Here is a 57200-nt window from a genome sequence, read left to right as displayed (position 1 = left end):
GCCACCGGACAGGTGCGGGTGCCGTCCGGGGAACCGGCCGCCGTCAACGAGATCCTGGCGGCGGGCGCAGACGTCCTGACACGGGCCATCGTGAAGGCCGTGCGCGCGGCCCGGAGCACCGAGGGGCCGGGCGGCAGGCTCCTCTCGTACACGGAGCTGTACGGCGGCTAGCCACGGAGCCGTACGGCGGCTGGCGCCACGGAGCTGCACGCCGGCCGGGGCCACGGAGTTGCGCGGCGGCCGGGGCCGGTCCCAGCGGCAGGTCCAGGGGGCGCGCGGCGTGAGCGAGGGGCGTATGGGCGGCCGACTGGCCGCACAGGCAAGGGAGTTCACCCCAACCGCCCGAAATGCACCGGGAACACGAGGGGAACTTTCTGCGTGCGCCCTACGTTTTTACCAACCCCGGTCACGATGTCGGACCCAGGGACTACGTTAAGCACGCACCAAGTAACACGCGGCGACGGCCTGGAGACACCACCTTGAGCGATCCGTACGAGACAACCGAGCACCACCTCGACCGACTCCTGCGACGCGCCCTCAACTCCTTCGACCTTCCCGACAGCACGGTCGACCGCCTTGGCACCGCGCTCGCCCACAGCAGTTCGCTGCACTCGTCGCACCACAGTTCCGTGCTGCACCGAGAGACCTACCGTCACACGTATCTCCTCGCCGACGGCTCCGCCCTCACCCTGTGGGAGCTGGTGCACAGCGGAGGCCGGGACGTGCGGATACCGCGTCGGCACGAGCTGTACGACGACGAGGGCGACGCCCGCATCGCCGCGTCCCGGCTCGCCGGAAGCCTCTCCGACTCCTCGGCCTTCGGCGACGAGGGGCCGCAGGAGGCCCAGGGCGATCTGGAGATGCTGACGGTCCTGATGTCCGCCCCGCCGGCCCCACTCCCCCGGACGTACGCCCCCGACAATTCCGCGGACCACGCCCGCCGGGTGCTGCGCCGCGCGGAGAACGCCGATCGGCCGGGCGAGCAGAAGGCGCGGCTGCTCCGGTCGGCGTTCGCCCACCACATCACCCAGGTCTTCGGGCGTCAGTGCCACGTCGACGGCCGCTCGGCCGGATTCACGCTCTACGAGCACGCGTTCCTGCTGCTGGACGGCAGCGAGACGAGCCTGTGGGAGGTCGAGCACACGGCGACGCCCGACGGCCGCCACATGTGCGAGGTGTACGAGGACGAGCACACCGCCCGTGCGGCGATGGAGAGCCGCACCCGGATCTGCTGACCCGGACACCACCGTGACCGGCCCGGGCGGATTCGCCGCCGGGCCGGTCACGGTCGCCCAGTCGGCCGGTCGGCCGCAGCAGGCCGGTCACGACGCGGGCCGGTTGCGCCGCCCACGCGATGCCGGTCGCGCCGCCCACACGGATCAGCTCGCTCCGCCCGCCACGTTCGCGTGACCCTCCGCGTGTGCGTCACCCTCCGCCCGGGCGTCACCCTCGACGTGGGCGCGCGGCCGGGCGGGCAGCGCGAACATCACCAGGAAGATCACCGAGAGCACCCCGGCCACCCACCACAGCGACTGCTGGAACGCGTCGACGAACGCCGGGCCGACCTCGTCGGGACCCGGCCGGTCGCCGATCGCCCCGAAGAAGACGACGGACACCAGACCGAGGCCGAGCGCCGTCCCCATCTGCTGCACGGTGTTGATCAGCCCGGACGCCGAACCGGCGTGTTCCCTGGGCACTTCGGAGAGCACGGCGTCGGTCAGCGGAGCCACGATCAGCCCCATCCCCACGCCCATGACCACCAGCGGGACGGCCATCTGCCAGGACGTGATGCCCATGCCGTAATGCTCGCTCTCCCAGAGATAGATCAGCAGCCCGGCGATCATGAGGAGTGCACCGGCCTGGAGAACCTTGCGGCCGAAGCGGGGCACCAGCTTCTGCACGGAGATCCCGGCGGCCACCGAGACGGCGACGGAGAACGGGATGCCCGTCGTGCCGGCGCGCAGCACGCTCCAGCCGAGCCCCATCTGCATGTACATCGTCCAGACCAGGAAGAAGATGCCGAGGCCGACGCCGAAGGTCAGCTGCACGGCGATGCCGGCGGCGAAGCTCTTGACCCGGAACAGGGACAGCTCGATCAGCGGCGAGCCGTCGCTCAGCGCCTTCTGCCGCTGGTAGGCGACCAGCGCCCCGAAGACGAACAGGCTGCCCACCATCGACAGGTGGCCCCAGAGCGGCCAGCCCAGCTCGTGCCCCCGGGTGAGCGGGTAGATGAGCATCAGCATCGCCAGGGTGATCAGGGCGACGCCGGGCAGGTCGAGACGGACCGCCTTCGGAGCCTTCGACTCGGTGATGAACTTCGCGCCGAGAAGCAGTCCGGCGATGCCGACGGGCAGGTTGATCAGGAAGATCGGCCGCCAGCCGAGGCCAAAGAGGTCCCACTCGGTGAGCAGCGCGCCCAGCAGCGGACCGGAGACCGCGCCGAGTCCGACGATCGCGCCGAAGAGCCCGAAGACCTTTCCGCGCTCGTGGGCCGGGAAGGTGGCGTGCACGATCGAGAGGACCTGAGGCACCATCAGGGCCGCCGTCGCGCCCTGGAGGATCCGGGCCGCGACCAGTATCTCGGGGCTGCCCGCGAAACCGCACAGGGCGGAGGCGAGCGTGAATCCGCCGATACCGATGAGGAAGAGCCGCTTGCGCCCGTAGATGTCGCCGAGCCGCCCGCCCGTGATCAGTCCGGCCGCGAACGCGAGGGCGTAGCCGGCGGTGATCCACTGGATCGCGGAGACCGAGGCCCCGGTCTCGCGCTTGATGCTGGGGATCGCGATGTTGACGATCGTGACGTCGACCAGGTCCATGAAGGCGGCGGTCATCACGATGGCCAGCGCGAACCAGCGCCGCCGGTCGGCCGGGGCGGGCGTGGGTGCCACCGGTGCAGGCGGTGCGGGCGGTGTGGGCGGTGCGACGTGCGACGCCATGGGCGACGGGGGTGCGGAAGAAGGCATGGGAAGAACCTACGCATCCATTAGGTCAGATCATGGCCTGATGGTCCGGCATCCTGAAGCCATGTCCGACACCCCCGCACGACTGCTGAAACTGCTGTCGCTCCTCCAGACCCCGCGCGAGTGGCCGGGCGGCGAGCTGGCCGAGCGGCTCGACGTCAGTGCGCGCACGATCCGCCGCGACATCGACCGGCTGCGCGACCTGGGCTATCCGGTCGAGGCCTCACGCGGCTCCGTCGGCGGCTATCGCCTGGTGGCGGGCGCCGCCATGCCGCCCCTCCTGCTGGACGACGAGGAGGCGGTGGCCATCGCCGTGGGCCTGCGGGCAGGGGCGGGGCACGCGATCGAGGGCGTCGACGAGGCCTCCGTACGGGCGCTGGCGAAGCTGGAACAGGTGCTCCCCGCCCGGCTGCGGCACCGGGTCTCCGTACTCCAGAACGCCACGGTGCCGCTGACCCGGGGCGATGGCGCCACCATCGACCCGCGGACCCTGACGACGCTGGCCTCGGCGGCCACCGGTCGGGAACGGCTGAGGTTCGCGTACCGCAGCGGCGACGGCACCCGGACGAAGCGGCAGGTCGAGCCGTACCGGCTGGTGAGCACCGGGCAGCGCTGGTACCTGGTGGCGTACGACCTGGACCGGGAGGACTGGCGTACGTTCCGGGTGGACCGGGTCGGCGAGCCGTACGCGACGGGGGCCCGGTTCGCGCCGAGGCCGCTGCCGGTCGAGGGCGCGGGGAGCGACAGGAAGGACGGGAACGACGCGGGGAGCGAGGACGCGGCGAGGTTCCTGGCCCGGTCGATGCGGCGGATGAAGCCGGAGCTGTGCCTGGATGTGTGGTTCGGGGCGCCGGCGGAGTTCGTCGCGGCGCGGCTGCCCGCGCATCTCGGGGCGCCGGAGCCTGACGGGACGGACGCTTGCCGACTGCGGACCTCGTGCGCCGATTCGCTGGAGTGGGTGGCGCTGCGGTTGGCGTTGGTGGACTGCGAGTTCTCCGCGCAGGGGCCGCCGCAGCTGGTGGAGCACCTGCAGGGCCTCGGTGCCCGGCTGACCCGCGCCGCCCGGAGCCGCCCCCCGGCCGATCCGGAACAGGGGCCGGAACAGGGGTGAGCCCCGACGCCGGGGGGGGTGGGCGCCGGGGCTCAGCTCAGGGACCGGGGAAAACCGGTCGGGTGACCGGAATGACCCGGTCGGTCAGCCGGTGCGAACCGGCTTGATGGGGAGATTACGGGTTATTGGCTCACGCCGCAGCGTCAAAGCCCGTGTCGTGAGCCATTCGCTTCAATTCGAGCAGTGCGTGCTTCTCTATCTGGCGGATCCGCTCCCGCGTGAGGCCGTGCTGCTTGCCCACTTCGGTCAGCGTCCGCTCGCGCCCGTCCTCGATGCCGTACCTCATCTTGATGATCGAGGCGGTCCTGTTGTCGAGCTTGCCGATCAGGTCCTCCAGCTCCTCACTGCGGAGCAGGGTCATCACGGACTGCTCGGGCGAGATGGCGGAGGTGTCCTCCAGCAGGTCGCCGAACTGGGTGTCGCCGTCGTCGTCCACGGACATGTTGAGGCTGACCGGGTCGCGGGCCCAGTCCAGGACGTTGCCGACGCGCTCGGTGTTGGAGTCGAGCTCGGCGGCGATCTCCGCGTGCTCCGGGTCGCGCCCGTGCTCGCGGTTGAACTCGCGCTGGACCCGGCGGATCCGGCCGAGCTCCTCCACCAGGTGGACGGGGAGCCGGATCGTGCGGGACTGGTCGGCGATGGACCGGGTGATGGCCTGCCGGATCCACCAGGTGGCGTACGTGGAGAACTTGAAGCCCTTGGCGTAGTCGAACTTCTCGACCGCGCGCACCAGGCCCGCGTTGCCCTCCTGGATCAGGTCGAGCAGAGGGAGCCCCGCGCGCGGGTAGCGGCGGGCCACGGCGACGACGAGCCGGAGGTTGGAACGGATGAATATGTCCTTGGCGCGCTCGCCCTCGGCGACCAGCGCCTGAAGCTCCTCACGCTTCGCGTCACCGGCTGCGCTCTCCACCTCGCCGTCGAGGATCTGCTGGGCGAAGACGCCCGCCTCGATGGTCTGGGAGAGGTCGACTTCCTTGGCGGCGTCGAGCAGCGGTGTGCGGGCGATCTCGTCCAGGTACATGCCGACCAGGTCGCGATCGGCGATTTCCCCGCCCACGGCGCGAACACTGCCTGCCCGGCCGGACCCACCGGAAGTGGTGGACGTACGACGGGCGACGGCACGGGTTGCCATGCGTGCTCCCTTGCTGAGTAGGTCGCGACACCCTTTCGAGGTGCCCTGCATCCGATGGAAACAACGACTGGAATCCGGACAGAATTCCCATGCCGCACATTCGCTTTCGCGATCATGCAGTACCCTGTCCGGCGCCGACTGCTGGATTCCGCTTCTGGATTCCGCCGGACGCGCAGGTCAGAGCCGGTGGCGGGGCCGAACCTGCCCCGTCGCGGCTCTCTGGCCGGATACCCGGAATCGGCCCGTGCATGAGACCGCACTCACACGCACGCCCCACTTACCCTCGCCCGGCCGCCGCCCGGCGCCCGGAGAGCCGTGCTCCCACCCCGAAGGACGGATCGGACGGCGTCCGGGTTGCTCAGGGCGCCCGCGGCGCGCCTACGGCCACTCGGGGCCGCGCCGGACCGGAAGGGCCCGCGCGCTTCCGTCCCGGACCGGGGAGGCCCGCGCGCCTCCGTCCCGGACCGGGGAGGCCCTCCGTCCCGGACCGGGGACGTAGGACCGCCGACCGATCCAACCGGTGACCGCGGTCCGGAGTACCTGGGTCTCCGGTCCGAGGCAGGCCGGGACCGCAGCCCGATCCGCTGGGGCCCGCACGTGCCTAGCGTGCTCGGCATGGACGACACCACGGGCACCCTCGACGAGGCGCTGGAGCGCATCCATGTCTCGGGGCCGGAGCGCGACGGCTGGCTCAGCAATCACGCGCCGATGGCCGTGGAGGCCCTCGTGCGGCACGGCCAGGCGTCGGCCGTGCACCGCTGGCTGGACCGCTACGGCCCGAAGCTGGAGGAGATGCCGGACACGGGTTCCCCGGTGACCGCGCGGAACTGGCACGAGGCGCTGGGCGACCCGCGCCGCATCGCCGACTGGACGGCGTACTTCGAGCGGGAGACGGCCGACATCCCCTGGCGCGACGTGCTCACCGAGTGGTGGCCGCGACTGCTGCCGGGCATCGCCGCGGGCGCCACGCATCCGGCGATCCGGGTGGGCCATTCCGTACGGACCCTGCTGGCGGGCGAGGAGAGCGCCCCGCGCGTCCGGGAGCTGGCCCACGCCCTCGGCTACTGGGCCGCCCGCCACCAGCCCCTGCCCGCCCTGACGCCGCTCGGCCCGGCCCCGAGTGCGGCGGCGGCACTAAACCGGGTCCCGCTGGTGCCCGAGCGGAACGGCGGCGTCCAGGACCGGTTCGCGCAGCTGACCGGGTTCCCGGACTGGCCGCCGCCGGAGCAGGGCACCGGCCCGGAGCCCGGGCCCGCCGGCCCTGAGGCGGCCCGGGCCGCGCTCCGGGAGCTGGTACGGGCCTCGACGCACCGGTACGCGACCCACGCGCACGGCGATCCGATCATGCTGGTCCACGCGGCGACCGCGCCCAACGCGGTCCTGCGCACCCTGCCCGCCCTGCCCGGCGAGCTGTGGGCGCCGAGTCTGCGGGCCGCCTGGGCGGCGAGCGCGGCGGTCACCGCCGCCTACGCGCCCCGTGAGGCGGCCCCGGTTCCGGCACCGGCGTACGGCGCCACGGACGCCGGGGAGCTGTTCGCCCGGGCGGCGGCGCACGGCGACGACCACACCATCAAGTTCACCGACACGGCACTGGACGTGGGCGACGCCCTCGCGTTCTCCGCCGCCCGGCGCGCGATCGAGCTGAACCCTCCGGTCTTCTAAAGCCTTCCGGAGTGGCCGGAGTGGCCCCGGAGCGGCCGATCCTCTCAGCCGAACTGCACCGAGCGCTTCGCCAGCCCCATCCAGAAGCCGTCGATGACGCTCCGCCCCCGGCCCAGATCGTCCTCGGCCGCGCCCAGCGTCACGAAGAGCGGCGCGAAGTGCTCGGTGCGCGGGTGGGCCAGCTTCCCTGCCGGGGACGTGTGCTCGAAGTCGATCAGCGCGTCGATGTCCTGGGCCCGCAGCGCGCGGTCGCCCCAGTCGTCGAACTCCGCCGACCAGCCGGGAACGCCACCGCCCGGGTGGCGCAGAGCGGCCAGGTTGTGGGTGAAGAAGCCGCTGCCGACGATGAGCACGCCCTCGTCGCGCAGGGGGGCGAGTTTGCGTCCGACGTCCATCAGCTTCTGCGGGTCGAGGGTCGGCAGGGAGATCTGGAGTACGGGGACGTCGGCGTCCGGGAACATCTCCACCAGCGGTACGTACGCCCCGTGGTCGAGGCCGCGGTCCGGGATGTCCTGGACCGGCGTACCGGCACCGCGCAGCAGCTTGCGGACGCTGTCGGCGAGCTCGGGCGCGCCCGGGGCTCCGTAACGCACCCCGTAATAGTGCTCGGGAAAGCCCCAGAAGTCGTACACGAGCGGCACGGTCCCGGTGGCGCCCAGCGCGAGCGGGGCCTCCTCCCAGTGGGCGGAGACCATCAGGATCGCGCGGGGCCGGGGCAGCCCGGCGGACCAGGCGGCGAGCTCGCCGGGCCAGACGGGATCATCGGCCAGCGGCGGTGCGCCGTGCGAGAGGTAGAGGGCGGGCATCCGCTCCGCGGTGGCTGTCATGGCACTCCCATCCACTGGACACGGTCCCAGGGCGACGGGTGCCGCGTTGGGCGCACGGGCACTGGATCCGGTCACGAACTCGTCCGAGCAGGAGTTCCCCGAGGTCATCCGGGAGATTGTTGTTCAGGGGCCCTGCGAAACTCCTCGGATCCCCTGCGGGGATCTCTCGGGGCAGGCTTCTTGAAACTTCAAGTTCCTACCTCCTGAGACCTTAGCCCTATCTAGTTAAACTTTCAAGAAAAGGTCGTACAGTGGAGTACATGACCACGGCATCCACCAGCGCGACGCGCTGGCTCACCGACGAGGAGCAGCACGCCTGGCGCGCTTATCTGCATGCCACCACGCTGCTGGAGGATCACCTCGATCGCCAGTTGCAGCGCGATGCCGGCATGCCGCACATCTATTACGGGCTGCTCGTTCAGCTCTCGCAGGCCCCCCGCAGCCGGATGCGGATGACGGAGCTGGCCCGGAACGCGAAGATCACCCGTTCCCGGCTCTCGCACGCCATCGCCCGGCTGGAGAAGAACGGCTGGGTGCGCCGCGAGGACTGCCCCTCCGACAAGCGCGGCCAGAACGCGGTGCTCACCGACGACGGCCACGAGATGCTCCGCCGCTCGGCGCCGGGCCACGTCGAGGCCGTACGGCAGGCGATGTTCGACCGGCTCACGCCCGAGCAGGTGAGCAGCCTCGGGGAGATCATGCGGGTGCTCGCGACCGGTCTGGAGCCGGAGGGCACGGACGCGGATCTGCCCTGGCTCCGCTGAGCGATCGCTGAGCGGAACCAGGGCAGAGGGCGAGCGGGGGCGGGCCGTCGTCAGTGGGCGACGACAGGAATCCTGAACTCCTCCTCGGCGCCCGCGTCGGACGCGCCGTCCGTCACACCGGAACCCGTTCCCGGGCGCCCCGTGTTGATGAGGGCGATCGCGATGACGGCGGCGGCGACGAGGATGCCGACCGCCCACCAGATCGCGGCGGCGAAACCACTGACCATGGCCTGGAGCTGCAGGAGCTGCGGGTCCGTGGCGCGGGCCGCGTGATCGGCGACGTACGCGGTGGTGGCGCTCGCGGCGATGGTGTTCAGCAGGGCGGTGCCGATGGCGCCGCCGACCTGCTGCGAGGTGTTGACCATCGCGGAGGCCACTCCCGCGTCACGCGGCTCGATGCCATGCGTGGCCAGGGACATCGCCGGCATGAACGCCGTGCCCATGCCGAGGCCGAGCAGCAGCATGCCGGGCAGGATGACGGCCGCGTAGCTGGTGTTCAGGTCCAGCTGGGTCAGGAGCAGCATGCCGACCGCGGCGACCAGGAAGCCGGGGCCCATCAGCAGGCGCGGCGGGACCCGGGTCATCAGACGGGTGCCGATCTGGGTGGAGCCGGTGATCATGCCGACGATCATGGGCATGAACGCGAAGCCGGTCCTGACCGGGGAGTAGCCCTTCACGACCTGGAGGTAGTAGGTCAGGAAGAGGAACAGCCCGAACATCGCGATGATGGCGAGCCCCAGCGAGAGGTAGACCCCGCCCCGGTTGCGCTCGGTGAGGACGCGCAGCGGCAGCAGCGGAGACTTCACGCGCGCCTCGGTCACGACGAAGGCGATCAGCAGCACGACGGCGGCGACGAACATGGAGACGGTCACCGCGTCCGACCAGCCGGCGGACTCGGCGCGGGTGAAGCCGTACACCAGGGCGACGAGGCCGAGCGTGGAGAGCACCACGCCGGGGATGTCCAGCGGTGCGCGATTGCGGGTGCCGGACGGCTCACGGATCACGAAGTAGGCGCCCGCGGCGGCGACGATGGCGAACGGGATGTTGACGAAGAACGTCCAGCGCCAGTTCAGGTACTCGGTGAGGAAGCCGCCGAGGATCAGCCCGACAGCGCCACCGCCACCGGCGATGGCCCCGTAGATGCCGAACGCCTTGGCGCGCTCCTTGGCATCGGTGAACATCACGGCGAGCAGGGAAAGGGCAGCCGGGGCGAGCAGGGCGCCGAAGACACCCTGGAGGGCCCGGGAGCCGAACATCATCGCCTCGTTCTGGGCCGCCCCGCCGAGCGCGGAGGCCAGCGCGAAGCCGATCAGACCGACGACGAAGGTGCGCTTGCGACCCCAGAGGTCGGAGATCCTGCCGCCGAAGAGGAGGAGCCCGCCGAAGGCGAGGGCGTAGGCGGTGATGACCCACTGCTTGTTGCCGTCGGATATGCCGAGGTCGGTCTGGGCGGAGGGCAGCGCGATGTTCACGATGGTCGCGTCGAGGACGACCATCAGCTGGGCGAGCGCGATGAAGGCCAGGGCTTTCCAGCGACTCGGATCGGGAAGGGCGGTGTCAGCCGTTTTTGACATGGGTGTAGCCACCTAAGGACGTGCGAGGACGCGGAGGCGTCGTGAAGTGGGCGTCGGCGGTACGTACTGGTGTACGCGGCGACGTGATGACGTAGGACGTGACGGCGTGGGCCGTGGGCGCGGCGGCCCACGGGGAGCGTCGCCGATGCCGGAGAAGCGTCGGGTGGCCGGGAACACGCCCGCGGGGGTTACCGGTGGAGGTGGTGCAGGGCCGGAAGGTTCAGGTGGGCGCGGACCTCAGGAGCGCCGCAGGTCCTCCAAGGTCGCCGCCGATCCGGGCAGTTCGGAGCGGGCCGGGGTCTCCAGTCCGTCCAGGAACAACTGCAGGTGACGGTGGGTGAACCGGTCGATGCCCTGGCAGGCGATGCCGGGGAGCGGCCGGGTGAGCTGGGAGAGGGCGACGAGTACGTCACCGACGGCGATGTCGGTACGCAGCCGCCCCGCGGACATGGCGCGCGCCACGAGCCCCTCGACGGCCTCTTCGAGGCGCCGGCGCTCGGCGAGCAGTTCGGGATGGTCCTTGTCGAAGACGCCGGAGAGCATCGGGCACAGGGCGCCGATCCGTTCGTCGGCGGCCGCGTGCACGAAGCGGCTGAGCGCGGCGAACGGGTCGGACTCCGCGGCGGCGGCCTCTTCGGCCCGGAGGGTGGTGCGGGAGGTGACCGCGAGGACGACCTCGTGGGTGAGGGCGGCGCGGTCGGGGAAGTTCCGGTAGAGCGTGGCGTTGCCGACGCCCGCTCGCCGTGCGACGTCGTCCAGTGCCACGTCCGGCCCGAACTCGACGAACAGCTCGCGTGCTGCCGCGACGATCCGCTCACGGTTGCGCAGCGCGTCGGCACGCGGGCGGGGCGCCCGGCACGGTGCCGCGGGTGCGGTGCCGGCGACGGCTGCCGGTACGGTGCCCTTCGCGGTGGCCCCGGTGGCCCTGGTGGTCCCTGCGATGGCCTCCACGACGACGCCCCTCCCCTTCTTCTTGCCTCTGTGTAGCCGGTCGACCCCCATCAGCAACCGGGGATCGTTTCCCCGTTTAGTGGGGACACGTATGCAAACGGGGAGAGGATCCCCGCTTATTTCCCACCCCCATGTGACCTGAGTCACATCACCTCAGGGAGAAAACCCTCCGATCGGCGCACCCAGCGAGCGGCCCCGGACCACCCGGCACAGGCTGATCGCCAGAGCGCAGTCAGGGGTCGGCCGACTGCCGCGGACCCCGAAGGCGCCTCCATGCAGCAGCCCCGCCGCCGGATACGCAGACACCGCCGCCCGATCGCCCTGGCCGGAGCGACCGCGCTGGTCATAGCGGCCGTGGCCTCGGCGAGCACCACCCTCCCGACCGCCGGACGCGCCTCGGCGGGCCCGGCGGCCACCGGCCAGGACTCCGCGCTCGCCGCGTGCCGAATCTCCGCCACCATGGGCGTGCAGATGTCCGAGGGCCTGCCGACCCCGCCCGGCTACGCCCGGTCGACCGGCGAGATCAAGGCGCTCAACCTGATGATCGACTTCCCGGACGCGGAGGGGACGGATCCCGCGACGGACCGGTACGGGGAGTTCTTCCCGCAGACGTCCGAGTGGTTCAGGGCCAGCTCCTACGGCCGGCTCGTCTACCGGCCCGAGGCCCCCGTCAAGGACTGGCTGCGGATGCCGATGCCCTTCACGGAGTACGGGATAGAGCGCGGCTCACCCTTCGAGCCGGGCTACCGCCAACTGGTGAAGGACATCGTCGCGGCCGCCGACCCCAGGGTCGACTTCTCCGCGTACGACCTGGTCAACGTCCTGGTCAGCCCGAACGCCGGCCCCTCCGCACTGGACACCGTGCTCTCGGTGACCTTCTCCGGCAACGACGAGGCCCCGACCGCGGACGGCGTCCCGCTCGCCAACACGTCGTTCGTCTACAGCCGCCAGGACGACGGATCGGGGTCGTACGCCGAGACCGGCTACCGCGTCCTGCCGCACGAGAACGGCCATGTCTTCGGGCTGCCCGACCTCTACACGATGGAGGGCGGCGGCTCGGTCGGGCACTGGGACATCATGTCCGAGGACTGGGGCGCCAACAACGACTTCCTGGCCTGGCACAAGTGGAAGCTCGGCTGGCTCGACAACGAGCAGATCAGCTGCGCGTCGCAGGCCGGCATGAGCGAGCACACCCTCGGCCCGCTGGCCACCGAGGGCGGCACCAAGCTCGCCTTCGTCCCGCTGAGCGCCCAGTCCGGCTACGCCGTGGAGGTCCGTACGGCCGCGGGCAACGACGAGGCGGTCTGCCGGCCCGGGGTGCTGATCTACAAGGTCAGCTCCGACGTGGACACCGGCCAGGGCCCGGTCTCCGTCGCCGACGCCACCGAGGACAGCGGCGGCTGCACCCGGCGCCCCAACGTGCACGCGGAACTGTCCGACGCCCCGTTCCGCCCCGGCCAGACCTTCACCGACCGGGCCAACGGCGTACGGATATCCGTGCTGGACGAGGACGGCAATGGCAACTACCGGGTGCGGGTCACGCGCCCGTGAGCGGCCCGGCGTCCGCGGCGCACCCCGGACCGCACGCTGCGGCGCCCTCCCCGGTGCCCTGCTCGGCACCCTCCCCGGCGCCCTCCGCGAAGGCGCGGAGGAGGTGCTTGAGGAGCTTCCCGGTGGCGTTGCGCGGAAGCTCCTCGTCGGTGAACAGCACCCGGGCGGGCACCTTGAAGGCGGCGAGCCTCGCGCCGACGTGCTCGCGCAGGCCCCCGGCGGTGACTTTGGCCCCGGGGCGCGGCCGGACGACGGCCGCCACCTCCTCGCCCAGCACCGGGTGCGGGATGCCGAGGACGGCGGCGTCGGCCACGTCGGGGTGGTCGTGCAGGACGCCCTCGACCTCGACGCAGTACACGTTCTCGCCGCCCCGGATCACCACGTCCTTGAGCCGGTCGACGATGGAGACCCGCCCCTCATGGCCTACGGCGAGGTCCCCCGTACGGAACCAGCCGCCGCCGCCGAAGGCCTCCTCGGTCGCCGCCGCGTCGCGCCAGTAGCCGCGGAACAACGACTGGCCGCGCAGCCACAGCTCCCCCGCCTCCCCGTCGGGCAGCGCCTCGCCCGACGGCCCGGCGACCCTCACCTCGGTGACCGGGGTGGGCCGTCCCGCGCCGCCCGGCTCCGCCCGGTACTCGTCCCCGAACTGCGCGAGGACCCCGCCGCTGGTCTCGGTGAGGCCGTAGCCGTTGCGGGGCTCGACGCGTTCGCCGTACCGGGCGGTGAGGCGGGCGACCAGGACGGGCGGGGCGGGGGCTCCCCCGGTGCTGAACAGCGTGAGGCCCTCCAGCCCGTCCCCGCTCCGCTCCGCGGCCTCCAGCAGCTGGAGCCCGGTGGTGGGGACCCCGGCGAAGTGCGTGACGCGGTGCGCCCGGATCAGCCGCAGCGCCTCGTCCGCGTCCCACTTGTGCATCAGGACGAGGGTGCCGCCGGCCGCCATCGCACCGTAGAAGCCGGTGAACGCGGCGACGTGGAAGAACGGGAACGTCATCAGCGATACGGGGGCGGGCCCCTGCCCCGGGATGACGCCGCGCGCCAGCGCGGAGGCCGCCGCGAAGTAGCGGGGGTTGAGCGCGGCCCCGGCCTGGGCGAGATGGGTGGCCACCGCACCCTTGGGGCGGCCGGTGGTGCCGGAGGTGTAGAGGATCGTGGCGTCGTCCTCGGGCCGGGGTTCCACGTCGGGCGGCGCGGCCAACGGGTCGGGCGCGGGGAACTCCTCGTACCCCTCGACGCGGAGGCCCGCCGCGGCCTGCCGGCCCGCGCCCTCGGAGCCGTGGAAGAGAACGACGCGCGCCCCGGTCCGCCGGGCCCAGCCGGAGACCCGCCCCAGCCGCTCCCCGTCCACGAGGAGCACCCCGGGCTCGCAGTCCTCCAGGGCGTGGACGAACTCGTCCTCGGTCCACCAGGCGTTGAGCGGTACGGCGACGAGACCGGCCAACTGGGCGGCCCAGAAGGCGATCTGCCACTCGGGATGGTTCCGCATCGCGATCACGGCCCGGTCGCCGGAGCGGAGGCCGTACCGCTCCCGCAGGCGTACGGCGAGGGCGGAGGCGGCGGCGAAGAACTCGGCGTAGGAGTAACGCTGCTCGCCGGCGATGAGGAACGGCGTGTCCCGGTAGGCCCAGGTGGTCTCCACGAACTCCCTCAGTGTGCGCGGCCCGTCGGCGTACTCCGGCGTCCCCCGCTCGCCGACGACCACGGCGAAGGGTGCGCCGGGCCCGGTGAGGGAGGCCTCGATGCGCGCGGCACGCCGGGCGCGTTCCGCTCGGGCTGCGGCGTCTTCGGACGCCGGGGGCGGGGACGGGTGGGTGTGCGGCACGGACGGCCTCTCTCGCGCTGACGCTGGCTGCTACGCGAGACGCTATGCGGGCGGCGGCGCAGCGCCAAGGTCGTGCCCTCGATCACCGGACCGGGAGCTCGGACCACCGGACCAGGAGCTCGGACCACCGGACCAGGAGCTCATCCGGACGCTCCGAAAAGGACAGCCGCGTTCTCGCCACTCCAGCCGGACGGGCTGTGCCAGATGACATTGACTCGGAAGACATCGCGGATCGTGTCCACGGACCAGTCCTCGGCAGGTGGTTCGGAGAGGGCCAGGTAGAGATCGTCGGCCGGCGCGGGCAGCGTGTGGTTGATCTCCAGCAGGCGGGTCGCGCCCGATCGCAGGTCCGCATAGGTGGAGCGGCCCGCGCCCAGGGCCTCGTAGAGGAACAGACCGTGCGGGGTGACGCAGCTGACGTCGACGACCGGGGAGTCGGAGGGCTGGAGGTCCGCCCAGAAGAGTGCAGCCTTCAGCGCGTGGCGGACCGCCTCGTGCTTCTTGCAGGTGCGGTCGGCCCCCGCAGCCGCTTCCAGCGCGCGGAGGAAACCGTCCTTCGTGGTCGCGGCCGATGTGGCGGCGATAGTGTCCGCGGTGGTCATCTGTCCCTCTTCCTTCTGATCGGGTTGCGTCGGGGCGACGGGGGGCGTGCCGTCGGAGTTCGGTTCCACGTCCGGCTCCGCGTCCGGCTCCACGTCCGGCTCCGCGTCCGGCTCCACCGCTGTGCCGAAGCGCTCCTGAAGCGCTCGCCGTGCCTCGGCGAGGGGAGCTGCCCAGCCGGAGGCGTCCAGCCCCTGGGCGAGCCGACCTGCGTCGAAAGTGCCCTCCTTGAGCGCACGGTTGGTCGTCGCGGCAAGGTCCCGAAGGCCTCCGAGCAGCTCACGGTCCGGATCGCCGAACAGGTGAAGCACGGCGACCCAGTCCGCCTGGTCCCGGCGAAGAACGCGGTTGGCCATGCCCTGGAGTTCGGAGAGGCGGCTGCGGGCATCGGGAACATCGCCAGCGCCACCGGTCAGCTCTCCCAGCACGTCCAACGCCGCGAGATAGCGCCCTGCCATCCGCTCCGAGACGGGCGACCGGCCCCGCTGATCGGCGGTGAGCACCGTCTGACTCGTGTCGTTCGCGAAAACCCAGCAGTCCAGCTTCTCGCCCATCACCGGAGGAACCGATCCGTGCCGGACGGTGAGGACCAGCGGCCGGCCGATCATCGGCGCCAACGGCTTCACCTTGTAGCGGCCCCCCGGGGCCCGACCCACCACCTCGACCCGGACGTCGGTACCGATCCGGGGGTGCCGCTCGGCCCCGCCGCCCTCCGGCCGGTCGACGACCGCCGCCTCTGCCGCCGCCTCTGCCGCTGTCCCTGTCCCAGTCCCTGCCTCCACGTCCGCTACCGCTACCGCTACCGCTGACGCCTCCGTGTCCCTATCGACGTCCGTGTCCGTGGCCGGAGCCTGGGCGTCCCCGGAACCGGTCAGCGCCTGCGGCAACGGGACGGTGTGCAGGACGGTCAGGCTCTGGGTGCTGCGGGTGAGCGCCACGTACAGCTGACGCAGCCCGGCGGGACCGCGGTCGGCGATGTTGGCTGGCTCGACGACCAGGACGTGGTCGTACTCCATGCCCTTGACCTGCGCCGCGGCCAGCACGGAGACGGCCTCGCGGGCCCGTCCGCCGAGGTCGCCGTCGTCGTCGATCCTGCGGCTGATGGTCTCCGCCCAGTCCGAGTCGTCGGGAACGATGACGGCCACGGAGCGGGGGGTGCTGCCGTCGCTGGTGCCCATCAGCCGGGCCACGTGCGCGACGGTGTCGTCGAGCAGCCTCTCCGACTCGCTCGCCACGGTCCGCACGGCGTCCGCTCCCGCCGCCCGGACCGCCCTCGGGTACGGGAGGTCCGGCGCGATCGTCCGGGCGAGCGGGGCGACGAACTCCATGATCTCGGCGGGCACGCGATAGCTGGTGGTCAGCTGGGCCACGCTCCAGTCGCCCTGGTCGGAGAGGAGTGCGCCGAGCAGGTCCCAGCTCGTCGGAACATGGACGCCCGTCGCCTGCGCGAGGTCGCCCAGGACGGTCATGGAGCCGCCCGCGGCACTGCGCCGCCGCAGGGAACGCGCCTGCATGGGCGTGAGGTCCTGGGCCTCGTCGATCACGATGTGGCCGTACCTCGGCGGGATGTCCCCGCTGATCAGCACGCGAAGCTCTTCGAGGCAGACCTGGTCGGCGAGGGACCACGGATCGGCATCGGCAGTGGCGGCGCGGGGCCGCAGGAGGGCCGCCTGTTCGTCCGCGTCGAGGATGCCGTCGGCGCACTCCCGCAGGAGGTCGGCCGAGTCGTAGAGACTGCGCAGCGCCTCACGGGGGCCGGGGGCGGGCCAGACGCGTTCGACGAGGCGTTCGACCCGGCGGTTGCGCTCCAGGTCGCGGCGGATCGTCCCGGCCTGCCCACGGCGCGGCGCGATGTCGGCGAGCTCTCGGAGGAGCCGGTCGACGAAGAGACCGCGGAAGCGCTCGCGTCGCTCCCGGAAGGGCCCGTCGTCGGCATGAGCCCTTTCGAGGAGAGCGAGGACCTCGGACTTCGGCACACGAAGCGTCGTACTGCCGGCGGTGACGACGATCCCGGGTTCGTCGCCCTTGAACGAGGGAACGGCCGTGAGGGGGTCGAGGGCATCAGGGCGGAAGTCGCTCTCGACGCGGCGCCGCAACACGGCCGCCATGCGCTCGTCCGACTTCACGAGGCGCGCCTCCGGCGAGTCGGTACCGAGGATGCCGCCCTCCCACAGGCGGTCCAGCTGTACGGCGTTCACGTCCCGGGTGCCGAGGGTGGGCAGGACCTGCCCGACGTAGTCGAGGAACCGCTGGTGGGGTCCGATGACGAGGATGTCCTGGGCCTTGAAGTGCTCGTTGTTGACGAGCCAGGTCACCCGATGGAGACCGACCGCCGACTTACCGGTACCGGGGCCGCCCTGTACGACGAGGATGTCCGACGGCGAACCGGTGACCAGCTCCATCTGGTCGCGGCGGATGGTCTCGACGATGTCCCGCATCCGCCCGCCGCGCGACCGCTGGAGCTCCCGCAGCAGGAAGTCGTCGGGCTGGAGGGGCTTGCGCCGCTGTCGTCGTACGACTTCGCCGGGGGTGGGGGCCGGCGCACGCTCCGGTACGGAGGAGACGTCCGGCTCCTCCGCCACACCGTCGTCAGCGCGACGGGGCTCCGGAACGGCGGGCTCCGGCAGGACATCGGCCCCGGACGCGTCCGGGGGCTCGGGGGCCGGTGTCGAGGTGGACGGGGGCGGGGCGGTTTCGCGATCCGAAACCGGAACGGGAGCCGAAGCCGGGACGGAGACCGGTACAGGGACAGCTACAGGGACAGAGACAGCTACAGGGATAGGTACAGCTACAGGCACAGGGGCCGTGGAGATCTCGTCGAAGTAGCTCTGGACGGCCTGCCGCACACAGCGGAGCTGCCGCCGCAGGACCACCTCGCCCGGATCCTCGGGCCGGGTCTCGATCCACTTCTTCGCCAGGGGGCTGGTCCACAGCAGGACCACCGGTTCACGCGTGGCGTCGCTCACGCCACGCCGCCCGATGTACCACGGGCGGGGCTTTCCTCCCGGGTCCTCCGGCGCGTCGACGCGGGAGAAGACCAGGGCTTCGTCACCGAGCCCTCCGTAGGCTTCGGCTCGGGCCTCCGCCGCGGCCCGGTTGGCGATCCCGTCCTTCCCGGTCGCCGAAGCGGTAGCGGCCGACGTACCACCCAACTCGGCCAGTTTCGTGGCATAGCAGTCGTACGCGTGGTCCACTGCCCGCTGTTCGGCGGCGAGGATCTCGTCGACGTCCCGGATGCTGGTGCTCATGTGCGTCCTCCCTGCGGCACCCAGAGGGACACCGCCACGGGCATGTGCCCGTACCCCACCGAAACAACTACCAGATAACGGACGGTGACGAACAGTCAGTGACCGAAATCCGGCCGATCCCACCCCCCTCCCCCGCCGGGCCGGGGGCCGCGCCGCACGCCGCCCCTGCGGACCAGGCCGACAGGCAGAACGGCCGTCTCCACACCCTCCGGAAACCCGCCCGGCCCCCCACCGGCCACCGGCCGCGGGCTCCACCCCGACACCCGGCCCACCACCACCCTCGCCACCGGCTCCACCTCGCGGCGGCAGAACCGGTAAGCTGCTTCACGGCTGTCCTCCCAGACAGCACAGGGGCTGCCGAGGTAGTTGAAGGCGCAACAAATTGCGCGCGCTCAACCACCACGGGATCAGTCCCCGGCCTTCGTAGCTCAGGGGATAGAGCACCGCTCTCCTAAAGCGGGTGTCGCAGGTTCGAATCCTGCCGGGGGCACAGCGCGTTACCGCTCCGACCTGGCGTTTCCTTTGCCAGGAGGGGATCTGATCGGCCCCGGACTCTCATCCGGGGCCGTTTGCGTACGCGGCCGGGATGCGGCGGTGGATGCCTGTCAGCAGGTCGCTCATCGCCATGTGGAAGACCTCGGCCTGGTGGTCGCCCAGGAACGCGGTGTGCCCGAACACCTCCAGGACGACGAGGCCGTGCATGTGGCCCCAGGCGCTGAGGAGGAGTGCGGTCGCCGAGGGCGGCAGGGCCGACAGGCCGTCCGGGGACAGGTGTCGCAGATGGGCGCGGAACGGGGGCGAGAGTGTGAGCGTGTCCGCCGCGGCCAGTTGTTCCGGGGTGAAGTCGGCGAACAGTACGCGCTGGAAGACCGCGCTCATCTGCCGCACCGCGCGGGTGGTCGGGCCGCCGACGGGGCCGTCGACTCCCCCGCCGTACGGCGAAGCGGGCAGCGCCTGGTCGCCGACCTCAAGGAGGAGAAGGGGCTGACCAATGTCGTCTCGTACTGGGACACCGGAAGCCCGGACCTCCGTTCCGAGGACGGCCGGGAAGCCATGGTGCTCGCCCATGTGACGGGCGACGAGACGCGGCAGCAGGAGAACGCCCAGCAGGTCATCGACGCCTACAGCGGGACGCGGGACGGCGGCCTCACGGTCCGGGCCGGAGGCGGTGCGGCCGTGGGCAGCGATCTCTCGAAGCAGGTGGTCGACGATCTGATCCTGGCCGAGGCCATCGCCATACCGCTCACCCTGCTCCTGCTCCTGCTCCTGTTCGTCTTCGGCAGCGTGGTCGCGGCCCTGCTGCCGCTGGTCATCGCCGTCATCGCCATCGTCGGCTCGTTCGCCCAGCTCTCCCTCCTCGGCAGCGTCACCGACGTCGCCAACACCGCGACCAACCTCACCACCGCCCTGGGCCTCGGACTCGGCATCGACTACGGCCTGTTGATGGTCAGCCGCTTCCGGGAGCAGCTGTCGGCCGGTGCGAGCGTGGACGACGCCGTCCGGCGCACGGTGAGCACCGCGGGCCGCACCGTGGCGTTCTCCGCCGCGACCGTGGCGGCTGCTCTCGGGTCGCTCCTGGTGTTCCCCCAGTACTTCCTCCGCTCGTTCGGATTCGCCGGAGTCGGAGTCGTCGCCGTCGCCGCCGTCAGCACGCTGATCGTGATGCCGGCCCTGTTCGTCGTCCTGGGGCACCGCGTCAACAACGGCAGGCTGCCGTGGGCGAAGCGGGGGCGCGTCGATGACCGGACGCCCCTGTGGGGGCGGCTGGCCCGCACTGTCATGCGACGGCCCGCGGTCACCGCCCTGCCCGCGCTCGCCGTGCTGCTGCTGGCGGCGAGCCCGCTGCTCGGCATCACCTTCGGCACACCGGACGAGCGCGTGCTGCCCGAGGGCGCCGAGAGCCGTCAGGTCTCCGCGGCCCTGCGGGAGAACTTCGGCGGCAGCGAGGAATCGGCCCTCCACGTCGTCGTCGACGGGCCGGTGGCCGAGGCCCCGTTGACGTCGTACGCGGTCGGCCTGTCGGGGCTCGAAGGCGTCGTACGCGTCGATACCAGCTCCGGGAGTTACGCCGGGGGAGATTCCGCCACGACCGGCCCCGGCAACCCCGCCCTCGGCCGTCCCGATGCGCAGCGGATCACCGTGGTGAGCGCCCTGGAGCCGAAGTCCGACGCCGCCCAGAGCCTGGTGAAGGCGGTGCGGGCGGCCGACCCACCCGCCGGGGTGAGTCCTCTGGTGGGCGGCATCGATGCCCAACTGGTCGATTCCAAGGCCTCCATCGGCGAACGGCTTCCCATCGCCGCGGCCCTGATCGCCGTCACCACCTTCGTCCTGCTCTTCCTCTTCACCGGCAGCGTCGTACAGCCGCTGCGGGCCCTGGTCCTGAACATCGTCAGCCTGGCGGCGACCCTCGGCGTGATGACCTGGATCTTCCAGGAAGGCGCTCTCTCCTCCCTGCTCGGCTTCACGGCACAACCGATGGAGTTGTCGATGACCGTCCTGATGTTCTGCGTCGCCTTCGGTCTTTCCATGGACTACGAGGTGTTCGTCACCAGCCGGATCAAGGAACTCCACGACCTCGGCGAGGACAACGAGTCCGCCGTCGCAGAAGGCCTCGGCCGCACCGGGCGCATCGTCAGCGCGGCGGCGCTGCTGCTCGCGGTGAGCTTCTTCGCCTTCGGTACGGCCGAGATCAGCTTCATGCAGTTGTTCGGCCTGGGCAGCGGGCTGGCCATCCTCATCGATGCCGTCGCCGTACGTGGTGTGCTCGTTCCCGCCGCGATGCGTCTGCTCGGCCGATCGGCCTGGTACGCGCCCGGGCCCCTGCGGAGGTTCCACGACCGGTTCGGGCTCAGCGAGGGCGCGCCCGGGGCGGTTCCGGCACCCGCCGTGCACGCGCCGCGCGTCAAGGACTCGACGGGGGTCTGACCCGCGCACGGGAGTGGTCGGTGAGGATCTCGGCGATCACGTGCGCCGCGATCCTCGCCATCACCGGGTTCGTGTCCCGGTAGTGCGCGAGCTCCATCAGCGCGATGGACAGTGCCCAGCCCCGCCCCCGCGCCCAGGTGGCGTCGTCGGCCCCGACCGCCGTACGGAACGTCTCCCTGGCCCCCGCCGTCAGCAGGTACCAGCCCGCGATCAGGTCGACGGCCGGATCGGCGAGACCGGTGCAGCCGAAGTCGATGACCGCGGTGAGGCGGCCGTCCGCGACCAGGACGTTGCCCGGCTGGAGGTCTCCGTGCACCCAGACGGGCCGGCCGGTGAAGGGCTCGGCGGTCAGGGCCTCGTGCCAGGCGGCGGTGGCGCTCGCCCGGTCCAGGACCCCGCCCAGGGCCCCTTCCAGGACCCCGTCCAGGGTCCCGAGCGCCTCACTCGTCTCCGTGTCGCGGGAGGCCAGCGGTTCGCCGCGGTAGGCGGGCGGGGCGTCCGCCGGGTCGATCCGGCGCAGCGCCAGCACGAACTCCGCCAGATCGGCCGCGAGCGGTTCGGAGGCCGAGGAGCCGTCACCGGGCCTCGGGTTCGTCCCGTCCAGCCAGGTGCAGACCGACCAGGACCGGGGGAAGGCGCTGTCCGGAACGCCCTGGGCCAGCGGGAGGGGCACGGGGAAGGGCAGCCCCGATGCCAGCAGGGGCAGCCAGCGGTGCTCCGTCGCCACATCCGCCGCACCGCCCTCGGTGCGGGGCAGCCGTACGGCCTTGTCGGCGCCCAGGCGGAAGATCGCGTTCGCGGTCCCGCTCGCGCCGACCGCCTCCACGGGCAGGTCGGCCCAGTGCGGGAACTGGGCGGCGATCAGGCCGTGCACGACTGACGGTTCGATGATCATGCCGCGATCGAACCAGGTGGTACCGGGCCCGCACAACGGGTCCCCGACCCGTCGCACCGCCGCCCTGCGCACGCCGTCCTCCCGTCGGTCCCGTCCCGGCCCCGCCGTGCCGGAAAAGCCGGTGCGGCGCGGTGCCCCGTACGGGAGGATCTGCGGCCATGACCCGCCCGCCGCGCATCCTCGTCCTCCCGCCCCGGCTCACCGCCTCCGCCCGGACGCTGCGTGCCGCCGCGCTGCGGCGCGGGCTGCGCATCGTGGAGGCGACGGCCTCCGCCGTACCGGAAGGGCTGGGAGGTCCGAGGTGGGCGGGGCGGGCGGAGGTTTCGGAGGCTGCGGAGGGCACGGGACTGCCCGCGTCCGCCGCAAGCGCCGGGAGGACCGCAAACACCGAGGGGACCGCAAACACCGGAGGGACCGCACACACCGGGAGGACCGCAAGCACCGGAGGGACCGCAAGCACCGGAGGCGAAGGCCACTCCGTGCATCTGCACGCCGGGCCCTCCTTCGCCGACGTCGTGGCCCCCGCGCTCGGGATCGCCCTCCTGGAGGCCCCCGCCGACTGGCTCGCGCGCCTCCCGCGGGCGCTCACCCGGCGGGAGGTCCGGGCGATGCCCATCGGCGAGGCGTACCGGCTGCGACGCCCCGCCTTCGTCAAGTCGCCCAACGACAAGAGCATTTCGGCGCTCGTGTACGCGGACGGGTCCCGGCTGCCCGGACCGGACGCCGTGGACCCGGCGACCGTGGTGCTGGTGAGCGACGTGATGACGTTCGCCGTCGAGCACCGGCTCCATCTGCTCGACGGCGCCGTCCACGCGGCCGGTCGGTACGCCGAGGCCGGCCGGCTCCGGCTCGGGCCGCCGGACGGCGACGCACTCGCCTTCGGGCGGGAAGTCCTCTCGGCCGCCGGGGAGACGCTGCCGTCCGCGATCGTCGTCGACGTCGGCCGGGACGACGAGGGCCGGTGGGCCGTGATCGAAGCCAACGCCGCCTGGGCCAGCGGATGTTATTCGGCCGAGCCGGACCGGGCCCTCGACACGGTCCTCCGCGCCGCCGGACCCGCCACGGACCTGTCGCCGCACGACCGCGCCTTCGTGCGGTAGCCCGGCCGGCCCAGGGCACCTTGCCGGGGCCTTGTCCGCAGAGGGAGATCCCCTACACGGTGTCCTGTTCGGTGCCCCGTGCGCGGGGCACCGAACAGGACACCGTACGGAACGGCACAGGGCTCAGCTCAGCTCTTCGGGGCAGGGCGTGCCCGGCTGGAGCTGGTACGGGGCCGTCAACCGGTACACGCCCGGGCGCGGAGCGAGCAGTTCGGTCCACTCGTCGCCGTACGGGCCCTCCTCGACCTTGTTCAGGCAGCCGTTCGTGTTGAGATAGGTCTTCGGCGCGGTCTCGTCCTCCTGCGACCGCTCCTTCGACTCCTCGGTCTCCTGCGGGCGTTCCACGGTCTTGCCGCCCTCGTCGACGAGGGCGAGCCACCGCGTGTACGGAATGCGGATCAGCACCCGGCCCGCCGACTTCACGGTGATCGTCAGCCCGTCCGCGCCCGCCCGCTCCACCGTCGCGGGCGGGTCGGCGAGCGGCACCGGGTCCAGGACCCGGAAGAGCTTCCAGTTCGCGTCGCCCCAGATCTCGCGCAGGTAGGGCTGCCCCTGCTCGACCAGCTCCGCCTCCTGGACCGCCCCGTTGTCGGGCCGGTCCTTGGGCAGCACCACGTAGTGCACGGCCCAGCGGTCCAGCCACTCCCGGTAGTTCACCGGGTCCAGGGTGTCGTCGTAGAAGAGCGGGTTGCGCTTCATGTCGGCCTGACGGTTCCAGCCGCGCGCCAGGTTGACGTAGGGGGCGAGCGCCGAGGACTCGCGGTGGCTGCTCACGGGCACGACCTCGACCCGGCCGCGTTCTGCCTCCACCTGCTGGAGCTGGTTGACGAGCGGGGCCAGTTCGCGGTTCCAGGACGCTGCGGGGGCGGTGCGGACGATGTCGTCGACGCTCTTGAAGCCGATCCAGAAGTTGAGCCCGACGAACGCGATGACCAGGGCGTACCAGCGGCGGCTGCGCGGCACCGCGAAGGGCAGGGCCGCGAGCAGCACGACGCCGGCGAACAGCATCGCCATGCGCGTGATGTTCGACCCGATCTGCGAGTCGATGACGTACGTGAGCAGCGTGCCGATCCCGTAGACGGCGGCGGCGGTGCGGACCGTGCTCCAGTCGCGCGGTACGAGGGCGTACACGAGGACCGCGAAGAGGAACGGCAGCGACAGCGTCCCGAGCGACATCGGCTGCGTACCCGAGAACGGGAACAGCCAGGAGGACAGGCCCACCACGGCCACCGGGGCGAGCCCGATCGCGTACGCGCCGGGGCGTCGTTTGTGGAGGAACAGCGCCGCCGCGACGACACCCAGGAAGAGTCCGGCGACGGGGCTGGACGCGGTGGCGAGCGCGGCGAGCGGCGCGGCGACGGCGGCCTTGGCCCACCGCTTGTACCGCCACCGGTAGGGCCAGCAGAACACCGCGGCCACCGCGCCGACCGCGAACATCATGCCCAGCCCGAACGTCACCCGGCCCGACAGCGCGTTGCACAGGAACGCGAAGACCCCGGCGAGCGAGCAGGCCAGCGGATTGCGGACGGCCGGGACCCGCACGAGGATCAGCGCGGTCAGCGCGGAGGAGACCGTGCCGACGATCATCATCGTCGTACGGACGCCGAGCAGCGACATCAGGTAGGGCGAGACCACGCTGTACGAGACGGGGTGCATGCCCCCGTACCAGGCCAGGTTGTACGCCGTGCCGGGGTGCCGGCCCACGAACTCGGCCCAGGCGTCCTGCGCGGCGATGTCGCCGCCCGTGTTGGCGAAGAAGAAGAACCAGAGGACGTGGCCGACGGCGGCGGCGGCCGTCGCGATGGTGACGGGATGCCGCAGCAGCCGCCGGGTCCTGGCGGACGACGACTCGGGAGCGGCGGGTCCAGGAGAAGCAGGGCCTGCGGAGGGTCCCGCGGGTCCAGGAGAAGCAGAGGAAGCGGGAGGAGCAGGGGGAGCGAGGGGGTCCGGAGGCCCGGCGGTGCCAGCGGGCTTCGGGGTGTCCGGAGACTCCGGGACACGGGGCGCCGGCACGCGGACGTGCAGGGCCTCGCCCCCGACCCCGGTGGTTTCGTCCGCCTCGCGGCCGGGCTTCGGCTCCGCGGTGGTCACTACGGTTCTCCCCGTCCTCCGCCGGCCCCGTACCTCTACGAGGACGCCTCCCAGCGTCCCTGAGTTGTCCGGGGACGCTAACACGTACCCCCGGCACGTATCTCTGTCATAAACGGAGCGGGGGAGGGGCCGACCGCGTCGCCCACCCCTCCCCCGCTCCGGTGCCTCAGCCGATCCTGGCCAGCTTGTCGCCGAAGGCCGGCTCGGTCAGATCGCTCCGCAGCACCACCGGCGCCGTGACCTTTCCGGTGCCGGTGCCCACGGTCACCATGCCGACCTCGCTCCCGGCCTTCGCGGCGTGGTCGATGCCCTCGCCGTTGTCCGTGACCTTCAGCTCGACCTCCAGGCCGGACCAGCCGACCGCCTTGAGGTTCTTGGTGGCGATCACCGGGGTCTGTCCGCCGAACCCGTTGTCCACGTACCCGACGACATCGCCCTTCTTCACCACCGTCGCCGAGGTGGCGGCCTCCTGCGCGTCCTTGATCAGCTTCAGGCTGTTCTGGAGGGACAGCTCCAGGCTGTCGTAGACCCGGCCGGTGCCGGCCTGCTGGCCCATGACCGCTCCGTAGATCCACAGCAGCTTGCCGTCGACCTTGGTGTTCGCGGACCAGAGCAGGTTGCCGCCCGCCGGGGTGGAGGACCCGGTCTTGATGCCGCTCACGCCCGGCTGCAACAGGAGGTTGTTGTTGTTGTAGATCTTGCCGTCTATGCCCTCGATCTCGATCTCGGGCATGTCCACGATCTTCCTGAAGACCTCGTTGCGCATGACGGCCTGCGCCAGCTTGAGCTGGTCGGTGGCGGTGGAGACCGTGGTCTTCTCCAGCCCGCTCGGGTCCGTGTACGTCGACCCGGTCATGCCGAGCTCCTTGGCCGCGTCGTTCATCTTGTCGATGAACGCCTCCTCGGAACCCGCGTCCCAGCGGGCGAGCAGCCGAGCCGCGTTGTTGCCCGAGGGGATCATCAGCAGCTGGAGCATCTGCCGCTGAGTGAGCTTCTGCCCCTTGGTCAGCGGGGCCGTCGACTCGTCGGGCCGCTTGGACTCGTCCTCGGCCTTCTGGTCGACAGTGATCGTCTCGCCCTCCTCGTCACCCTTGAGGGGGTGCTCCTGGAGGATCACGTGGGCGGTCATGACCTTCGCCACGCTGGCGATCGGGGCCGGCTTCTGCGCACCCTCGGAACCGAGCGACCCTACGCCGTCGACCATCACGGCCGACTGGCCCTGGCCCGGCCAGGACAGCTTCGTCTCACCGCCCTCGAAGGTGTACGTCGGCTTCGCCGTGAGCTCCAGCGAGGGTTCCGGCAGCGGGCGCATCACCTGCACGATCGCAAAGACGATCAGCAGGAGGAGTACCAGCGGGGTCCAGATCTTGACCCGTCGGACGGCGGTCCGGACCGGGGTCTCCTGCGGCGGCGGGGTGTTCGTCAGCTCGGCGAGCAGGTCGAGCGGGGGCCTCGGCGGCAGCGGCTGCTGCCGGGTCCGCTCGGCCGCCGCCCAGGACGGGGCGGCGGGCGGTGAGGAGGCCGCAGAGGCGGTTTCCCCGGCCTCCGGGGTGCGCACGGGCGCCTCGGCCCCGGCCTCGGCCCCGGCGGGCTCCGGCTTGCGGGGCGCGGGGGCGGACCGCACGGCGTCGGAGCGGAGCGGCACGAACGTGCTCGTGCGCTCGGCGTCGCTCTCGGGCCTGGTGTCGCTCTTGCCCCCCGGCTTGTCCCCCGGGTCGTCTCCGGGCTTGCCCTCGGGCTTGCTTACGGACTCGTCCTCGCGCGGCGGGAGCTTCAGCGCGGTCGTCGCCTGGTCGACCCGGTCGAAGGCCCCGACCGGCTTGACCGCCTTGAAGATGGCGGTGGGCTGATCGACTCCTCGCTGGTCGGAGGCGTCGTCGGTGTCCGGCTCGGCACCGTCGGTGTCCGGCTCGGCACCGTCGGCCTTCGGTTCGGTCGTGGATTCGGTCGTGGCGGTGAACGTGGCGGTGGACGTGGCGGTGGACGTGGGTCCGGACTTCGGCTTGCCGTCGGGCTCGCCCTTCGGCTGCGCGTCCGACTCCTTCCCCGCGTCCGCCGCGTCCGCCGCGTCCGACTCGTTCTCCTCGGACTTCGGCTCGTGCTTCGACTTCGGCTCCGCCGTCGCGGAGGACTGTCCCCGGGCGTCGGACCCGGACTCCGCACCGGAGTCCGCGCCGGCCTCGGTGTCCGCCGCCGGCTCGTCGTCGGCGTCGGCGTCGGCGTCGGCGTCGGCGTCGACCCACGCGGCCACCGCGGCACGCAGCCGGCCGTCCCCGGCCTCGGGCTCGGTCTCCGACTCCCGCGCAGCAGGCGGCGCGGAGACGTCGGCCTTCTCAGCGTCCGCCGTCACCGCGTCGGACGCCTCCACGCCCGCGTCCGGGCCCGTGCGGCCCTCGGCGACTCCCGCGCCCTCCGAAGGCTTGGCGGCCGCCACAGAGGCCGTGGAGGCCGCCACAGGCTCACTCCGCGGCTCGGAGGCGGCCTCCGCCCCGGTCCCTGCGTCGGTCCCGGCGTCGGTCCCGGCCTCCGGCCCGGAGGAGGTCTCCTCCGGCTCGGTCTCCCGCGCATCCACCGCAGCGGTGGACTCCGCCACCGGCTCACTCGGGGCGGCGTCCGCCGGAAGACGGGGACGGAACACAGCGGTCGCCGTGTCGGACGTGGCTCCCGGGCCCGCGCCCGCATCAGCGCTCGCGTCCGTGACCGTGCTCCCGTCCGCGTCCGTGTCCGCGTTCCGGTCCGTGTCCGCGCTCGCGTCCGTGACCGTGCTCCCGTCCGTGTCCGCGCCGGGGTCACGGAACACGGCGAAACGCGGGTCGCGTTCCTCCGCAGCCGTCCCCGACGACTTCTGCTGCTCCGTTTTGTCGGGGGACTCGCCCGCCACCGATGCCTCCTCGTGCGCTGCGGGGCCACCCCGCGCTGTCCGAACCATCTACCAGTGTCCTGTGTGAACCCCTGGCCGAGCTGCTAGACGAGAACGACATACCTACTGGTTCCCCTACAAAGCAGGCAGGCGCTCTCGACAGACCAATGTGAGAGGGGTCACCCTGTCAGACATCCACGCGGGGAGGCATGGATGGGCAGGAGCCGCAGAACAATCCCGGAGGAGCTTTTGCTGCTCGCTCTGGACCCGACCACGGGTACCACAGCGCAGCCGCAGTCGCTCGACCTCGGCCTGGCCGGGGCACAGCTAGTGGAGCTGGCTCTGGCAGGACGGATAGCCCCTGACGGGGATCGTATCGCCGTGGTGATGCCACGGCCGACAGGAGATCCGACTCTGGACTCCGCACTGGAGCTGCTGCGCCGTCGTGGCAGCCCGGTTCGGGCGGTCCACTGGATCGGCGGGCCCCGCCTGGGGCTGCGCCAGATCTATCTCGCTCATCTGGAGCGGTGCGGCATGGTTCATGCCGTGGCGGGCCAGATGTGCGGAGTGCTGCCGACGACTCGCTACCAAGCGACGGAGACGGCGATCAGCCGGGACATCAGGAACCGGCTGGACAGCGCGATCCGTACCGGCGTTCCGCCGGACCCGCGGACCGCGGCGCTCGCCGCACTGGCCCACGCGGTCGGACTCGGCAAGCATCTGTACCCCGGGAACGAGGGGCGCTCATCGCGCTCCCGGCTCCGGGACCTGATCAGGCACGACCCCATGGGCGGACTCGTGGCGCACGCCGTGATGGACGTCCAGAACGGAGTGGCCGTCCAGCCACGCCGTACGCAGCAGGCAGCGGGCGTTCCGTTGCAGCCGCAAGCACAGGCCCGTCGCGGCAGCATGGCGCACACCGCCGCGAGCTGACCGCACGGACCTGACAACCGCACAACGCCGCACCGTCGTCAGTCTTCACCGACCCGGTCCGGGAGCCGCACCACGCACGGGGCAGCCGGTAGTCACCACCACCGGCTGCCCCGTGCGCTTGCGCGCCCTTCCGCACACCGGTGCGTACGCCCCCGCGCCCCCGCGTGTGGCCGTTTCCCAGCGCGGCCGGGGCAAGGGGTGGCAATCTGCTGAGCAGTAGATACGCACAGCTACATAGCCGGAGGTGCCGTTTCCGTGCCGTCCAACGTCAATCCCACTGTCAGGCGACGCAGGTTGGGCCAGGAATTGCGCCGCCTGCGCGAACTCAAAGGCATGACGGCCGAAGAAGTGGCGGAGCGGCTGCTGGTCTCGCAGTCGAAGATCAGCCGCCTGGAGAACGGCCGCCGGTCCATCAGCCAGCGCGACGTACGCGATCTCTGCGGGGTGTACGAGGTCGAGGACCACCGCATCGTCGACTCGCTGATGCAGATGGCGAAGGACTCCCGCCAGCAGGGCTGGTGGCACGCCTTCGGCGACATCCCGTACAGCGTCTACATCGGTCTGGAGACCGACGCGGAGTCGCTGCGCGTGTACGAGCCCCAGATGATCCCGGGCCTGCTCCAGACCCGGGCGTACGCCGAGGCGTTGATCAGCGGCGCGCTTCCCGAGGCCCCTTCGTCGGACATCGAGAAGCGGGTCAACGTACGGTCGCGCAGGCAGGACCGGGTCAACGCGCCGGAGAACCCGCTGCGGCTGTGGGCCGTGATCGACGAGTCGGCGCTGCGCCGGGTGGTCGGCGACAAGCAGGTGATGATCGACCAGCTGGAACACCTCGTCGAGCAGTCCCACCTGCCGCACGTCACCGTGCAGGTCCTGCCGTTCGACATGGGCGCGCACCCGGGCATCAACGGCCAGTACGCGATCCTGGAGTTCCCGGACACCGCGGACTCCAGCGTCGTCTACATCGAGGGCGTCACGAGCGATCTCTACCTGGAGAAGGCGAACGACGTGCAGCGCTACAGCGTGATGTACGAGCACCTGCGTGCGCAGGCGCTGAACGTGGAGCAGACCCGGGAGTTCATCAGCAAGATCGCGAAGTCGTACACGAGCTGACGACCCCCGCGGCACCGGAACGGACCGGGCGACTCCTGGCCACATCGGAGCCCACCAGCGGAATCAGGACATCCGCTCCGGCGCCCGCGACGGAGTCGGAGGCGCGTTGAGTGAGCGGCGGCGGGATAATACACCGCCGCCCACTCGCCACGGAAGGCTTGACGGAGAAAGACCATCCGGTCGAGTGAACGGCTATCTCATGGACGGGACTTGGCGAGTAGCGTCGATCACGCCAATCGGAATCAGGTTGGTGCGACTCACCCAACTCTCTGAACCGGAGTGAACATGGCAATTCTTCAGGGCGCTACGGACAAGTGGACGAAGTCGTCGTACTCCGGGGGCAACGGCGCGTGCGTCGAGGTCAAGTCCCCGGTCGCCCTCTCCATCGCCGTCCGTGACTCGAAGGCCCCCCAGGGTCCCTCGCTCACCTTCGTCCCCGGTGCGTGGAACGCGTTCGTGCGCGACGTCGCCGCGGGCACCATCAACGCCTGACCCCGCACCACCGCACGACCACACCACCGCATGGCCGCACCACCTGATGGAGCCCTCTCGACCGGTTCGCCGTCCTGGCCGAGGGGGCTCGGCACGATCCGGGGGCGTTGCGCGGCGTCACCGCAGCCGGTCGACGTACCGGTCCGTCCCCGGCACGGTCGGCACGAACGGCGCGACCAGCTCGACCCGCCCGAGGCCGGTCTCCGCGACCGCCGCGTCCAGGCCGGTGAAGTGCCCCTCCCAGCAGCTCCGCGGATCCTCCTGGAGGAACCACAGCAGCGTCAGCCGGGTGTCGACTCCCTGGACCTGTTTCACGTACGTCATCCGGTCGCCGGGAAGGGGCGTCGGCCGGAACACCGTGACCATGGCCGCGGGCGACCCCTTCAGCAGCTTGGGGAGATGGCGCGAGCGCAGCCATTCCAGCAGCTCCGCCCGCCGCTCGGGCCCCTCGGCGTCGACGACCTGGAGGACGAGGCCCGCGTACGGGTGGTCGAGCGCGTGGAAGTCCCGGGGGCCGGCGGCCCCGTCGCGGTAGACGGTGGCCTCGTGGTCCTGGAAGGCCGTGAACACATGGGTCCGGTCCTGGTAGACCCGACCGTCCCGGTTCAGCCGCTTGTTGATGGCGACGGTCCACTTCATGTGGTCGTCGTAGCGCCCCTCCGTCACCCAGTACGTCGACAGGTAGCAGCCCGCGCCGACCGGCCGGGCGACCGCCGACGTCTCCGGGTACCGCAGTTCCTGGAGGTCCTTGGTGGCCACCCAGCGGCGTCCGGCGAACATCCACGGCATGGCCGTCGCGCCCGCGTAGTAGTGGTCGTCCTCGTACCAGCGGTTGTACGCGTACTCATGGCCGGGATGCGGTTCGACCATGGTGATCAGGGCGTGCCCCGGGCGCACCCCGTACGGCCCCGTCCCCGCCAGTTCCGCGTACCGCTCGCTCCCCGTCCCGCCGCCGCTGTCCGTGCCATTGCTCCCCGTACCGGCGCCATCGGCCATCACCCTGCCCGCCTTCCTCTTCCGTCCTCTTCCATCGGCTCCCGCATCCCCCTACTCTGACGGTCCGTCAGATAAACTTCCAGGGCCGGGAGGCGCCGATGCTGCTCGCGGGGAAGACCGTCATCGTGTCGGGCGTCGGGCCGGGACTCGGGCACCGGGTCGCTTCGACCGTCCTCCGGGACGGCGGACGCGCGGTGCTCGGGGCCCGCACGGCGGCCAACCTGGCCAGGTCGGTGGCGGAGATCGACCCGGAGGGCCGGCGCACGGCCCACCTGTCGACCGACATCACGGACGAGGCGCAGTGCGAGGCGCTGGCGGCGCTCGCGGTGGAGCGGTTCGGGGGGATCGACGCGGTGGTCCATGTCGCGGCCTGGGACAGCTACTTCGGCGGACTCCAGGACGCGGACTTCGCCACGTGGCAGTCGATCATCGACGTGAACCTCCTGGGCACGCTGCGGATGACCCGGGCCTGCCTGCCCGCCCTCAAGGTGCGGGGCGGCTCGGTGGTGGTGATCGGCACGCAGTCCGCGGTGGCCGCCCCCTCCCAGGTGCGGCAGGCGGCGTACGCGGCGTCGAAGGGGGCGCTCACCTCGGCCATGTACTCGCTCGCCCGGGAGCTGGGCCCGGACCGGATCCGGGTCAACACAGTGCTGCCGGGCTGGATGTGGGGGCCACCGGTGCAGGCGTACGTCCGGTTCACCGCGCACTCCGAGGGCGTACCGGAGCCCGAGGTGCTGGCCCGGCTCACCGAACGGATGGCGCTGCCGGAGCTGGCCACGGACGGGGACGTGGCGGAGGCCGTCACCTTCCTGGCCTCCGACCGGGCGCGGGCGATCACCGGCCAGTCACTGCTGGTCAACGCGGGCGAGCTGATGCGCTGACGCACGCGCCACCAAGCTCGCGCAGGCGCCCCGGGCCGCTCGCCCTCACCCCCGCGCACCGCTCCAGCCCTCGCACCGCTCCCGCCACTCGCACACGAGGCACCCTCCCTCTCGTCTTCTCGGCCGCACGGGACCCGCGTCCCGTGCGGCCTTCGCGCGTTGCCGCGCACTCCCTGAACTTCTCTGCACAGCCTGACGAAGTGCCCGCCCATCGTGTGGCCGCGGTCACGTTCACGACAACGCCCCGCAAGGTCAAGAACGAGTAAAATCGTTCGCCTTGCTGACCTTCGTTCACATCCATGACCATCAGGCAGCCTTGACCGAGGACACCGACAGAGGGTTCAATCCCCGAAGTCCCCGCTCCCGCAAGGGGACGCCGCTGAACGGCCGTACCGACGAAGTGCGCACCCGTTCACAAGGCGGACCCCTGGAGGGGGACATGAACAGTCTCGACTGGGCTGTACTCATCGGCTACTTCGGCGTGATGGTGGCGATCGGACTCTGGTCGCACAAGCGCGTGGACAACGTCAGCGACTTCTTCACGGCGGGCGGCAAGATGCCGTGGTGGCTGTCGGGCATCTCGCACCACATGTCCGGCTACAGCGCGGTGATGTTCACCGGTTACGCCGGCATCGCGTACCAGTACGGGGTCACGTCCTTCGTGACCTGGTCACTGCCCATCGCCATCGGCATCTTCATCGGAGCGAAGCTCTTCGCGCCCCGGCTGAACCGGCTGCGCTCACGGCTCCATGTCGCCTCGCCGCTGGAGTACCTCAAGAACCGCTACAACATCCGGACCCAGCAGGCGCTCGCCTGGTCGGGGCTGCTGCTGAAGATCGTGGACGTCGGCGCCAAGTGGGCGGCCATCGCGACCCTGTTGTCCGTCTTCACCGGCCTCTCCATCACCCAGGGCATCCTGATCACCGGGGTCGTCACCGGAATCTACTGCACCGTCGGCGGGCTGTGGGCGGATGCCCTCACCGAACTTGGCCAGTTCATCATCCAGTTGTTCGCCGGGCTGGCGATGCTGCTCGCCGTGATGAGCGAGCTCGACGGCTTCTCCACCCTGTGGACCGTCTGGGACAAGCTGCCGGAAGGGCACGCGGACCCGACCGCGGGCCCGTACACGGTGACGTTCCTGATGGCGTTCCTGTTCATCAAGACCTTCGAGTACAACGGAGGCATGTGGAACCAGGCCCAGCGGTACATGGCCACCGACTCGGCCGCCTCCGCCACCCGGTCCGCCCGACTCTCGGCGATCCTGTGGTTCGTCTGGCCGCTGGTGTTGTTCTTCCCGATGTGGTGCGCCCCGCTCCTGGTCGACGCGCAGAAGCCCGACGCCTCCGACAGCTACGCCCTGATGACCGAACAGCTGCTGCCGCACGGCCTGTTGGGCCTGGTCATCGTCGGCTTCTTCTCCCACACGATGGCCATGTGCTCCTCGGACGCCAACGCCATCGCGGCCGTCTTCACCCGGGATATCGCCCCGACGCTCTCGAAGGCGGCGCGCGGCTGGAACGAGCGTGCCGGGCTGCTCGCGGCCCGCTGGACCACCGTGGCCTTCCTCGCGCTGTCGATGGCCATCGCGACACAGATCAACTCGCCCGCGTTCAAGGACATCATCACCGTCGTGATCAAGTGGGTCGCCGGGCTGATGGGTCCGATCGCGATCCCGTTCATGCTGGGTCTGCTGCGCCCGTTCCGGAAGTCCGGTCCGACGGCGGCGCTGGTCAGCTGGGCCTCGGGCCTGTTCGCCTTCTGGCTGGTCAACTACCCGATCCACTGGGCCGTCGAGGGCGGGGTGCCGCTCCAGTACCAGGTGTCCGTGCCGCTCGCCGTCTCGCTCGTGCTCTACATCCTGATCGGCTTCGTGAAGCCGGAGGACACCCCGGAGCGCGACGCGCTCCTGACCCGGATCAACGAGGGGGACGGGGACGACGACGGGGACGGCACGACGACGACCCCTGTGATCCCCGCCCAGGACGGAGGCCCGGCCCCCGCCCCGCAGCCGCGCGGGTAGTCGGCACTGCCCCGCCCCGCAGCCGCGCGGGGGTGCGAACCGGGCGCCCTCAGCCGCGCGGGTAGCGGGCCAGCCAGCCCGGGGCGACGGCCGCCGGGCTGTGCAGGGCGGGGCCCTGGGTCATCTCCATCGCGAAGTCGTCGGCCAGTTCGAGGAGCGTGGCCCGTCCCTCCAGCTCCGCGAGCCAGGCCGGCGGCAGCGCGGTCTCGCCGTGCAGCGCCCCGAGCAGCGCCCCGCAGACCGACCCGGTGGCGCGGGAGGGGCCGCTGTGGTTGACGGCGAGTCGCAGCCCGTGCCGGACGTCCTCGCTGACCAGCGCGCAGTACACGGCGGCGGCGAGGACCTCCTCGGCGGCGTCGCTCGCGACCAGCGCCTCGATCAGGGCCGGGCCCGGGATGCCCTGCCGTACGGAGCCGAGGGCCTGCCGCAGGGCCTCGGTCACCGGCTCGTGGCCGGGGCGCTCGGCGAGCAGCGCCAGCACGTTCTGCACGGAGGCGTCCAGGCTCTCGCCCCGCGCGAGACCGTGCACCAGTACGGCGAAGGCTCCGGCGGACAGCTGGGCGGCGGGGTGCCCGTGGGACTGGGCCGCGCACTCGACGGCCAGTTGGAGCACGAGCCCCGGCTCCCAGCCCACCAGGAGCCCGAACGGCGCGGACCGGGTGAGGGCTCCCGCGTCCCGGGCGGTGGGGTTCTTCGGCCGGTCGAGGGTGCCCATGACCGAGTCGCCGAAACCGCCCAGGCACTCCCGGGCCGGCTCGCGGCGGGCGTAGAGCCACTCCTCGGCGGCCAGCCAGCCGTTGTCCTCGCGCCGCTCGTCGGGCCCCCAGTCGTGCTGGGTGGCGGCCCATCGCAGATGGGCCCGGTGCACATCGGTGGGCGGGTGCCAGGCCCCGGTGTCGCGGCGGACCTGGGCGCGGATCAGCCCGTCGACGGTGAACAGGGTGAGCTGGGTGAGGGCGGTGACGGCGCCGCGCCTGCCGTGCGCGGGAACATAGTCGGTGACCCCCTCGACACCGTGGGCCGCGCGGATCTCCTCCAGCACGAGCTCGCCGACCCCGGCCCCGAGCGCGTCCCCGACGGCGCCGCCGAGCAGCGCCCCACGGACCCGGCTGCGGAAATCCTGCTGCTCGGCCCGGCCCCAGACCGCCGTGGTCCCTGTGCTCACCCCGCCCCCTCCCCGTCACGACGTGCTCGTCCGCGCGGGCCTCTGCGGGCGACCGCGCAAGCACTGTAATCGAACGGGAACGGGCGGTAGAGGGGGCGAACCGGGTACGTACGGGTATGTCGACGGACGTCCCGCAGGTCGTTTTTGGGCCGGTGCGGGAGTCAGCGTCCGGGACACGCCTGGGCCGCCGTGGCGGCGAGCACGGCGTCGGCCGCCTCCTCGACCGTACGTCCGCCGCCGGTGTCGACCCGGGGCAGGTCCAGCGCGTCCACTGCCTCCAGCATCAGCGTCTGGAAGCGACCGGTACGGGCCAGGAACCGGTCCATGAGGTGCCGTTCCGCTTCCGTCGCCTCCTCGTAGCGCCCGGCCGCCCGCACCCGGTCGCGTACGACCGCGTCCTCGGCGGTGAGCCACACGGCGGCCGTACGGGGAACCGCCAGCCGGGCGACGCGGTCGGGCCAGAGCGCCGAGCCCTCCAGGACCAGGCCGGGAGCCCCGGCTCCCGCGCGGTCGGTGATCAACTCCTCGATACGCGGCCAGAGCCGTTCGTAGTGGTCGAGGACCGAGGCGAGGAGTTCGTCGGTGGTCAACGTCCCGTAGTGCTCGGCGACATGCGGCGGTACCTCGTGCTCCGGGGTCCGCCAGGGCCGTCCCGGGTGCCGGGCCAGTCCGTCCGTGGAGCGGTGCTCGAAACCGAGCCGCTCCGCCACCGCCTCCGCGACGGCCGACTTCCCGGTGTTCGAGGTCCCGCCGATCAGCACCACCCGCACTTCGCGCATCCCCCGACCCTACGACCCGGCCACCGCCCCCAGCCGCTGCCGCTGCGCCCGCGCCCACGCGTAGTCCGGGTCCAGGACCAGCGCCCGTTCGAGGTCCGCCAGCGCCTCCGGGATCCGGCCGAGCGCCTCCAGCGCGAGGGCCCTGCTGCCGTGCGCCCAGGCGTAGTCCGGGTCCAGGGCCAGGGCCCGGCCGTAGCAGGCGACGGCCTCCTCGGGCCGGCCCGTCGCCCGGTACACCTCGCCCCGCTCCCCCTCGGTCCCGGCCTGGCCGGGGGACAGCTCCTCGGCCCGGTCCAGGTCGGCGAGGGCCCCCACCGGGTCCCCCAGGACGGTGCGGACCCGGGACCGCCTCACCAGCGCCCAGGCGTACTCCGGCCACAGCGCGATCGCCCGGTCGAAGTCGTCGAGCGCCTCCTCGTGCCGTCCCAGCACATGGCGGACCAGGCCCCGGCTGCCCAGCGGCACGGCGTCGGACGGGTCCAGGGCGTGCGCCCGGTCCAGGACGGTCAGGGCCTCCTCCGGGCGGCCCATCCGCCGGTAGGTCTCCCCCCGCTCACGCACCGCCCAGGCCCAGGCGGGCGCGATCTCCTCGGCCCGGTCCAGGTCGGCGAGGGCCTCCTCGTAGCGGCCGAGCGAGCGCAGGATCACCGCCCGGCCCTGGTGGGCGCGTTCGCTGCGCGGGTCCACCGCGATCGCCCGCCCGTGGTCGGACAGCGCGGCATCCAGCTCTCCGGCGCGGAAGCGGTCCCAGGCGCGCACCACGAGGGCGGCGGCCCGGTCCGTGTCGGTCAGCTCGGCCCGGGTCAGCAGGAGACCGAGGGCGGCGGTGGGCCGGGGCCCGTGGTCCGTTATGGCGGCCAGCAGGTCCCGGCCCCAGTCGCGCAGTACGGCGTTGTCGGCGTCCTCGCCCGCTTCCGCGAGGGTCCGGGCCCAGTGGCGGGCACGGGACGGCGCCTGCCCGCACAGCTCGATCCCGGCGCGCAGGGCCTCGGGCAGTGCGGTGCGGGGGCGGGCGCAGAGCCGGTGGTAGAGCACGTCCAGGGCCGCCCGGCGCCAGGGCTGTTCGGCCCAGAGGCGTTCCGGGTCGATGCCCTCGGCCGCCGCGTCCCGCCGGGCGACGAAGGCGTCGGCCAGCCGGTCGTGCGCCGCCTTCCAGCGCCGCGGCGACCCGGTGCGCTGGAGGCGGAGCATCGGGGCCCGGACGACGGCGTGGTAGCGGGAGTGGCCGGAGTGCCGCTCGGCGACGAAGGGCAGCTCGTGCAGCCAGGCGTAGAGATCGGGCACGGCGTGCGGCCCGTTGCGCGGTGCGGCCACGGCGACGGCGACCAGGTCCTCGTCGAACCGGCGCGGCAGCGCGCAGGCGAGCGCGGCCGCCCGGCGGGCCGGGTCGCTCTCGCCGGCCAGGAAGCGCTCGACGGCCGTGGCGTTCGCCTCGCCGGCCGCCCCGGGGTTGGCGGCGAGCGTGGAGACCAGGACGGGCAGCCCGCCGGAGAGCCGCAGCACCTCCCGTACGACGGACTCCGTCACCACCCCGCGCCCGTGCAGGAGTTGGCGTGACTCGGCCTCCGTGAACGGCCCGAGCGGTACGTCGGCGACCAGCCGGCTCCGGTCGCCCCAGTGCACGGGGTCGAGGCGGCGCTGACCGGCCAGGGTGAGGACGAGGTTGGCGGGCAGGTCGCCGTACCGCCCGGGGGTCAGCAGGTCCGCCAGCCACCGGTCCAGTTGGGGTGCGGTGCGCTCGTAGGTGTCCAGGAAGAGGGCGATCCAGGGCACGGTGTCCGCGACCCGGTCCAGCTCGGCGACGAAGACCGGGGTGAGGACCCGCACCGGTTCCGCCAGCAGCAGGGCCTCCTCCTGCTGCCGGGCCCGCCCCCCGAACACCGCCCGCAGGCCGCCCGCGCCCCGCGCCACGACGGCCGGGTCGATGCCTCCGGCGAGCGCCCCGACGACGGGTATCGCCCCGGCCGCGATCAACCCGGCCTGCGCGGCGGCGAGCGCCCCGGGCGAAGGGCCGCCGGCCGGCGTCTCGCTGTCCGCCGCGAGCCGGCCGGCCGCGTCGTGGCGCGCGCGCCGGTAGGTGGCGAGCAGTCGGTCCAGTGCCTTGAGCGGGTATCCCTGCTCGGCGAACTGCGCGACGAAGTCGGCGAGTACGTCCGGCACGGAGTCGGCGCTCTCGTCGACCGACGCGGTCAGCGCCCCGAACTCCCCCGCCACCTCACGCCATTCCCGTACGAGCGAGGTCTTGCCGACCCCGGCGTTGCCCCGCACATGGAAGACGAACCGGTGGCGCGGGTCCTCGGGAGGACGCGTGAAGTTGGCCCGGTACAGGCCGAGTTCGGCTTCACGCCCGACGAAGGCGGCTCGGCGCTGCCCCTCGATGATCTGTTGGAGGGAGAGGCGGCGGGGGCTCGGCGGATGCATGGGGCCAGTCTGTCAGCGGGTCCGGGCGGCGGGGAGGCGGACGAGCAGGACCGGGACGGCGAAGACCCGGACGGCCGGGAGCCGGACGGGCAGAACCCGGGCGGCCGAAACCCTGCCGCCTGAGTCACCGCCCGAGTCACCCGTGCCCGGTCGGCCGGGAGCCCGTACGCCCGGCGGGGGCGACCGCCGCCAGCGCGGCGGCCAGCGGGAAGAGCGCCACCACGCCGAGCGCCGTGGAGAGCGACATCGACTTCGCCAGGGCGCCCGCGGTGGCACTGCCGACGCCGCCGCCGACGAAGAACGTGAGGTTGAGCAGCCCCATCGCACCGCCGCGCCGGGCCGGTTCGATGTGCCCCGACATCAGCGCGGTGGTGAACACCTGCGTGACGGAGAACGTGGAGAACCCGAGCGAGGCGCCGAGGATCAGCAGCAGCGCGCCGGAGCCGGACAGCGCGCCGGCGAGGGCCGCGGCGAAGGCGAGCGAGACCGCGGCGAGAAGCCGGTGGCCGTGGTCGCCCGCGGTGAGACGGCCGGCCAGCCTGGAGAGCACCGCGCCGACGACCGCGCCGGGCAGCAGCCGGAGACCGACGGACAGGACGCTCCAGCCGTGGTCGCGGACGAGGAGCTGCGGTACGGCGTACATCGCGGCGAACAGGCCGCCGTAGACGCCGATGCCGATGACGGCCGCCTTCAGGAACACGCGGTCGGTGACGAGCGCGCGCGGTACGAAGGAGGTGTCGCGGCCACGGGTGCGCCAGGTGAGTCCGGCGGCCGACAGGACCAGTACGGCGGCGGTCGCGATCACCAGCGGGGTGCCCAGCGCGAGCGCGGAGGACTGGATCAGCACGAGGAACGACATGGCGGTGAACGTCAGCAGGGCCGCACCCGGCAGGTCCATCGAGCGGCCGGAGTTCTTGCGCGCCGGCGCCCCGGCCAGGCACAGCGGGACGACGATCAGGGAGAGCGCGGGCAGGACCAGGGCGATGCGCCAGGTCACCCACTCGGTGAGGACACCGCCCGCCAGGGTGGCGCCGGCCGAGAAGATCGCCATCGTCGCCCCGAATCCGGCGAAGACCCGCGGCCGCCGGTCCGGCGGCACCGAGGCGGTGAGCGCCATGGCACAGGCCGCCATGGCGCCGGAACCGGCGGCCTGCACGAAGCGCCCGGCCACCAGGACGCCGAGGTCGGTCGCGACGAGGCAGATGACGGCGCCGACCGCGAGGGCCGGCGAGCCGAGCAGCAGGGCGGCGCGCACGCCGCGGGTGTCGGTGAGACGGCCGAACAGCGCGGTGCCGACGCCGAGGGCGAGCGCGTGGGCGGTCAGGACCCAGGCCGTCGCGGTGGACGAGGCATCGAGCGAGGACGCCACGTCGGGCAGCGCGACGCCGGCGGCGGTGACGCCGAAGACGACCGGGCCGAACAGGGCGCCGTAGCGCAGACCGTCCGAGCGGGCTCCCGGCGAGGAGACGGTGCCGGCGGCCGCGGTCGACGCGGCCTCGTGCGTGGTCACGATGGACTCCAAAGGATGACGGCCGACTCGTTCACGGGCGCGGCGCGATGTTGTGGTTGAGCCGGAAGAGGTTGTCGGGGTCGACCGCGGCCTTCACGCGCGCCAGTCGGCCCAGGGTCTCCGCGTCGTAGCACTCCGCCGCCGAGTCGGCCGTGTCCGCCCCCGCGAGGAAGTTCAGATAGCGGCGGCCTGTGCTCCACGGCTCCATCGGCCCCAGAACCACGTCCGGCGAGCCGGGCGGAGAGAGAGTGGACAGCGTGTACGCGCCCTCGCGGACGCCCACCGCGTTGGGCACCTCGGCGGGCCGGGAGAGCGCGCCGCCGAGATGACGCACCTCGACCATCAGGTCACCGCAGGACGAGCCTGCCCCGGCCGCCCGCAGCAGCGCCTCCATGGCGTCGACGCCCAACTCCTCGAGTACGACGTTGCGTTCGTGGTACGCGAGGGGATGCACCGGGTCCTGGTGGATGTCGGCCACCGCCGCGTACGGCATCTCGGCGACCGAGTCCGCCAACGGCGTACCGCACGCGCGCAGCGGGCGGACGAGCCTCTCCCCCTCCTCGGCCCGGCCGGTGAACGCGATCCGCACATGCGCCGCGAACGTCCCGCGGAGGAACTCCGGCACGTCGGGCACGTCCGGCAGCCGCAGCAGCGACACGGAGGAGGTCATCTCCTCGGGCACGGTCGCGGTCCACTGCCGCCAGGTGTGCAGGACCCGCGCCGCCTCCTCACCGGGGAAGTGGATCCCGCCGCCGTAGAGCCGGCGCACCGGCATCAGGCCGAACCACAGCCCGGTGACGATGCCGAAGTTCCCCTTGCCGCCGCGCAGCGCCCAGAACAGGTCCGGATGCCGGTCGCGGGTGACCTGCCGGACGCTTCCGTCGGCGGTGACGACCTCGATACGGGTCACATGGTCGGCGGCGAACCCGAACTGCCGCCCCAGCGGCCCGAGTCCACCGCCCAGCGTGTAACCCACGACGCCGACCAGCGGGGACGACCCGTTGAGAGGAGCGAGCCCGTGCGGTGCGGCGGCGGAGATCACCTGATGCCACTGGGCCCCGGCCTCCACGTAGGCCGTACGGGTGAGGGGGTCGACGGCGACCGCGTTCATCCGGCGGGTGGCGACGAGGACCCCGCCGGGCGCGGGCGCCGCGATGCCGTGGCCGGTCGCCTGGACGGCGACGGGGAGCCCCTCCCGGGCGGCGAAGGACACCGCGGCGGACACGTCGCCGGCCGACCGGGCGGCGACGATCACGTCGGGCCGGTGCCGCGCGATGCGGTTGAAGCCCGCGAGTTCCCGTGCGTACTCCGCGTCCTCGGGGGTGAAGACCTCACCCTTGAGCCGGGCGACGAGCCCGTCCAGGGAGCCCGCGGCGATTCCCGCATGTCCGGGCAGTCCGGTCAATGCGGTCATTTCGGGTAGTTCGGGTAGTCCGACCACGATCACGTCCTTCCTCGTCGCGCCGAGCGTCGGCGGACGAGGAGGAGTGTTCTCGTCCGGGAGGGCCCCTTCCATCCCCTGCTTGAGGGGTTGGAAGGGGCTGGCAGAACTGGCACATTCATGGGATGACCGGTTCGACGATCTCCCGCACCTCGGCCTCCCGTACCTCGGTCGGCCGGGCGGAACTGCTTTCCCGGACCGCCAAGGCAACCGACGCGCTCAGCCTGTTCGCCGAGGCTTCGGCCCACCTGCGCCGGCTCATGCCGTACGACGCGGCGGTATGGCGCGTCACCGACCCGGTGACCGGCATGATGACCGCGCCGATCCGCGCGGAGAACCTGGACGAGGGCGGCTGCGCCGTCTACTGGGAGTCCGAACTGTTCACCGAGAACGTCAACCTCTTCCGCGACCTGGCGCGGGCCCCCGTGCCGGTCGCCGGGCTCCGGCAGACGACCGGTGACCTGCCCGCGCGCAGCACGCTCTACGAGACCTTCATGCGCCCGCGGGGATTCCACGACGAATTGCGAGCGGTCCTACGCGTGGGGGGCCGCCCCCAGGGCCACATCAGCCTGTTCCGGACCGAGGGGCGTCCGGCCTTCGACGACGCCGAGACCCGGCTGATCGCCTCCGTCATCACTCCGCTCGCCAAGCAGCTGCGCTCGTTCGCCGAGCCCGCCCCGCAGCCGAAGCCGCAACCGGACGGCCCGCACGGCCCCGGACTCCTCCTCTTCGACGCGACCGGCACTCTGCTGTCGTTCAACGACGACGCCCTGGCCTACCTCGACACGCTCCCCGAGGGCCCCACCGTTCCCTCACCCCAGGGCATCCGGGTGCCGTCCTTCATCCAGGCGACCGCGATGAAGGCCCGCGCTGTGGCCGAGGAACGGGACCACGGCCAGACCCGCGCCCGGGTACGGGTACGGAACCGGGCCGGCCGCTGGCTGGTCTGCCACGCCTCCTGCCTGCGGGAGGCGGACGGTGTACCGGGCGCCTCCGCCGTGGTGATCGAGCCGGCGAAGACCTCGGAGATCGTGCCCCTGATCGTGGACGCGTACGAGCTCACCGACCGGGAGACCGAGGTCACCCAGTACATCGCCCGCGGCCTCCCGACCGGCGAGATCGCCGCACAGCTGCACCTCTCCCCGCACACCGTCCGGGACCACATCAAGGCGGTCTTCGAGAAGGCCGGTGTCTCCAGCCGCGGCGAACTGGTGGGCAAGCTGTTCACCGAGCACTACGCGCCTCTGGCCGAGAAGAGCATGACCCGGGTCCGTACCGACTGACGACGGACGGTCCCGCGCCTGTCACCGGTCACCGGCGTCCGGCAGCCGCTGCCCCCGGCTGTGCGCGACGAGCAGCACATCCCGCAGGGACAGAACGGCCTGCGTCAGCGCGAACCGTACGGCGACCTCGCCGGCCGCCCGGTCCGCCAGCACCTCCTGCGCCCCTTCCAGTACGACGTTCCCGCACTCGATCTGCTCCTCCTCCATCTCGTCGGCGAGCCGGGAGAGCCTGCTGTTCGGGTCGCCGGTGCTCAGGTAGCAGGGCTTGCCTTCGAGGGACCTCCAGGGGAGGAGGCGGAGCTGCGAGGTGTCGTTCATGTCGTTCCTCAGCGTGTGGGGATGAGCGTGACGTCACGCCTGGAGACGGGGAAACGGCTCTCGCCCAGGAAACGGAGAGCGAGGCCGAGTCGGTCGAGGAACAGGTCATAGCGCGCTCCGGCCGTCAGCAGTTGCTCTTCCGCAATCCGGCCCCCACCGTTCGGATCATCCTGGTCGAGTACGGGTTGCGTCGTCCGGTGGGTGACGCGAAGGCGTGGGAAGCCCAGTTGGAGCATCTGATCGAGATCGCGGAGCTGCCGATGGTCACTCTTCAGGTGCTGCCGTTCTCGGCCGGGGCGCATCATCTGATGAACGGCTCCCTTACGCTCCTGTGGCAGGAGGACGGGAGCGCCGTTGCCTATATGGAGGGCAACCAGTGCTCTGATTTGCAGGAAGATCCGGAAGACGTCACGCGCTCCCGGCTGTCCTACGATCGGGCACGGGATCGGTCGCCGCCCCCGCCCGGGTCCACTGCTTTCATCAGGGGCGTCCTGAAGGAGTTCAGAGCATCATGAAGCGCAGGCCCGACCTCTCCACCGCGACCTGGCGCAAGTCGAGCTACAGCGACGGCGGCGACAACAACTGCATCGAGGTGGCCGACGGCTATCCCGGCCTGATCCCCGTACGCGACAGCAAGGTCCCCGCCGGCCCCGTACTCCTCGTCGCCACTCCCGCGTGGGCGGCCTTCGTGGGGTTCGCGGCCGAGCGCTGACCCTCGCCGCCGTACGCCGCAGGGCCCGCGCCCCAGACCTCCCCGGGCTGGGGCGCGGGCCCGCGCGCCTACTCAACCGCCCCCTGAGTACCGGCGCTCATGATCCCGTCCCGGCCGCTGCCTAGCGTGGCGCGCATGGACACGGAAGCGACCGCAGCAGACACGTCAGCCACGGACTCCTCACCCGCCGGCAGCTCGCGGGGGTCCTACGGCTGCTCGATCGCGGTGATCGCCTTCTTCGTGCTGATCATCCTGGGAGCGGCTGCCGTCACGGAGTTCGAGAAGAGTCTCGACGGTGACGGTCAGATGGAGCAGCCCGGCCTCTCGGGCAGTGTGTCCCAACCGCTCGGCCCTGGCATGACGGCCCGGTACGAGGACGGCCTGTGGGTCACCATCAGCCGCCCCGAGCCCCATGGTGACGGCACCTACAGTCTCACCGTGACCTTCAAGAACGGCACCGACGAGGAACTGCGCCTCAACGGTGACTCGTTTCCCCCGCCCCTCGTCGTCCGGGCCGGCGAGTCCGGCGACGACGACGCCAGCCTCTACAGCTTGACCTGGCTGAACTCGGAGAAGTCCGCCGCCGCCCTCGTACCTCCCCTCCCCGAGAGCCAGGAGCGCACCGTCCCGGTCCGCTTGAAGCCGGCCCGGAAGGGCACCCCGGTCACGGTCGAGGTCACCCCTCCGGACGCCGGCTACCGGGAAACGTCCCACTTCCAGGTCGCTCTCGGCTGAGCCTCCGGGCCACCCCGGCCCGCGCCGTCCCCGTCAGCCCCCGACCCGCGCCCCGGCCCACGCGCGGGCCGCCGCCACGTCCTGCGTGGCCATCGTCGGGCAGCCCCACAGCTGCTCGCCGCTGTGAATCGATGCCGCGCGCTCCGCCGGGAGGTCCGCCTGCGCCACGAAGGCGAGGCCGCGGCAGAGCTCCGTGAGGCCGGGCCGGATCAGCTTGAGGGTCCGGACGCGTTCGGCGGTGGACGTACCGGATGCCGCTGCAGCGGGAGTGCGCCCCTGTGGCGGTGCGGGCATCAGGAGGATCGCCGCGAACGGCTCGGCACGCTCGGTGAGAGCCCGCAACTCGTCGAGGACCAGCGCTTGCGCCTGGTCCATGGGCAACCCCGAGGCGTCGATCTCCCGTGGCTCCCGTGCTGCTCCCCGTATGTCCATCAGCCGACCCTAACAGCATTAGCGACCGCTGGTCACTAATGTGATCCCGCCCCTCCCCGCATACGCTTGCCCCGATGAACAGCACCGGAAGGAACGGGCCCGGGCGGCCGCCGCGGCTGAGCCGGGAACGGATCGCCGAAGCCGCCCTGCGAGGGGACGTGGCCACGCTCACCATGCGGGAGCTCGCGACGAGGCTCGGGGTCGCGCACTCGTCGCTGTACCGGTGGGTGCCCGATCGCGACGGGGTGCTGGACCTCGTCAGCGAGGTCATGGTCGGCCGGGTGCTCCCCGAGGACGAGCCCGACGCCGGGACCTGGCTCGACTGGCTGGAGCGGCTGGCGTGGGCGATGCACGACGAGTTCCTGGCGGTGCCCGGATACGCCGCGCATGTGGCCCACCCACACCGCCACCACCTCGGGTCCTTCGAGCGGCTGCGCGACAAGGCCGTCGCCGCGTTCCGCGCGGGCGGCGCGGACACCGCGCAGGCCGAGCAGAACTGGTCCGTCTTCGGCCTCGGCGTGGTCCGTTGGCTGGCGGCGGCGGGCAGCGCCCCGGCGGAGCCGCCGTTCGCCCTCTACCTCGGCACGCTGCTGCGCGGCCTGCCCCGCCCCGATGAGGAGCACCGCGCGCACGCATGACGCTCCGCCCGGCTCGCTGTCAGCGCACGGTGCCGTCCCACTGCCACTCCACGCGCCGGGGCAGCCCGGGGAGCGCGGCCCGGCCCGTGCACCACAGCAGAGTGTCGGACGGGAGGTGTCCGGAAGGCGCGCCGGGGAAGAGGCGGCCCAGAACGGCGGCGCTCGCGGGATCGGGCAGGGCCCACGGGACACCGAGGGCGCGGGTGATGTCGTGGGTGTGGAGGGTCAGTTCGGTGATCGCCATGGCGGCGAAGCCGCCGGCGTCGGAGTGACCCCAGGGGTGCCAGGCCCGTACGTCCGGCGCCGTGCCGCGGATGGTGGAGCCGGCGAGGGCCGACGCGATGCGGAGGCCGTCCAGGCAGTCGGCGAGGGGGGCCTCGGGGTCGAGGGAGGCGAAGAGCGTGATGTAGCGGTCGGTGGGACGGGCGATGAGCAGGCCCGCGTAACCGGTCAGGCCGAGGGCGAGGTGGTCCAGGGTCTGGCGGCAGGTCCAGTCGAGGCCGTGGGCGGGGCGCGACCAGTCCCGCCCGGCCGCCTCCCCCAGGGCGGCCAGGCTGTCGTCGGTGGCGGTCGCGAGCAGGTCCGCCCAGCGCGGAGCACGAGCCGCCGGGTCCGGAGACTCCATCGGGTCCGGAGACTCCATCGGGTCCGAAGGCGACGCCGGGGCCTGAGCAGGGGATGCGACGGTCGACCGGGTCATCGTCATGCGCCGGCCGCCCTCTTCCTCAGGACCTCGATGACGCTCGCGTAGCTGTCGGAGCCGTGGCCCGCGTCCCGGGCGCGCTCCATGGTGACCTTGAGAAGTTCGGGCAGGGCGTTGTCGAGACCCCGGGCCGCCGCGGCGTGCAGGAGGTGATCGATGGTCGCGATCTGTACGTCGACGGTGGCGTCGTCACCCGGGTAGCGGCCGGCGTCGACCTGGGCGGCGTAGGTGGTGAGGAACCCGGTCACGGCGCTCAGCCAGCGGATCGCGACCGGGGTGAAGGCCGTGGCCTCGATCTTCTCCGCGCCGACCAGGGCGGTGCCGTGCAGCCAGCCGGTCATGGTGGACCACATCAGGCCGAGTAGCGCGGCGTCGTAGAGGGAGGCCAGACCCGGCTCGGTGCCCAGGTGCAGAGGATCGCCCAGGGCCGCCAGGGTCGGGCGGTGGGTTTCGAGGACGGTACGCGACCCGCTGTAGAGGAACATCATCTCGGGGCTGCCGACCCCCGGCGGAGTGGTCATGATCGCGCCGTCGAGGTAGTCGGCGGAGTGCGAGCGGGCCCACTCGGCGACTTCCTGGGCCTGCTCGGGCGACCCCGAGGTGAGGTTGACCAGGGATTTGCCCGCCAGGCCGCCCGCGATGGGGTCGAGGGTGGCGTGCAGCGCGTCGTAGTCCAGTACGCACACGATGATCAGCGGGCTCGCCGCGACGGCCTCCTCGGGCGTCGCGGCGAGTCGGGCGCCTCGCTCGGCCAACGCCCGCGCCTTGTGCGCCGAACGGTTCCACACCGTGGTCGGGTGCCCCCGCTCCAACAGGGCGGCGGCCAGTGCCCGTCCCATCTGCCCCAGCCCGATGACCGTCACGGCCGAACGCTCGGTACCCATGCTCCGACAACTCCCTGTCCGTCTGCCCACGCCTGGGCCGGTTGATCACGTACGCACCACGCTCGCAGCAGGAGAAGGGCGGGAGAAGTGACAGCAGTGACGGCGGCCACCAAATTCCTGCCATACGCTGCACCGCATGAGCGCTGGTTCCGTCGCCGTGGTCGTGACCGAGGAAATCCACCTTCCCTCCTGGGACCTGTACGAACTGAGCATCCCCTGCACGGTGTTCGGGAAGCCGCAGCCCGACCTGGCGGACCCCTGGTACGACCTGCGGCTGTGCTCCACGCGGGAGCCCGGCGCGGACGCCTCCGCGACCGGTGCCGGACTCTCCCTGCACACCCGCTACGGCCTCGTCGACCTCGCCGGCGCGGACACGGTCATCGTGCCCTCCGTGCCCGACCCCTGTGTCGACGAGGGCCGGCCGCTGGACCCGGCGCTGATCACGGCTCTCCGCCTCGCCCACGACGCCGGCGCCCGCATGGTCTCCCTGTGCACGGGCGCCTTCGCCCTCGCCGAGGCGGGCATCCTCGACGGCCGGCGCGCCACCGCCCATTGGATGCACACGGCTCAACTGGCCGACCGCTACCCGAAGGTGCGGGTCGACGACTCGGTCCTGTACGTGGACGACGGCGACGTCCTCACCAGCGCCGGGCTGACCGCCGGACTCGACCTCTGCCTCCACCTCGTACGCCGCGACCTCGGCGCGCGCGTGGCCAACCAGCTGGCCCGCCGGATGGTGGTGCCGGCCCACCGCCCCGGCGGCCAGGCGCAGTTCATCGACCAGCCCATGCCCGCCACCGACGACCGGAGCCTCGCGCCCGTACTGGACTGGGCTCGGGCGCACCTCGACCAGCCGCTGACGGTGGAGGGCCTGGCCCTGCGGGCCGCGATGAGCCCGCGCACCCTCTACCGGCGACTCCAGGCGGCCACCGGGGTGACCCCGTTGCAGTGGCTGCTCCAGCAGCGGCTGCGACGAGCCCAGAGCCTGCTGGAGTCGACCGACCTGCCGATCGCCAGGATCGGGGAGCTGAGCGGCCTCGGCACCGCGAACAACCTCCGCCACCACTTCGTCAAACAGATCGGGGTGTCGCCGAGCGACTACCGCCGCGCCTTTCCTCTTGCGTGACGGACGACCTCGCCGCCCGGGATCCATGCCCCGGGCGACGAGGGGCGGCCTCAGGCCCAGGGGTCGAAGGGGATGTCGGCGGGCTTGGAGTTGTTGAGCAGAGTGCGGAAGCGGTCGTCCTTGTCGGTGACCTTGATGGTCGCGGAGCCGAAGTCGGCGTTCATGAGCTTGTCGCGCAACTCCGCGCTGGGGAAGCCGTTCCAGTCGACGACCGGGGGGTAGCGCCAGGTGCCGTAGTGGTTCTCGGGCGGCTCGTCGTTGCCGTTGGCGAGGCGGAAGAAGTGCGTGCTCGGGCCGTCCTTGTGGTAGACGGCCTTGGGATGCGAGCCGTCGAACCGCACCTGCGAGCGCGGATAGGTCTTCACCGTGCTGTGCTGCGTGGTCGAGACGTAATCCACGTGGCCGGAACCCTGGTTGACCCAGGAGATCACATGCTCGAAGTCGTGGCGGTGCCCGCCGAGTCCGCTGCCGTGGACAGCCTGGTCCTTTTCGAAGTAGCTCGCGTAGACGATGCCGCACCAGCCGTTGTTGCACTTCGAGCGGGCGTACGTCTGGGAGTTGTCCAGGTCCCATCGGTCCCGGCAGCTGCCGTTGATCGCTCCGGTCGTCTTCAGCCCGGGCGCGAGGGTGCCATCCGGGCCGATGGCGGGGGTGGCGTAGCAGCCATCGCCGTCGTAGTCGAAGGCGGGCGAGAACGTCTGCTCGTAACCGCCCGCGTTCTGGGGGAGGTGGCCCGGCGGGTCGGCGTGGGCCGTGGAGGCGGTGCCCAGGACGAGGAGGCCTGCGGCGGCGAGGACGGTGGCGGTGCGGGCGGTGCGCTTGCGGGCTGTACCGGCGTGAGCGCGGCTGCGGGCGACGAACCCGTTGCGGACGGAAAGCAGGGCCCCCACGACGGCGGGTGCGTCGCCGGGGATCCCGGTCGGAGTCGTCGGTTTCGGCGGAGTTCGCATGGCTTCTCGCTCCTGATACATCGGGCGCATCAACTCGTGGTGACGGGGATCGACCCCCGCAAGTGTTGCCCGGGGCATGACAAAGCAAAACGGAAGACCGCCTCCCACCTGCCCGCCGACACTCAGCCGCCGCCCACCCAGCAAACGATCAGGAAGCGAAGATAACGTGGGGGAACAGGCAGCCTCAGGGCAAAAGAAGAATCGACGTACGGCTTCGCGGAGGACCTATGGCTTGGGACGAGTGGGAGCAGGCGAAGGCAAGGGCGCAGCAGGACGCGGCCATGCGGCTGAACCAGGTCGCCCCCGAACGCAGCGGCGGTGGTGGCGGTGACGGAGACCTGGTCGTGCACGACAACGTGCTCGGCGCGCTCGGCAACGCGGCCTACAGCCTGCGGCAGCACTTCTCCACCGCGTCCGACCACGCCCGGCAGACCACCTTCGACGCGTCCATCCAGCTGTTCAACGACGGGTTGGACATGGGCTCGGCCCTCACCGAACTCCACGACGCCTGGAACACGAAGGCGGGAACGCTCAAGGAGGCGTGTGCGCACATCTCCAATCATCTCGACTACTCCCGCGCCGAGCACGCGAAGGACTCGGTCAAGATCGCGACGGACCTGCGCACCATCGGCGGGGACGAGCTGTCCGTGTCGCGCATCAACGACTACTACAAGTAGCGGCTACTACAAGTAACGATCACGTCGGACAACGGGGGCACACATCATGGTCACCTTCCAGGACCTCAATGACCTGCGGCTGGGAAAGCTTCAGGCAGCGGTCGCGGATTGGCAGGCGATGGTCGGCAAGCTGGTCAAGGTCGCGGACGGCGGCGATGGCGAGGTCAGCGCGGCGGACCTGGACAGCAAGGCCGAAGCGGCCGACTGGAAGGGGCAGAACGCGACCGTGACCAAGGACTTCGTCACGGTCACGGCGCGGGAGTTCGATGACGTCGTCACCGTCGCCCGGAGCGTGCACACGATTCTGAGCGGCGCACACAGCAAGCTGACGAAGCACAAGAGCGACTTGGCCGACGCGGTGAGCCGCGCGGCCAAGAAGAACATCTACGTGGACGACAAGGGCATGGTCAGATCCGCCGTCCCCTCACCGCAGGCGGCCGGCAACGCGAAGATCGAACCACCGACCCAGGCGGAGATCGACGCGGTGGCCCAGGAGATCAGCACCATCCTGACCGCGGCGGGCGAGACGGACAGCACGGCCGCCACGGCGCTGCGTTTCCACGCGAAGGACAAGCACGGGTTCGAGTCGAACGGCTTCAACAGCTTCGACTCGGCGCAGAAGAGCATCGAGGACTCCAACGAGCTCATCGCCCTGGGCAAGAAGGACCCCAGTCAGCTCACCAACGAACAGCTGGCACGCTTCAACGCCCTGATGAAGGCCCACCCCAACGATCCCGTCTTCGCCGAGCGTGTGGCGCTGGGCCTCGGCCCAGAGGGGACGCTGAAGTTCTTCGCCGGGGCCGTGGACCTGGACAGCTGGGAGAACCGGGACGGCGGCGGCACGGGCACGCGGGAAGCCCGCGAGGAACGCATGCAGCTGCTCGGCGCGCTGGAGAAGCAGCTGGGCACCACGCTCGCCACCGCGTCGCACTCCAACAGCGAGGGCATGGAGTCCTGGAAGGACCGGGTGGTCGGGCTCGGCGGCGAGAACGTCGGCAGCGGCCAGGGCGGGAGCCAGACCCGCGTCCACGGCTTCCAGGCCATGAGCAACCTCATGCGTCACGGGAAGTACGAGGGCGAGTTCCTCAACGACTACGGCAACGCGCTCGTCAAGTACGAGAAGGAGCACACCGGAGACGTCAAGGACCCGGGCCCCGGCGGCAAGAACCGGGAGGACGTACTGCCCTGGGACAAGCTCCCGTCGTACGCGAAGATCGACCAGCTCCACTACGGGGACAACGCCGACGCGGGTACGGACCCGATGACCGGGTTCATGAAGGCCCTGGCCCACAACCCCGACGCGGCCACCGACTTCTTCAGCTCGACGGACCCCCAGGACAACGCGCAGTACGTCCTCAAGGACCGCGAGCCCTTCAACGACGTGGTACCCGACTCGATGGGGTACGGGAAGTCGGCAAGCGACTACGAGGGCCCGAAGGCGAGTTACGAGGCGACCGGCGACGCCCTCGTCGCGGCGGCGACCGGGGTCGACCCGAACGACAGCTCCGCGCGGCCCCCCGAGCACACCGGACAGCACCGGCAGGTGCTCGACAGCTCGCTGAAGTACCTCGCGGAGCGGGGCGACGACTTCCCCGGCGAGATGCGGGACGACATGGCGATCGTGCTGACGAACCACGGCGACACGGTTCACCACTCCGCCAGCGCGCTGGCCGATGACCCGGATGACCCGAAGCAGCTGGACAGGGACCAGCTGCTGGAGGTCTCCAAGCAGGTCTCCCGCGACCAGAACGCCTACGGCATGCTCAACGAAGGCCTGAACCGGGAGATCGTCAGGGACATCCACGAGGACAACCCGAAGGATCCCAAAGAGACCCTGCAACGGGCGGGCGCCACCGTCGGCTTCCTGGAACAGGCCCGCTACCAGGCCCTGGTGACCGACAAGGACGACCCGTCGTGGGACGCGAAGTGGCTTTACCACGGTTTCGGCAGCATCGCGAACTTCGTTCCGGGGGTGGGTGACATCGCCCAGCGCGGTATCGACGCGGCGGCCTACCAATGGCAGACGCAGGAGCAGGAGCGGATCGACACGATCCAGCAACAGGACAACAAAGAGACCTTCAAGGGCAGGGAACAGCAGTTGCAGGCACTCGCCGACGAGTGGGCCAAGGCGAACCCCGACCACTCCAACAGCCGCTACACGCTCACCAGAGAGATCGGCACTGCCGCCTACGACGGAAACGACCGCGCCAGCGGGTTGGCGGGCGGAGGGTGATGAAGGCGATGAAGCCTATGAAGGCGATGAAGAAGAGCGTGTCGCGAGGGGTGGGCTCCGTCGCGCTGCTCACCGTGATCGTCGCCGGAGCCGCCGCCTGCGGAGGGCCCGAACCCTTTCGAATCTCCGAGGCTTGCGGAACCGAAGTCGACCCCGACCTCATCGGCCGGCTTCTCCCCAGGGGCGAGGAGCTGAAGACCAAGGACACCTTCTCCGAACCCAAGCAGCCGCGCTGCGAGTTCGAGGTCGACGGTGAGGAGCGGGTGGGCCTGAGGGGCGACGTCGTCGAACCGTTCGTCAAGCCGCTGGAGGTCAGCGCCGACGGCATGCGGCGGCTGGGCAACCCGGCGCCCGCCGACATCGGGGACGGCGCCACCATCGCGGACCACGGCGGGATGGCCCTCCGGGCCTGCACATACCAGGGCGAGAAGATGCAGTTCGTGCTGGCCATCGACGGCGTGGAGAACCCCGAGAAGACCACGGAACGCCGTCGCCTGCTCGAAGAGTTCCTGCGCTCCCAACTGCCCATCGCGATGGAAGCGGAGGGCTGCCGCCCGTAGGGGTGTCAGGGGGCCGTGTCACGCGTGACGGGCGTCCGGCTTGTGGGCCAGGAAGCCGGCGACCGGCCGCTTCGCGCCTTCGTCGGGCTCCTGCAACATCCGCCCCGTGATAACGAACCCCGCCCGCTCCAGGAGTCCGGCGATCCGGTCCGCCGGCAACCGGTAGCTGTCGAAGGCGACGGTGGGGCCTCCGTAGCCGTACGTCAGCTGCCGGTGCCCGTCGTCGCCGACCCGAGTGACGATCAGCAGGTGACCGCCGGTCGCCAGCGTCCGGTGGAACTCGGCGAACGCGCCGGGGAGCGAATCCGGCGGCAGGTGGTGCGTGGAGTAGAACGCCAGGATGCCGCCCAGTTCGCCGTCCCCGGTCTCCAGCGCGGTCATCGAACCGACCTCGAAGCGCAGTTCCGGGTGGGCCGCGCGGGCCAGCCCGACCATCCTCGGCGAGAGATCGATCCCGAAGGCGGAGGCCCCCAGCCCGGTCAGGTACGCGGTCACCTTGCCCGGCCCGCAGCCCACGTCCGCCGTCGGCCCGAGGCCGGACGACGTGACGAGCTCGGCGAAGGCGACCAGTACGGCGCGCGACAGCGGGTCCAGCTCGCTCGGGTCCTTGACGGACCGGGCGTAGTCGGCGGCGACGGTGTCGTACGACTGCCGGGTCCGTTCCAGGTGCGGGGGTTCCATCCCGCCAACGCTATGCCCGCAGGGGCCTCGAAGGCCACGGGCCTGCTGAGCCGTGCGGGGCCGTGCGGGGCCGTGCGGGGCCGTGCGGGGATCACTCCCCACCCGCACCGGCCTCCCCCGCCCTCAGCTCGGCAGCACCGGCAGCAGCTCCGGCAGATGCCCGTCCGAGGCGGTGGCCGCCGCGACGCGTTCGGCCGGGACCTCCCCGTACAGGGTCGTACGGGGGCGGGACGGGCGGCCCGCCAGTTCGGCGATGGCCTCCAGGCCCTGGATCGAGCGGTACGAGCCGTAACTCGACCCGGCCATCCGGGAGATGGTCTCCTCCATCAGCGTGCCGCCCAGGTCGTTCGCGCCCGAGCGGAGCATCTCCGCCGCGCCCTCCGTGCCGAGCTTCACCCAGCTCGTCTGGATGTTGGTGATGTGCGGGTGGAGCAGGAGCCGCGCCATGGCGGTGACCGCGCGGTTGTCGCGGTCGGTCGGACCGGGGCGGGCGATGCCGGCGAGGTAGACCGGGGCGTTGGTGTGGATGAAGGGGAGCGTCACGAACTCCGTCAGGCCGCCGGTCTCCTGCTGGAGCCGGGCGAGGGTACGGAAGTGGCCGAGCCAGTGGCGGGGCTGGTCGACGTGCCCGTACATCATCGTCGAGGACGAGCGCAGGCCCACCTCGTGGGCGGTCCTGATGACCTCCAGCCAGGTGGCCGTGGGCAGTTTGCCCTTGGTCAGGACCCAGCGGACCTCGTCGTCCAGGATCTCCGCCGCCGTGCCGGGGATCGAGTCGAGCCCGGCCTCCTTGGCGGCGGTCAGCCAGTCGCGGATCGACAGGCCGGTGCGGGTCGCCCCGTTGACGACCTCCATGGGCGAGAACGCGTGCACGTGCATGCCGGGGACGCGCTCCTTCACCGCGCGCGCGATGTCGAAGTACGCCGTCCCGGGCAGGTCCGGGTGGATGCCGCCCTGCATGCAGACCTCGACCGCGCCGACGTCCCACGCCTGCGCCGCCCGGTCCGCGACCTGGTCCAGGGAGAGCGTGTACGCGTCGGCGTCCGTGCGGCGCTGGGCGAAGGCGCAGAAGCGGCAGCCGGTGTAGCAGACGTTGGTGAAGTTGATGTTCCGCGTGACGATGTACGTGACCTCGTCGCCGACCACGTCCTTGCGCAGCGCGTCCGCGATCCGGCACAGCTCGTCCAGCGCCGGACCGTCCGCGTGGAGCAGGGCGAGCGCCTGGTCGTCGGTGAGCTTCGTCGGGTCGTGGGCCGCCTGGCTCAGCGCCTGGCGTACGTCGGCGTCGATGCGGGACGGGACCATGCCGGGGGCCGCCGCCTCGCGGAGCGCCTCCCAGTCCCCGTACACCTCGTCGAAGTCGTCACGGCGGTCGCCGGTGCGGCCCTCGGTGTCGATGGCGGTGTGGAGGTCGGTGCGGCCGAAGGAGCTGAAGCCCTCGTCCGGTTCCTGCCAGGGCAGGCCGACGGGGATCGCGTCCTCGCGGGCCAGGCCCGTCTCCGGGTCGGCCAGGGCACGGACGTGCGGGAGGAGGCGGGGGTCGAGCCAGGGCTCGCCGCGCTGGATGAACTCCGGGTAGATGGTGAGGCGTTCCCGGAGGGTGAAGCCGGATTCCGCCGTCCTCGCGGCCAGTTCCTCGATGTGCGGCCAGGGGCGCTCGGGGTTCACGTGGTCGGGGGTGAGCGGTGAGATGCCGCCCCAGTCGTCGATGCCCGCGCCGATGAGGAGTGCGTACTCGGCGTCCACCAGGTTCGGCGGGGCCTGGATCCGGGCGGACGGGCCGAGGATGTGCCGGGCCACCGCGATGGCGGCGGCCAGCTCCTCCAGCTCCGCGTCGGGCATCCCGCGCATCGCCGTGTCCGGCTTGGCGCGGAAGTTCTGCACGATGACTTCCTGGATGCCGTGGTAGGCGCGGGCCGTCTTCCGCAGTTCGAAGAGGGAGTCGGCGCGCTCCTCGTAGGACTCGCCGATCCCGATCAGGATGCCCGTGGTGAAGGGGACGTTGGAGCGCCCGGCGTCCTCCAGCACGCGCAGCCGTACGGCCGGTTCCTTGTCCGGGGAGCCGTGGTGCGGGCCGCCCGGCTCGGACCACAGGCGGGTCGCCGTCGTCTCCAGCATCATCCCCATCGACGGGGCCACGGGCTTCAGGCGCTGGAGATCGGTCCAGGTCATCACGCCCGGGTTGAGGTGGGGCAGCAGACCCGTCTCCTCCAGGACCCGGATCGCCATCGCCCGTACGTACGCGAGCGTGTCGTCGTACCCCTCCGCCTCCAGCCACTCCCGCGCCTCGGGCCACCGGTCCTCGGGGCGGTCCCCCAGCGTGAACAGCGCTTCCTTGCAACCCATCGCCGCACCCTCGCGGGCGATGGCCAGCACCTCGTCGGGCGACAGGAACATGCCGTGGCCGGCCCGGCGGAGCTTGCCGGGGACGGTGACGAAGGTGCAGTAGTGGCACTTGTCACGGCAGAGGCGGGTGAGCGGGATGAAGACCTTGCGCGAGTACGTGATCACGCCCGGCCGGCCCGCCGCCTCCAGGCCCGCGTCCCGGACACGGGCGGCCGACGCCGCGAGGTCCCTCAGATCGTCGCCGCGCGCCCGGAGCAGGACGGCGGCCTCGGTCACGTCGAGGGCGACACCGTCGCGGGCGCGTTTGAGCGCGCGCCGCATGGCGTTGGTGGTGGGGCGTCCGCTCTGAGCATCGGTCATGAACCGAGCATACGAGCGAGGTGCGCGCGCCGGACCAGGGCCTCGGGGGACGTTTGTCGAGGAACCGCCGGTCGCGGCGTGCCCGTGGGCGTGCTCGTGGTCATGCCCCGGTCGTGCCCATGGTCACTCGTGCGGGCCGACTCACCCGGATGAGACCCCGCCGACGGTGCCCTCGCGCCTAGTGTCGGAACGGTGATGGAAACGATCGTCCTCGACATCGGCGAAACCCTCGTACGCGACGACCGGCACTGGTCGTCCTGGGCCAACTGGCTCGGCGTACCGCCGCACACGCTCAGTGCGCTGGTGGGCGCGGCCGTCGCCCAGGGCCGCGAGGCCGCGGACGCGCTGCGCGTCCTTCGACCCGACATGGACGTCGAGGAGGCCTACCGCGCGCGGGCCGCCGCCGGGCGCGGCGAACACCTCGACGAGTCGGACCTCTACCAGGACGTCCGGCCCGCGCTGGGCGAGCTGCGGGCCGCGGGCATCCGGGTCGTGGTGGCGGGGAACGGCACCGTCCGGGCCGGGGAGCTGCTGCGGGGCCTGGACCTGCCCGCCGACCTGGTGGTCACCTCGGACGAGTGGGGCGCGCGGAAGCCGGACCCGGAGTTCTTCGCGCGGGTGGCCGAGGTGGCGGGCGCGGCCCCGGAGGCGACGCTGTACGTGGGCGACCACCCGGCCGAGGACCTGTTCCCGGCCGTGGCGGCGGGGATGCGGACGGCGCATCTGCGGCGGGGGCCTTAC

The 57200-nt window shown here is 71.8% G+C and carries 46 protein-coding genes, 1 tRNA gene and 1 pseudogene (2 of these 48 only partly in view); 24 read left to right on the top strand and 24 right to left on the bottom strand.

Annotated features, from left to right (window positions below; translation table 11 throughout):
* Window positions 1–171, top strand: the 3' end of a protein-coding gene (locus tag ACIRJT_RS12290) for a P1 family peptidase (protein ID WP_403907783.1). 963 nt of this gene lie to the left of the window's left edge; 171 of the gene's 1134 nt are visible here — the last part of the coding sequence; its start codon lies off the left edge, out of view; it ends in the stop codon at window positions 169–171.
* Between the two features lie 308 nt (window positions 172–479).
* Window positions 480–1235, top strand: coding sequence for a DUF6227 family protein (locus tag ACIRJT_RS12285; protein WP_403907781.1), 756 nt, complete (start codon window positions 480–482; stop codon window positions 1233–1235).
* A gap of 144 nt (window positions 1236–1379) precedes the next feature.
* Here ACIRJT_RS12285 and ACIRJT_RS12280 read toward each other — a convergent pair whose 3' ends face one another.
* On the bottom strand, window positions 1380–2936 hold the full coding sequence (locus ACIRJT_RS12280; RefSeq protein ID WP_403908239.1) for an MFS transporter: 1557 nt from the start codon (window positions 2934–2936) through the stop codon (window positions 1380–1382).
* A gap of 88 nt (window positions 2937–3024) precedes the next feature.
* Between ACIRJT_RS12280 and ACIRJT_RS12275 the strand changes: the two genes are divergently transcribed.
* Window positions 3025–4071: a helix-turn-helix transcriptional regulator gene (locus tag ACIRJT_RS12275; RefSeq protein ID WP_403907779.1), complete on the top strand. Its 1047-nt coding sequence runs from the start codon at window positions 3025–3027 to the stop codon at window positions 4069–4071.
* A 130-nt stretch (window positions 4072–4201) separates the two neighbouring features.
* Here ACIRJT_RS12275 and ACIRJT_RS12270 read toward each other — a convergent pair whose 3' ends face one another.
* The gene (locus tag ACIRJT_RS12270) at window positions 4202–5203 is read right to left on the bottom strand and encodes an RNA polymerase sigma factor RpoD/SigA (protein ID WP_403907777.1); all 1002 of its coding nucleotides are present in this window, start codon (window positions 5201–5203) and stop codon (window positions 4202–4204) included.
* A 615-nt stretch (window positions 5204–5818) separates the two neighbouring features.
* Here ACIRJT_RS12270 and ACIRJT_RS12265 point away from each other — a divergent pair.
* The gene (locus ACIRJT_RS12265) at window positions 5819–6865 is read left to right on the top strand and encodes a questin oxidase family protein (protein ID WP_403907775.1); all 1047 of its coding nucleotides are present in this window, start codon (window positions 5819–5821) and stop codon (window positions 6863–6865) included.
* A 44-nt stretch (window positions 6866–6909) separates the two neighbouring features.
* On the opposite strand, the gene ACIRJT_RS12260 is transcribed toward ACIRJT_RS12265, so the two are convergent.
* Window positions 6910–7692, bottom strand: coding sequence for a dioxygenase (locus ACIRJT_RS12260; protein ID WP_403907773.1), 783 nt, complete (start codon window positions 7690–7692; stop codon window positions 6910–6912).
* A gap of 251 nt (window positions 7693–7943) precedes the next feature.
* On the opposite strand from ACIRJT_RS12260, the gene ACIRJT_RS12255 reads away from it, so the two are divergent.
* Window positions 7944–8456, top strand: coding sequence for a MarR family winged helix-turn-helix transcriptional regulator (locus tag ACIRJT_RS12255; RefSeq protein ID WP_403907771.1), 513 nt, complete (start codon window positions 7944–7946; stop codon window positions 8454–8456).
* Window positions 8457–8506: 50 nt separating this feature from the next.
* On the opposite strand, the gene ACIRJT_RS12250 is transcribed toward ACIRJT_RS12255, so the two are convergent.
* Window positions 8507–10030, bottom strand: coding sequence for an MFS transporter (locus tag ACIRJT_RS12250; protein WP_403907769.1), 1524 nt, complete (start codon window positions 10028–10030; stop codon window positions 8507–8509).
* A gap of 237 nt (window positions 10031–10267) precedes the next feature.
* A complete protein-coding gene (locus ACIRJT_RS12245) occupies window positions 10268–10981 on the bottom strand; it encodes a TetR/AcrR family transcriptional regulator (RefSeq protein WP_403907767.1) in 714 nt (237 codons plus the stop codon).
* A gap of 273 nt (window positions 10982–11254) precedes the next feature.
* Here ACIRJT_RS12245 and ACIRJT_RS12240 point away from each other — a divergent pair, with 273 nt between their 5' ends.
* Window positions 11255–12532 (top strand): M6 family metalloprotease domain-containing protein, encoded by a 1278-nt coding sequence (locus tag ACIRJT_RS12240; protein WP_403907765.1) that lies wholly within the window; start codon window positions 11255–11257, stop codon window positions 12530–12532.
* On the opposite strand, the gene ACIRJT_RS12235 is transcribed toward ACIRJT_RS12240, so the two are convergent.
* Complete coding sequence (locus tag ACIRJT_RS12235) at window positions 12519–14351, bottom strand: class I adenylate-forming enzyme family protein (protein WP_403907763.1); 1833 nt, start codon at window positions 14349–14351, stop codon at window positions 12519–12521. The genes ACIRJT_RS12240 and ACIRJT_RS12235 overlap by 14 nt on opposite strands.
* A 140-nt stretch (window positions 14352–14491) precedes the next feature.
* Window positions 14492–18199 carry a HelD family protein gene (locus ACIRJT_RS12230; protein ID WP_403907761.1) on the bottom strand — a complete coding sequence of 1236 codons (3708 nt, stop codon included), beginning with the start codon at window positions 18197–18199 and terminating at the stop codon, window positions 14492–14494.
* A gap of 417 nt (window positions 18200–18616) precedes the next feature.
* Between ACIRJT_RS12230 and ACIRJT_RS12225 the strand changes: the two genes are divergently transcribed.
* Window positions 18617–18689 (top strand) — tRNA-Arg (locus ACIRJT_RS12225).
* Window positions 18690–18754: 65 nt separating this feature from the next.
* Here ACIRJT_RS12225 and ACIRJT_RS12220 read toward each other — a convergent pair.
* Window positions 18755–19114: pseudogene (locus tag ACIRJT_RS12220) on the bottom strand (TetR-like C-terminal domain-containing protein); the annotation flags it as partial.
* Here ACIRJT_RS12220 and ACIRJT_RS12215 point away from each other — a divergent pair.
* On the top strand, window positions 19028–21124 hold the full coding sequence (locus ACIRJT_RS12215) for an MMPL family transporter (protein WP_403907759.1): 2097 nt from the start codon (window positions 19028–19030) through the stop codon (window positions 21122–21124). The pseudogene ACIRJT_RS12220 and the gene ACIRJT_RS12215 sit on opposite strands and share 87 nt — an antisense overlap.
* Here ACIRJT_RS12215 and ACIRJT_RS12210 read toward each other — a convergent pair.
* On the bottom strand, window positions 21102–22019 hold the full coding sequence (locus tag ACIRJT_RS12210) for an aminoglycoside phosphotransferase family protein (RefSeq protein ID WP_403907757.1): 918 nt from the start codon (window positions 22017–22019) through the stop codon (window positions 21102–21104). The genes ACIRJT_RS12215 and ACIRJT_RS12210 overlap by 23 nt on opposite strands.
* 158 nt (window positions 22020–22177) lie before the next feature.
* Between ACIRJT_RS12210 and ACIRJT_RS12205 the strand changes: the two genes are divergently transcribed.
* Complete coding sequence (locus ACIRJT_RS12205; RefSeq protein WP_403907755.1) at window positions 22178–23119, top strand: ATP-grasp domain-containing protein; 942 nt, start codon at window positions 22178–22180, stop codon at window positions 23117–23119.
* A gap of 123 nt (window positions 23120–23242) precedes the next feature.
* Here the strand turns inward: ACIRJT_RS12205 and ACIRJT_RS12200 are convergent, their stop codons facing one another.
* Window positions 23243–25210, bottom strand: coding sequence for an MFS transporter (locus ACIRJT_RS12200; RefSeq protein WP_403907753.1), 1968 nt, complete (start codon window positions 25208–25210; stop codon window positions 23243–23245).
* Between the two features lie 166 nt (window positions 25211–25376).
* Window positions 25377–28091 carry a serine hydrolase gene (locus ACIRJT_RS12195; protein WP_403907751.1) on the bottom strand — a complete coding sequence of 905 codons (2715 nt, stop codon included), beginning with the start codon at window positions 28089–28091 and terminating at the stop codon, window positions 25377–25379.
* A gap of 192 nt (window positions 28092–28283) precedes the next feature.
* On the opposite strand from ACIRJT_RS12195, the gene ACIRJT_RS12190 reads away from it, so the two are divergent.
* The 3 genes from ACIRJT_RS12190 to ACIRJT_RS12180 all read left to right on the top strand — a co-directional run bounded on the left by ACIRJT_RS12190 (window position 28284) and on the right by ACIRJT_RS12180 (window position 30608).
* On the top strand, window positions 28284–29003 hold the full coding sequence (locus ACIRJT_RS12190) for a GPP34 family phosphoprotein (protein ID WP_003968450.1): 720 nt from the start codon (window positions 28284–28286) through the stop codon (window positions 29001–29003).
* 255 nt (window positions 29004–29258) lie between these two features.
* On the top strand, window positions 29259–30116 hold the full coding sequence (locus ACIRJT_RS12185; RefSeq protein ID WP_403907749.1) for a helix-turn-helix domain-containing protein: 858 nt from the start codon (window positions 29259–29261) through the stop codon (window positions 30114–30116).
* A 285-nt stretch (window positions 30117–30401) separates the two neighbouring features.
* Window positions 30402–30608 (top strand): DUF397 domain-containing protein, encoded by a 207-nt coding sequence (locus tag ACIRJT_RS12180; RefSeq protein WP_403907747.1) that lies wholly within the window; start codon window positions 30402–30404, stop codon window positions 30606–30608.
* A gap of 117 nt (window positions 30609–30725) precedes the next feature.
* Here the strand turns inward: ACIRJT_RS12180 and ACIRJT_RS12175 are convergent, their stop codons facing one another.
* Window positions 30726–31604, bottom strand: a complete 879-nt coding sequence (locus ACIRJT_RS12175) for a hypothetical protein (protein ID WP_403907745.1) — start codon at window positions 31602–31604, stop codon at window positions 30726–30728.
* A gap of 98 nt (window positions 31605–31702) precedes the next feature.
* Here ACIRJT_RS12175 and ACIRJT_RS12170 point away from each other — a divergent pair, with 98 nt between their 5' ends.
* Both ACIRJT_RS12170 and ACIRJT_RS12165 read left to right on the top strand, forming a co-directional pair.
* Complete coding sequence (locus tag ACIRJT_RS12170; protein ID WP_403907743.1) at window positions 31703–32485, top strand: SDR family oxidoreductase; 783 nt, start codon at window positions 31703–31705, stop codon at window positions 32483–32485.
* A gap of 439 nt (window positions 32486–32924) precedes the next feature.
* Entirely contained in the window at window positions 32925–34505 is a 1581-nt protein-coding gene (locus ACIRJT_RS12165; RefSeq protein WP_403907741.1) for a sodium:solute symporter family protein, read from the top strand.
* Window positions 34506–34554: 49 nt separating this feature from the next.
* Here ACIRJT_RS12165 and ACIRJT_RS12160 read toward each other — a convergent pair whose 3' ends face one another.
* From ACIRJT_RS12160 to ACIRJT_RS12140, 5 genes are all read right to left on the bottom strand, one after another.
* A complete protein-coding gene (locus ACIRJT_RS12160) occupies window positions 34555–35670 on the bottom strand; it encodes an ADP-ribosylglycohydrolase family protein (protein ID WP_403907739.1) in 1116 nt (371 codons plus the stop codon).
* A 161-nt stretch (window positions 35671–35831) separates the two neighbouring features.
* The gene (locus tag ACIRJT_RS12155) at window positions 35832–36449 is read right to left on the bottom strand and encodes a hypothetical protein (RefSeq protein WP_403907737.1); all 618 of its coding nucleotides are present in this window, start codon (window positions 36447–36449) and stop codon (window positions 35832–35834) included.
* 9 nt (window positions 36450–36458) lie between these two features.
* Complete coding sequence (locus ACIRJT_RS12150) at window positions 36459–38870, bottom strand: tetratricopeptide repeat protein (protein WP_403907735.1); 2412 nt, start codon at window positions 38868–38870, stop codon at window positions 36459–36461.
* 136 nt (window positions 38871–39006) lie between these two features.
* Window positions 39007–40380 carry an MFS transporter gene (locus tag ACIRJT_RS12145; protein WP_403907733.1) on the bottom strand — a complete coding sequence of 458 codons (1374 nt, stop codon included), beginning with the start codon at window positions 40378–40380 and terminating at the stop codon, window positions 39007–39009.
* Between the two features lie 31 nt (window positions 40381–40411).
* The gene (locus ACIRJT_RS12140; RefSeq protein ID WP_403907731.1) at window positions 40412–41794 is read right to left on the bottom strand and encodes an FAD-binding oxidoreductase; all 1383 of its coding nucleotides are present in this window, start codon (window positions 41792–41794) and stop codon (window positions 40412–40414) included.
* A 152-nt stretch (window positions 41795–41946) separates the two neighbouring features.
* Here ACIRJT_RS12140 and ACIRJT_RS12135 point away from each other — a divergent pair, with 152 nt between their 5' ends.
* The gene (locus tag ACIRJT_RS12135; RefSeq protein WP_403907729.1) at window positions 41947–43104 is read left to right on the top strand and encodes a LuxR C-terminal-related transcriptional regulator; all 1158 of its coding nucleotides are present in this window, start codon (window positions 41947–41949) and stop codon (window positions 43102–43104) included.
* A 21-nt stretch (window positions 43105–43125) separates the two neighbouring features.
* Here ACIRJT_RS12135 and ACIRJT_RS12130 read toward each other — a convergent pair whose 3' ends face one another.
* Complete coding sequence (locus tag ACIRJT_RS12130; RefSeq protein WP_403907727.1) at window positions 43126–43422, bottom strand: sulfatase; 297 nt, start codon at window positions 43420–43422, stop codon at window positions 43126–43128.
* Between the two features lie 107 nt (window positions 43423–43529).
* Between ACIRJT_RS12130 and ACIRJT_RS12125 the strand changes: the two genes are divergently transcribed.
* The 3 genes from ACIRJT_RS12125 (at window position 43530) to ACIRJT_RS12115 (ending at window position 44869) form a co-directional block, all read left to right on the top strand.
* Complete coding sequence (locus tag ACIRJT_RS12125; RefSeq protein ID WP_403908237.1) at window positions 43530–43937, top strand: DUF5753 domain-containing protein; 408 nt, start codon at window positions 43530–43532, stop codon at window positions 43935–43937.
* Entirely contained in the window at window positions 43934–44134 is a 201-nt protein-coding gene (locus tag ACIRJT_RS12120; protein ID WP_403907725.1) for a DUF397 domain-containing protein, read from the top strand. Before ACIRJT_RS12125 ends, ACIRJT_RS12120 begins: the two co-directional genes overlap by 4 nt.
* Window positions 44135–44269: 135 nt before the next feature.
* Entirely contained in the window at window positions 44270–44869 is a 600-nt protein-coding gene (locus ACIRJT_RS12115; RefSeq protein WP_403907723.1) for a hypothetical protein, read from the top strand.
* A 33-nt stretch (window positions 44870–44902) separates the two neighbouring features.
* On the opposite strand, the gene ACIRJT_RS12110 is transcribed toward ACIRJT_RS12115, so the two are convergent.
* Window positions 44903–45301, bottom strand: a complete 399-nt coding sequence (locus tag ACIRJT_RS12110) for a hypothetical protein (protein ID WP_403907721.1) — start codon at window positions 45299–45301, stop codon at window positions 44903–44905.
* Between the two features lie 74 nt (window positions 45302–45375).
* Between ACIRJT_RS12110 and ACIRJT_RS12105 the strand changes: the two genes are divergently transcribed.
* Window positions 45376–45939, top strand: a complete 564-nt coding sequence (locus ACIRJT_RS12105; RefSeq protein ID WP_403907719.1) for a TetR/AcrR family transcriptional regulator — start codon at window positions 45376–45378, stop codon at window positions 45937–45939.
* Between the two features lie 19 nt (window positions 45940–45958).
* Here ACIRJT_RS12105 and ACIRJT_RS12100 read toward each other — a convergent pair whose 3' ends face one another.
* Entirely contained in the window at window positions 45959–46564 is a 606-nt protein-coding gene (locus ACIRJT_RS12100; RefSeq protein ID WP_403907717.1) for a maleylpyruvate isomerase N-terminal domain-containing protein, read from the bottom strand.
* 77 nt (window positions 46565–46641) lie between these two features.
* On the bottom strand, window positions 46642–47526 hold the full coding sequence (locus ACIRJT_RS12095; protein WP_403907715.1) for an NAD(P)-dependent oxidoreductase: 885 nt from the start codon (window positions 47524–47526) through the stop codon (window positions 46642–46644).
* Between the two features lie 136 nt (window positions 47527–47662).
* On the opposite strand from ACIRJT_RS12095, the gene ACIRJT_RS12090 reads away from it, so the two are divergent.
* Window positions 47663–48652, top strand: coding sequence for a GlxA family transcriptional regulator (locus ACIRJT_RS12090; protein WP_403907713.1), 990 nt, complete (start codon window positions 47663–47665; stop codon window positions 48650–48652).
* 50 nt (window positions 48653–48702) lie between these two features.
* On the opposite strand, the gene ACIRJT_RS12085 is transcribed toward ACIRJT_RS12090, so the two are convergent.
* Window positions 48703–49602 carry an NPP1 family protein gene (locus tag ACIRJT_RS12085; RefSeq protein ID WP_403907711.1) on the bottom strand — a complete coding sequence of 300 codons (900 nt, stop codon included), beginning with the start codon at window positions 49600–49602 and terminating at the stop codon, window positions 48703–48705.
* 227 nt (window positions 49603–49829) lie between these two features.
* On the opposite strand from ACIRJT_RS12085, the gene ACIRJT_RS12080 reads away from it, so the two are divergent.
* Genes ACIRJT_RS12080 through ACIRJT_RS12070 form a run of 3 tightly spaced genes read left to right on the top strand, consistent with a single transcriptional unit; the run spans window position 49830 to window position 53072 of the window.
* Window positions 49830–50279 carry a hypothetical protein gene (locus tag ACIRJT_RS12080; protein ID WP_403907709.1) on the top strand — a complete coding sequence of 150 codons (450 nt, stop codon included), beginning with the start codon at window positions 49830–49832 and terminating at the stop codon, window positions 50277–50279.
* 46 nt (window positions 50280–50325) lie between these two features.
* Window positions 50326–52512: a hypothetical protein gene (locus tag ACIRJT_RS12075; RefSeq protein ID WP_403907707.1), complete on the top strand. Its 2187-nt coding sequence runs from the start codon at window positions 50326–50328 to the stop codon at window positions 52510–52512.
* A gap of 8 nt (window positions 52513–52520) precedes the next feature.
* Entirely contained in the window at window positions 52521–53072 is a 552-nt protein-coding gene (locus tag ACIRJT_RS12070) for a hypothetical protein (protein WP_403907705.1), read from the top strand.
* 18 nt (window positions 53073–53090) lie between these two features.
* Here the strand turns inward: ACIRJT_RS12070 and ACIRJT_RS12065 are convergent, their stop codons facing one another.
* Window positions 53091–53753 (bottom strand): class I SAM-dependent methyltransferase, encoded by a 663-nt coding sequence (locus ACIRJT_RS12065; RefSeq protein WP_403907703.1) that lies wholly within the window; start codon window positions 53751–53753, stop codon window positions 53091–53093.
* 123 nt (window positions 53754–53876) lie between these two features.
* The gene (locus ACIRJT_RS12060; RefSeq protein WP_403907701.1) at window positions 53877–56459 is read right to left on the bottom strand and encodes a bifunctional FO biosynthesis protein CofGH; all 2583 of its coding nucleotides are present in this window, start codon (window positions 56457–56459) and stop codon (window positions 53877–53879) included.
* 195 nt (window positions 56460–56654) lie between these two features.
* Between ACIRJT_RS12060 and ACIRJT_RS12055 the strand changes: the two genes are divergently transcribed.
* Window positions 56655–57200, top strand: the 5' portion of a protein-coding gene (locus ACIRJT_RS12055; RefSeq protein WP_403908235.1) for an HAD family hydrolase. Its footprint extends 156 nt past the window's final position; the window shows 546 of its 702 coding nt (coding positions 1–546); the start codon lies at window positions 56655–56657; its stop codon lies off the right edge, out of view.

The organism is Streptomyces sp. NPDC102283, assembly GCF_044766265.1.
GTDB lineage: Bacteria > Actinomycetota > Actinomycetes > Streptomycetales > Streptomycetaceae > Streptomyces.
The sequence above is the reverse complement of the archived record's forward strand: the minus strand, read 5'-3'. Positions and strand labels throughout refer to the sequence as shown.

Bases quoted from the DNA above. Each gene is read 5' to 3' on its own strand.
- ACIRJT_RS12280 (WP_403908239.1), bottom strand. From the start codon at position 2,936: ATGGCGTCGCACGTCGCACCGCCCACACCGCCCGCACCGCCTGCACCG.
- ACIRJT_RS12275 (WP_403907779.1), top strand. From the start codon at position 3,025: ATGTCCGACACCCCCGCACGACTGCTGAAACTGCTGTCGCTCCTCCAG.
- ACIRJT_RS12270 (WP_403907777.1), bottom strand. From the start codon at position 5,203: ATGGCAACCCGTGCCGTCGCCCGTCGTACGTCCACCACTTCCGGTGGG.
- ACIRJT_RS12265 (WP_403907775.1), top strand. From the start codon at position 5,819: ATGGACGACACCACGGGCACCCTCGACGAGGCGCTGGAGCGCATCCAT.
- ACIRJT_RS12260 (WP_403907773.1), bottom strand. From the start codon at position 7,692: ATGACAGCCACCGCGGAGCGGATGCCCGCCCTCTACCTCTCGCACGGC.
- ACIRJT_RS12250 (WP_403907769.1), bottom strand. From the start codon at position 10,030: ATGTCAAAAACGGCTGACACCGCCCTTCCCGATCCGAGTCGCTGGAAA.
- ACIRJT_RS12240 (WP_403907765.1), top strand. From the start codon at position 11,255: ATGCAGCAGCCCCGCCGCCGGATACGCAGACACCGCCGCCCGATCGCC.
- ACIRJT_RS12230 (WP_403907761.1), bottom strand. From the start codon at position 18,199: ATGAGCACCAGCATCCGGGACGTCGACGAGATCCTCGCCGCCGAACAG.
- ACIRJT_RS12210 (WP_403907757.1), bottom strand. From the start codon at position 22,019: ATGATCATCGAACCGTCAGTCGTGCACGGCCTGATCGCCGCCCAGTTC.
- ACIRJT_RS12205 (WP_403907755.1), top strand. From the start codon at position 22,178: ATGACCCGCCCGCCGCGCATCCTCGTCCTCCCGCCCCGGCTCACCGCC.
- ACIRJT_RS12190 (WP_003968450.1), top strand. From the start codon at position 28,284: ATGGGCAGGAGCCGCAGAACAATCCCGGAGGAGCTTTTGCTGCTCGCT.
- ACIRJT_RS12180 (WP_403907747.1), top strand. From the start codon at position 30,402: ATGGCAATTCTTCAGGGCGCTACGGACAAGTGGACGAAGTCGTCGTAC.
- ACIRJT_RS12175 (WP_403907745.1), bottom strand. From the start codon at position 31,604: ATGGCCGATGGCGCCGGTACGGGGAGCAATGGCACGGACAGCGGCGGC.
- ACIRJT_RS12170 (WP_403907743.1), top strand. From the start codon at position 31,703: ATGCTGCTCGCGGGGAAGACCGTCATCGTGTCGGGCGTCGGGCCGGGA.
- ACIRJT_RS12165 (WP_403907741.1), top strand. From the start codon at position 32,925: ATGAACAGTCTCGACTGGGCTGTACTCATCGGCTACTTCGGCGTGATG.
- ACIRJT_RS12155 (WP_403907737.1), bottom strand. From the start codon at position 36,449: ATGCGCGAAGTGCGGGTGGTGCTGATCGGCGGGACCTCGAACACCGGG.
- ACIRJT_RS12150 (WP_403907735.1), bottom strand. From the start codon at position 38,870: ATGCATCCGCCGAGCCCCCGCCGCCTCTCCCTCCAACAGATCATCGAG.
- ACIRJT_RS12140 (WP_403907731.1), bottom strand. From the start codon at position 41,794: ATGACCGCATTGACCGGACTGCCCGGACATGCGGGAATCGCCGCGGGC.
- ACIRJT_RS12135 (WP_403907729.1), top strand. From the start codon at position 41,947: ATGACCGGTTCGACGATCTCCCGCACCTCGGCCTCCCGTACCTCGGTC.
- ACIRJT_RS12130 (WP_403907727.1), bottom strand. From the start codon at position 43,422: ATGAACGACACCTCGCAGCTCCGCCTCCTCCCCTGGAGGTCCCTCGAA.
- ACIRJT_RS12120 (WP_403907725.1), top strand. From the start codon at position 43,934: ATGAAGCGCAGGCCCGACCTCTCCACCGCGACCTGGCGCAAGTCGAGC.
- ACIRJT_RS12115 (WP_403907723.1), top strand. From the start codon at position 44,270: ATGGACACGGAAGCGACCGCAGCAGACACGTCAGCCACGGACTCCTCA.
- ACIRJT_RS12110 (WP_403907721.1), bottom strand. From the start codon at position 45,301: ATGGACATACGGGGAGCAGCACGGGAGCCACGGGAGATCGACGCCTCG.
- ACIRJT_RS12105 (WP_403907719.1), top strand. From the start codon at position 45,376: ATGAACAGCACCGGAAGGAACGGGCCCGGGCGGCCGCCGCGGCTGAGC.
- ACIRJT_RS12100 (WP_403907717.1), bottom strand. From the start codon at position 46,564: ATGGAGTCTCCGGACCCGGCGGCTCGTGCTCCGCGCTGGGCGGACCTG.
- ACIRJT_RS12095 (WP_403907715.1), bottom strand. From the start codon at position 47,526: ATGGGTACCGAGCGTTCGGCCGTGACGGTCATCGGGCTGGGGCAGATG.
- ACIRJT_RS12090 (WP_403907713.1), top strand. From the start codon at position 47,663: ATGAGCGCTGGTTCCGTCGCCGTGGTCGTGACCGAGGAAATCCACCTT.
- ACIRJT_RS12085 (WP_403907711.1), bottom strand. From the start codon at position 49,602: ATGCGAACTCCGCCGAAACCGACGACTCCGACCGGGATCCCCGGCGAC.
- ACIRJT_RS12080 (WP_403907709.1), top strand. From the start codon at position 49,830: ATGGCTTGGGACGAGTGGGAGCAGGCGAAGGCAAGGGCGCAGCAGGAC.
- ACIRJT_RS12075 (WP_403907707.1), top strand. From the start codon at position 50,326: ATGGTCACCTTCCAGGACCTCAATGACCTGCGGCTGGGAAAGCTTCAG.
- ACIRJT_RS12070 (WP_403907705.1), top strand. From the start codon at position 52,521: ATGAAGCCTATGAAGGCGATGAAGAAGAGCGTGTCGCGAGGGGTGGGC.
- ACIRJT_RS12065 (WP_403907703.1), bottom strand. From the start codon at position 53,753: ATGGAACCCCCGCACCTGGAACGGACCCGGCAGTCGTACGACACCGTC.
- ACIRJT_RS12060 (WP_403907701.1), bottom strand. From the start codon at position 56,459: ATGACCGATGCTCAGAGCGGACGCCCCACCACCAACGCCATGCGGCGC.